This is a genomic window from Actinoplanes missouriensis 431, assembly GCF_000284295.1.
GTDB classification, from domain to species: domain Bacteria; phylum Actinomycetota; class Actinomycetes; order Mycobacteriales; family Micromonosporaceae; genus Actinoplanes; species Actinoplanes missouriensis.
On record NC_017093.1, the window covers coordinates 8,250,717 to 8,305,056 of the forward strand.

General features: G+C 70.1%; 61 protein-coding genes and 1 pseudogene (1 of these 62 running past the window's edge). 12 read left to right on the forward strand and 50 right to left on the reverse strand.

Annotated elements, in window-relative coordinates:
• On the forward strand, positions 1-1,020 hold the final stretch of the coding sequence (locus AMIS_RS44795; protein ID WP_014447735.1) for a flagellar hook-length control protein FliK. Its footprint begins 1,047 nt before the window's first position; 1,020 of the gene's 2,067 nt are visible here — the last part of the coding sequence; the start codon falls outside the window, past its left edge; the stop codon is at positions 1,018-1,020.
• A gap of 64 nt (positions 1,021-1,084) precedes the next feature.
• On the opposite strand, the gene AMIS_RS37660 is transcribed toward AMIS_RS44795, so the two are convergent.
• The 26 genes from AMIS_RS37660 to AMIS_RS37780 all read right to left on the reverse strand — a co-directional run bounded on the left by AMIS_RS37660 (position 1,085) and on the right by AMIS_RS37780 (position 23,187).
• Positions 1,085-1,318, reverse strand: a complete 234-nt coding sequence (locus tag AMIS_RS37660; protein ID WP_014447736.1) for a hypothetical protein — start codon at positions 1,316-1,318, stop codon at positions 1,085-1,087.
• Positions 1,315-3,045, reverse strand: coding sequence for a hypothetical protein (locus AMIS_RS37665; RefSeq protein WP_157435200.1), 1,731 nt, complete (start codon positions 3,043-3,045; stop codon positions 1,315-1,317). The genes AMIS_RS37660 and AMIS_RS37665 overlap by 4 nt, the downstream gene beginning before the upstream one ends.
• On the reverse strand, positions 3,023-5,071 hold the full coding sequence (gene flhA, locus AMIS_RS37670) for a flagellar biosynthesis protein FlhA (RefSeq protein ID WP_014447738.1): 2,049 nt from the start codon (positions 5,069-5,071) through the stop codon (positions 3,023-3,025). The genes AMIS_RS37665 and flhA overlap by 23 nt, the downstream gene beginning before the upstream one ends.
• Before the next feature lie 189 nt (positions 5,072-5,260).
• Positions 5,261-6,346: an EscU/YscU/HrcU family type III secretion system export apparatus switch protein gene (locus AMIS_RS37675; RefSeq protein ID WP_014447739.1), complete on the reverse strand. Its 1,086-nt coding sequence runs from the start codon at positions 6,344-6,346 to the stop codon at positions 5,261-5,263.
• A gap of 14 nt (positions 6,347-6,360) precedes the next feature.
• Positions 6,361-7,125: a flagellar biosynthetic protein FliR gene (gene fliR, locus AMIS_RS37680; RefSeq protein WP_014447740.1), complete on the reverse strand. Its 765-nt coding sequence runs from the start codon at positions 7,123-7,125 to the stop codon at positions 6,361-6,363.
• 4 nt (positions 7,126-7,129) lie between these two features.
• Positions 7,130-7,972: a flagellar type III secretion system pore protein FliP gene (fliP, locus tag AMIS_RS37685; protein WP_231859171.1), complete on the reverse strand. Its 843-nt coding sequence runs from the start codon at positions 7,970-7,972 to the stop codon at positions 7,130-7,132.
• 23 nt (positions 7,973-7,995) lie between these two features.
• Entirely contained in the window at positions 7,996-8,424 is a 429-nt protein-coding gene (locus AMIS_RS37690; RefSeq protein ID WP_014447742.1) for a flagellar biosynthetic protein FliO, read from the reverse strand.
• Positions 8,425-8,435: 11 nt separating this feature from the next.
• Positions 8,436-9,194: a flagellar motor switch protein FliN gene (fliN, locus tag AMIS_RS37695; RefSeq protein ID WP_041830314.1), complete on the reverse strand. Its 759-nt coding sequence runs from the start codon at positions 9,192-9,194 to the stop codon at positions 8,436-8,438.
• Positions 9,191-10,159, reverse strand: coding sequence for a flagellar motor switch protein FliM (locus AMIS_RS37700; protein ID WP_014447744.1), 969 nt, complete (start codon positions 10,157-10,159; stop codon positions 9,191-9,193). The genes fliN and AMIS_RS37700 overlap by 4 nt, the downstream gene beginning before the upstream one ends.
• A gap of 110 nt (positions 10,160-10,269) precedes the next feature.
• Positions 10,270-10,737, reverse strand: coding sequence for a flagellar basal body-associated FliL family protein (locus AMIS_RS37705; RefSeq protein ID WP_014447745.1), 468 nt, complete (start codon positions 10,735-10,737; stop codon positions 10,270-10,272).
• Between the two features lie 16 nt (positions 10,738-10,753).
• Positions 10,754-11,761, reverse strand: coding sequence for an OmpA/MotB family protein (locus tag AMIS_RS37710; protein ID WP_014447746.1), 1,008 nt, complete (start codon positions 11,759-11,761; stop codon positions 10,754-10,756).
• Between the two features lie 5 nt (positions 11,762-11,766).
• A complete protein-coding gene (locus AMIS_RS37715; RefSeq protein WP_014447747.1) occupies positions 11,767-12,558 on the reverse strand; it encodes a flagellar motor protein in 792 nt (263 codons plus the stop codon).
• A complete protein-coding gene (locus AMIS_RS37720) occupies positions 12,558-12,857 on the reverse strand; it encodes a flagellar FlbD family protein (RefSeq protein WP_014447748.1) in 300 nt (99 codons plus the stop codon). The genes AMIS_RS37715 and AMIS_RS37720 overlap by 1 nt, the downstream gene beginning before the upstream one ends.
• A gap of 202 nt (positions 12,858-13,059) precedes the next feature.
• Positions 13,060-14,361, reverse strand: coding sequence for a flagellar hook protein FlgE (locus tag AMIS_RS37725; protein ID WP_014447749.1), 1,302 nt, complete (start codon positions 14,359-14,361; stop codon positions 13,060-13,062).
• A 16-nt stretch (positions 14,362-14,377) separates the two neighbouring features.
• A complete protein-coding gene (locus AMIS_RS37730; protein ID WP_014447750.1) occupies positions 14,378-14,830 on the reverse strand; it encodes a flagellar hook assembly protein FlgD in 453 nt (150 codons plus the stop codon).
• A 129-nt stretch (positions 14,831-14,959) separates the two neighbouring features.
• On the reverse strand, positions 14,960-15,448 hold the full coding sequence (locus AMIS_RS37735) for a hypothetical protein (RefSeq protein ID WP_014447751.1): 489 nt from the start codon (positions 15,446-15,448) through the stop codon (positions 14,960-14,962).
• 7 nt (positions 15,449-15,455) lie between these two features.
• The gene (locus tag AMIS_RS37740; RefSeq protein ID WP_014447752.1) at positions 15,456-15,818 is read right to left on the reverse strand and encodes a response regulator; all 363 of its coding nucleotides are present in this window, start codon (positions 15,816-15,818) and stop codon (positions 15,456-15,458) included.
• Entirely contained in the window at positions 15,815-16,300 is a 486-nt protein-coding gene (locus AMIS_RS37745) for a chemotaxis protein CheX (RefSeq protein WP_014447753.1), read from the reverse strand. Before AMIS_RS37745 ends, AMIS_RS37740 begins: the two co-directional genes overlap by 4 nt.
• Entirely contained in the window at positions 16,297-16,683 is a 387-nt protein-coding gene (locus tag AMIS_RS37750) for a response regulator (RefSeq protein ID WP_172666649.1), read from the reverse strand. Before AMIS_RS37750 ends, AMIS_RS37745 begins: the two co-directional genes overlap by 4 nt.
• A 5-nt stretch (positions 16,684-16,688) precedes the next feature.
• The gene (locus tag AMIS_RS37755) at positions 16,689-17,534 is read right to left on the reverse strand and encodes a CheR family methyltransferase (protein ID WP_014447755.1); all 846 of its coding nucleotides are present in this window, start codon (positions 17,532-17,534) and stop codon (positions 16,689-16,691) included.
• Complete coding sequence (locus AMIS_RS37760) at positions 17,531-18,706, reverse strand: protein-glutamate methylesterase/protein-glutamine glutaminase (RefSeq protein ID WP_014447756.1); 1,176 nt, start codon at positions 18,704-18,706, stop codon at positions 17,531-17,533. The genes AMIS_RS37755 and AMIS_RS37760 overlap by 4 nt, the downstream gene beginning before the upstream one ends.
• Before the next feature lie 13 nt (positions 18,707-18,719).
• Complete coding sequence (locus tag AMIS_RS37765; RefSeq protein ID WP_014447757.1) at positions 18,720-19,592, reverse strand: hypothetical protein; 873 nt, start codon at positions 19,590-19,592, stop codon at positions 18,720-18,722.
• Entirely contained in the window at positions 19,592-20,029 is a 438-nt protein-coding gene (locus AMIS_RS37770) for a chemotaxis protein CheW (protein WP_014447758.1), read from the reverse strand. The genes AMIS_RS37765 and AMIS_RS37770 overlap by 1 nt, the downstream gene beginning before the upstream one ends.
• A 1-nt stretch (position 20,030) precedes the next feature.
• Positions 20,031-21,041: a chemotaxis protein CheW gene (locus AMIS_RS44490; protein WP_014447759.1), complete on the reverse strand. Its 1,011-nt coding sequence runs from the start codon at positions 21,039-21,041 to the stop codon at positions 20,031-20,033.
• Positions 21,042-21,086: 45 nt separating this feature from the next.
• Positions 21,087-22,406, reverse strand: coding sequence for a chemotaxis protein CheA (locus tag AMIS_RS44495; RefSeq protein WP_014447760.1), 1,320 nt, complete (start codon positions 22,404-22,406; stop codon positions 21,087-21,089).
• 82 nt (positions 22,407-22,488) lie between these two features.
• On the reverse strand, positions 22,489-23,187 hold the full coding sequence (locus AMIS_RS37780) for a response regulator transcription factor (RefSeq protein ID WP_014447761.1): 699 nt from the start codon (positions 23,185-23,187) through the stop codon (positions 22,489-22,491).
• A gap of 404 nt (positions 23,188-23,591) precedes the next feature.
• Between AMIS_RS37780 and AMIS_RS37785 the strand changes: the two genes are divergently transcribed.
• On the forward strand, positions 23,592-24,209 hold the full coding sequence (locus tag AMIS_RS37785) for a CAP domain-containing protein (RefSeq protein WP_014447762.1): 618 nt from the start codon (positions 23,592-23,594) through the stop codon (positions 24,207-24,209).
• Positions 24,210-24,274: 65 nt separating this feature from the next.
• Here the strand turns inward: AMIS_RS37785 and AMIS_RS37790 are convergent, their stop codons facing one another.
• Positions 24,275-25,345: a UDP-N-acetylmuramate dehydrogenase gene (locus tag AMIS_RS37790; protein ID WP_051042637.1), complete on the reverse strand. Its 1,071-nt coding sequence runs from the start codon at positions 25,343-25,345 to the stop codon at positions 24,275-24,277.
• Positions 25,346-25,413: 68 nt separating this feature from the next.
• On the opposite strand from AMIS_RS37790, the gene AMIS_RS37795 reads away from it, so the two are divergent.
• The 3 genes from AMIS_RS37795 to AMIS_RS37805 all read left to right on the forward strand — a co-directional run bounded on the left by AMIS_RS37795 (position 25,414) and on the right by AMIS_RS37805 (position 28,668).
• Positions 25,414-26,139, forward strand: coding sequence for a maleylpyruvate isomerase mycothiol-dependent enzyme family protein (locus AMIS_RS37795; protein WP_014447764.1), 726 nt, complete (start codon positions 25,414-25,416; stop codon positions 26,137-26,139).
• Positions 26,140-26,236: 97 nt separating this feature from the next.
• Positions 26,237-27,640, forward strand: coding sequence for a GH1 family beta-glucosidase (locus AMIS_RS37800; RefSeq protein ID WP_014447765.1), 1,404 nt, complete (start codon positions 26,237-26,239; stop codon positions 27,638-27,640).
• Between the two features lie 23 nt (positions 27,641-27,663).
• A complete protein-coding gene (locus tag AMIS_RS37805; protein WP_014447766.1) occupies positions 27,664-28,668 on the forward strand; it encodes a LacI family DNA-binding transcriptional regulator in 1,005 nt (334 codons plus the stop codon).
• A 39-nt stretch (positions 28,669-28,707) separates the two neighbouring features.
• Here the strand turns inward: AMIS_RS37805 and AMIS_RS37810 are convergent, their stop codons facing one another.
• The 10 genes and pseudogenes from AMIS_RS37810 to AMIS_RS37855 form a co-directional block, all read right to left on the reverse strand.
• Positions 28,708-29,508, reverse strand: a complete 801-nt coding sequence (locus AMIS_RS37810) for an EI24 domain-containing protein (RefSeq protein WP_041830315.1) — start codon at positions 29,506-29,508, stop codon at positions 28,708-28,710.
• Between the two features lie 36 nt (positions 29,509-29,544).
• Positions 29,545-30,024, reverse strand: a complete 480-nt coding sequence (locus tag AMIS_RS37815) for a hypothetical protein (RefSeq protein ID WP_014447768.1) — start codon at positions 30,022-30,024, stop codon at positions 29,545-29,547.
• Positions 30,025-30,118: 94 nt separating this feature from the next.
• Complete coding sequence (locus AMIS_RS37820; protein ID WP_014447769.1) at positions 30,119-31,006, reverse strand: alpha/beta fold hydrolase; 888 nt, start codon at positions 31,004-31,006, stop codon at positions 30,119-30,121.
• A gap of 49 nt (positions 31,007-31,055) precedes the next feature.
• Complete coding sequence (locus tag AMIS_RS37825) at positions 31,056-31,370, reverse strand: DUF2516 family protein (protein WP_014447770.1); 315 nt, start codon at positions 31,368-31,370, stop codon at positions 31,056-31,058.
• Between the two features lie 58 nt (positions 31,371-31,428).
• Complete coding sequence (locus AMIS_RS37830) at positions 31,429-31,938, reverse strand: hypothetical protein (protein ID WP_014447771.1); 510 nt, start codon at positions 31,936-31,938, stop codon at positions 31,429-31,431.
• 2 nt (positions 31,939-31,940) lie between these two features.
• Positions 31,941-32,330 (reverse strand): annotated as a pseudogene (locus tag AMIS_RS37835) (helix-turn-helix domain-containing protein); the annotation flags it as partial.
• An 80-nt stretch (positions 32,331-32,410) separates the two neighbouring features.
• Positions 32,411-33,319 carry an asparaginase gene (locus tag AMIS_RS37840; protein ID WP_014447773.1) on the reverse strand — a complete coding sequence of 303 codons (909 nt, stop codon included), beginning with the start codon at positions 33,317-33,319 and terminating at the stop codon, positions 32,411-32,413.
• Positions 33,316-34,149, reverse strand: a complete 834-nt coding sequence (locus tag AMIS_RS37845; protein ID WP_041831662.1) for a BKACE family enzyme — start codon at positions 34,147-34,149, stop codon at positions 33,316-33,318. Before AMIS_RS37845 ends, AMIS_RS37840 begins: the two co-directional genes overlap by 4 nt.
• A 44-nt stretch (positions 34,150-34,193) precedes the next feature.
• Positions 34,194-35,222 (reverse strand): CAF17-like 4Fe-4S cluster assembly/insertion protein YgfZ, encoded by a 1,029-nt coding sequence (ygfZ, locus tag AMIS_RS37850; RefSeq protein ID WP_083888769.1) that lies wholly within the window; start codon positions 35,220-35,222, stop codon positions 34,194-34,196.
• 8 nt (positions 35,223-35,230) lie between these two features.
• A complete protein-coding gene (locus AMIS_RS37855) occupies positions 35,231-35,665 on the reverse strand; it encodes a Fur family transcriptional regulator (RefSeq protein WP_051042304.1) in 435 nt (144 codons plus the stop codon).
• A gap of 21 nt (positions 35,666-35,686) precedes the next feature.
• Here AMIS_RS37855 and AMIS_RS37860 point away from each other — a divergent pair, with 21 nt between their 5' ends.
• The gene (locus AMIS_RS37860; protein WP_014447777.1) at positions 35,687-36,436 is read left to right on the forward strand and encodes an aminotransferase class IV; all 750 of its coding nucleotides are present in this window, start codon (positions 35,687-35,689) and stop codon (positions 36,434-36,436) included.
• A 121-nt stretch (positions 36,437-36,557) separates the two neighbouring features.
• Here AMIS_RS37860 and AMIS_RS37865 read toward each other — a convergent pair whose 3' ends face one another.
• Positions 36,558-37,157 (reverse strand): FABP family protein, encoded by a 600-nt coding sequence (locus AMIS_RS37865; RefSeq protein WP_014447778.1) that lies wholly within the window; start codon positions 37,155-37,157, stop codon positions 36,558-36,560.
• Positions 37,154-37,258: a small membrane protein MtfM gene (gene mtfM / locus AMIS_RS44800; RefSeq protein WP_041830316.1), complete on the reverse strand. Its 105-nt coding sequence runs from the start codon at positions 37,256-37,258 to the stop codon at positions 37,154-37,156. Before mtfM ends, AMIS_RS37865 begins: the two co-directional genes overlap by 4 nt.
• A 14-nt stretch (positions 37,259-37,272) precedes the next feature.
• Here mtfM and AMIS_RS37875 point away from each other — a divergent pair, with 14 nt between their 5' ends.
• Positions 37,273-37,647 carry a DsrE family protein gene (locus tag AMIS_RS37875; protein ID WP_014447779.1) on the forward strand — a complete coding sequence of 125 codons (375 nt, stop codon included), beginning with the start codon at positions 37,273-37,275 and terminating at the stop codon, positions 37,645-37,647.
• Positions 37,648-37,703: 56 nt separating this feature from the next.
• Here AMIS_RS37875 and AMIS_RS37880 read toward each other — a convergent pair whose 3' ends face one another.
• From AMIS_RS37880 to AMIS_RS37890, 3 genes are read right to left on the reverse strand one after another with little or no spacing between them, the layout of a single operon-like run.
• Positions 37,704-38,519, reverse strand: a complete 816-nt coding sequence (locus tag AMIS_RS37880) for a hypothetical protein (protein WP_014447780.1) — start codon at positions 38,517-38,519, stop codon at positions 37,704-37,706.
• A gap of 43 nt (positions 38,520-38,562) precedes the next feature.
• On the reverse strand, positions 38,563-38,976 hold the full coding sequence (locus tag AMIS_RS37885) for an NUDIX hydrolase (protein ID WP_157435201.1): 414 nt from the start codon (positions 38,974-38,976) through the stop codon (positions 38,563-38,565).
• Entirely contained in the window at positions 38,973-40,880 is a 1,908-nt protein-coding gene (locus tag AMIS_RS37890) for an ATP-dependent DNA helicase (protein ID WP_083888863.1), read from the reverse strand. Before AMIS_RS37890 ends, AMIS_RS37885 begins: the two co-directional genes overlap by 4 nt.
• Before the next feature lie 155 nt (positions 40,881-41,035).
• On the opposite strand from AMIS_RS37890, the gene AMIS_RS37895 reads away from it, so the two are divergent.
• Positions 41,036-41,542 carry a DUF402 domain-containing protein gene (locus AMIS_RS37895; RefSeq protein ID WP_014447783.1) on the forward strand — a complete coding sequence of 169 codons (507 nt, stop codon included), beginning with the start codon at positions 41,036-41,038 and terminating at the stop codon, positions 41,540-41,542.
• Here AMIS_RS37895 and sigJ read toward each other — a convergent pair.
• Positions 41,525-42,409, reverse strand: coding sequence for an RNA polymerase sigma factor SigJ (sigJ, locus tag AMIS_RS37900; RefSeq protein WP_014447784.1), 885 nt, complete (start codon positions 42,407-42,409; stop codon positions 41,525-41,527). The genes AMIS_RS37895 and sigJ overlap by 18 nt on opposite strands.
• 99 nt (positions 42,410-42,508) lie before the next feature.
• Between sigJ and AMIS_RS37905 the strand changes: the two genes are divergently transcribed.
• The 3 genes from AMIS_RS37905 to AMIS_RS37915 all read left to right on the forward strand — a co-directional run bounded on the left by AMIS_RS37905 (position 42,509) and on the right by AMIS_RS37915 (position 45,174).
• Positions 42,509-43,438 (forward strand): PI-PLC domain-containing protein, encoded by a 930-nt coding sequence (locus AMIS_RS37905; protein WP_041831665.1) that lies wholly within the window; start codon positions 42,509-42,511, stop codon positions 43,436-43,438.
• A 101-nt stretch (positions 43,439-43,539) separates the two neighbouring features.
• A complete protein-coding gene (locus AMIS_RS37910; protein WP_014447786.1) occupies positions 43,540-44,166 on the forward strand; it encodes a DUF47 domain-containing protein in 627 nt (208 codons plus the stop codon).
• A gap of 3 nt (positions 44,167-44,169) precedes the next feature.
• Positions 44,170-45,174: an inorganic phosphate transporter gene (locus tag AMIS_RS37915; protein ID WP_014447787.1), complete on the forward strand. Its 1,005-nt coding sequence runs from the start codon at positions 44,170-44,172 to the stop codon at positions 45,172-45,174.
• A 166-nt stretch (positions 45,175-45,340) separates the two neighbouring features.
• Here the strand turns inward: AMIS_RS37915 and AMIS_RS37920 are convergent, their stop codons facing one another.
• Positions 45,341-46,318: a Gfo/Idh/MocA family protein gene (locus AMIS_RS37920; protein ID WP_014447788.1), complete on the reverse strand. Its 978-nt coding sequence runs from the start codon at positions 46,316-46,318 to the stop codon at positions 45,341-45,343.
• Between the two features lie 71 nt (positions 46,319-46,389).
• Here AMIS_RS37920 and AMIS_RS37925 point away from each other — a divergent pair, with 71 nt between their 5' ends.
• Positions 46,390-47,172 (forward strand): NUDIX hydrolase, encoded by a 783-nt coding sequence (locus AMIS_RS37925; protein ID WP_014447789.1) that lies wholly within the window; start codon positions 46,390-46,392, stop codon positions 47,170-47,172.
• 469 nt (positions 47,173-47,641) lie between these two features.
• Here AMIS_RS37925 and pstB read toward each other — a convergent pair whose 3' ends face one another.
• From pstB to AMIS_RS37960, 6 genes are all read right to left on the reverse strand, one after another.
• On the reverse strand, positions 47,642-48,418 hold the full coding sequence (pstB, locus tag AMIS_RS37930; protein ID WP_014447791.1) for a phosphate ABC transporter ATP-binding protein PstB: 777 nt from the start codon (positions 48,416-48,418) through the stop codon (positions 47,642-47,644).
• 12 nt (positions 48,419-48,430) lie between these two features.
• Complete coding sequence (gene pstA / locus AMIS_RS37935; RefSeq protein ID WP_014447792.1) at positions 48,431-49,516, reverse strand: phosphate ABC transporter permease PstA; 1,086 nt, start codon at positions 49,514-49,516, stop codon at positions 48,431-48,433.
• Positions 49,513-50,583, reverse strand: coding sequence for a phosphate ABC transporter permease subunit PstC (gene pstC / locus AMIS_RS37940; RefSeq protein WP_014447793.1), 1,071 nt, complete (start codon positions 50,581-50,583; stop codon positions 49,513-49,515). The genes pstA and pstC overlap by 4 nt, the downstream gene beginning before the upstream one ends.
• Positions 50,584-50,637: 54 nt before the next feature.
• Positions 50,638-51,732 carry a phosphate ABC transporter substrate-binding protein PstS gene (pstS, locus tag AMIS_RS37945; protein ID WP_014447794.1) on the reverse strand — a complete coding sequence of 365 codons (1,095 nt, stop codon included), beginning with the start codon at positions 51,730-51,732 and terminating at the stop codon, positions 50,638-50,640.
• A gap of 995 nt (positions 51,733-52,727) precedes the next feature.
• Positions 52,728-53,609, reverse strand: coding sequence for a mycothiol synthase (gene mshD / locus AMIS_RS37955; RefSeq protein WP_014447795.1), 882 nt, complete (start codon positions 53,607-53,609; stop codon positions 52,728-52,730).
• A 10-nt stretch (positions 53,610-53,619) separates the two neighbouring features.
• A complete protein-coding gene (locus AMIS_RS37960) occupies positions 53,620-54,336 on the reverse strand; it encodes a winged helix-turn-helix transcriptional regulator (RefSeq protein ID WP_014447796.1) in 717 nt (238 codons plus the stop codon).
• Between the last annotated feature and the right edge of the window lie 4 nt (positions 54,337-54,340).

The following is a 54,340-nucleotide window of genomic DNA, read 5'->3' on the forward strand; positions in this document are numbered from 1 at the left end:
CCGGCCGGCGCCGGCGCGGCAGCGGGACAGGCCCTCGCGGCCGGGCCGGTCCCGGCGGACACCGCACCGGGTCAGGCTGTGCCGCCGGCCGGAACCGCAACCACGGCTGATCCGGCCGCGACAGCCGCGGTGAGCCCGGACGCGGCACCGACGGCTGCTACGGCGGCTACGGGCGCGGCCACCGTGACCGGCGGTCAGCCGGCCGAGGCCACCCCGGCCACCGCCGAGACCACGACACCCGCCACCGGGGAGAACGCCACGGCCACGCCCGGGGCCGAGGCGGGACCGGTCGATGACGCCTCCGCCGCGAACACCGGCGGCGGCACGGCGGACAGCGGCGCCGGCAGCGACGGAACCGGCGCCGAGCAGTTCGGTACTCCGGAGACGGCCACCACCGACGGGACGGCTCCGGCTGCCGGTGGTCCGGGTGCGCTGCCCACCGGCGTACCCGATGGGGGGTCTCCGGTTGAAACGGGCGTGCCGGGGGGCGTACCCGCTGGTCCGGCTGGTGTGACGGGGCCGCAGGCCGCGGCGCCTGCCGCAACCACCGCGCCGGCCGCGGATGTTCCGGCGCCGCCGCCGTCCACGCCGATCCCCGGCCCGACGGCGAACCAGCTCGCGATGCGGATCGTTCCGCTGCGGCTGGACGCGGACGGCGTGCACCGGCTCACCGTGCACCTGCATCCGGTCGACCTCGGACCGGTCCAGGTGGTCGCGGAGATCCGGAACGGCGACATCTCGGTGCAGCTCTCCGGCGGCACCGAGGCCGGCACCGAGGCGCTCCGGTCGTCCCTCGACGATCTGCGGCGCGAGCTGGAGGAGTCCGGCTTCGGGAACTGCACCCTTGACCTGCGTCAGGGCACCGCGCAGCAGCAGGCCCGCCAGCAGTTCGCGGAGGCCGGTGGACTCGGCCGCCGGGGCGGTGCGGCGGCCGGCGGCGCCGCGGACCTGCCGGCCGAGCCGGCGCCGAACGCCACCCGACGGACCGTCCCGGCCGGGCGCGTGGACGTCGAGGCCTGACCTCGGCACACACGACGACCACCCGCAGCAGCACGCGGGTGGTCGTCGCCGGTTCGGACAGCGGTCAGGGCGATGGTGGTGCGGGGTCGGTCGGTTCCGGTGTGACAGGCGTGGCCTCCGGGTCCTTCCGGTAGCCGGCCATGATGAACCGCAGCGCGGCCAGCAGCAGCGCGGCGATCGGCACCGCGATCAGGAACCGGATCAGCACCTGCACGAAGTCGAGCTGGTCGAAGAGCAGGCGGTACCAAGCCGGCGCGCTGATCAGCAGCGCGAACAGCAGAACCGACGGCCGGATCATCGCCGGTTGGCGCGGGTTCCCCGGCGCGGTGAGGCCGCGGACGGCATCACCTCGGCCGCGATCCGGGCGCAGAGCATCGCCGCCCAGGCGTGCGGGGTGGCCGGCTTGCCGTCCAGCGAGAAGATCGGCACATCCAGGCCGAGCACCGAGGCCGGGTCGGCGGTGAGCTCCACGCTGTGCACCACGAGCGCCTCCACGTCACCGAGCCCGCGCAGGTGACGGGCGGTGTCAGCGGTCTTGCGAGTGGCGTCGACGACGCCCCACAGCGCGGTGGCGCCGAGCGCGTCGCACATGTCGTTCACCCAGAACGGGTCGGTGCCGCCGACCGGCGCGTCGATCACCACGATCCACGAGTGGTCGGCGTTCTGCAGCTTGTCGGCGCGTGACTCGGCAGCGCCCCGGCTGGAGATGAGCCGCGACGAGTGCAGCCCGGTCCCGGCCGTGGAGGGGCCGGCCAGCAGCAGGTGGCTCTGATCCACGTGCACCTGTTCGAGCAGCATCTTGGCGATCGGCACGGCGGTGTGCACCTCACCGGCCAGGACCAGGATCTCGCCGGGTCCGTCGGGGATGCCGGGTGCGGCAGGCCGGGCGGCAAGGACGCTGAGCACCCCCGCGTACGTGTCACCGCCGGTGATCTGGCGGGCCATCTCCTCCGGCATGCCGACCGCCACCAGGTTGCGCTGCACCGCGTCCAGATCACCGGAGCGCAGGGCGGGAACGGGCGCCGGTGGCGCGACGGCGACCGGCGGAGCGGCCGGGGAGACCGGTTCGGGTGTCTCCTCCAGCCCGTAGACCTCGTCCGCGGAGCGCACCGGCGCCGGGCTGAACGGCGCCGCGGTCGCCGCCCGGGGTGGCACGGCGGTCGGTTCGGAGGTGCGCAGCGGCGCCGGCGCGGTGGCCCGGGCCTGCGCGGACATCGCCGTGCGGATCGGCGCGACCGGCTCCGGCATGTGCGGCATCGGCGCCGACGTCATCGGCATGCCGGGCATCGGCGCCGACGTCATCGAGGCCGAGGTCATGGGCCCTGATGTCATCGGCGCCGCCATGCCGCGGGGCGACCCGGTCGGCGGCATCGGCGCGGCCGGCATCGGGGCCGGCGAGACCTGGGCCGCGGCCGGTTGCAGCGGCTGCGGGGGCATCGGCGTCTCCTTCTGCGCTGCCGCGCCCGGCCGGGCCGGGAAGCTCGGCACCGTGGGCAGCGCGGCCGGCAGTGGCCGGTTCACCGCTGTTCCTCCGGCGGCGGACGGGCGGAACGGCCGTACCGTCGGGGTGTCCTCCCGGGTCTCGTTCTGCCGGGGCCGGGCCGCCGCCCGCGGTGGCCCGCCGCCGCCCGGATGGCTCGCGACGTCCAGGCCGGCCATCAGATCCGCGAAGGCCGCCCCGGTGTCGCCCAGCCCGGCGGCCCGGCCCTCACGCTGTGCGCGCAGGTCCGGGGCCTGCCCCGGCTCGGTGGTCACCCGGTCCTGGGATTCGGCCTGTTCGAGCAGGCGCTCGAAGTTGTTGGGTTTGTTGCCGGCAACGGTTTGTTGCGCCATGTCATCACTGTCCTCGGTCGGATCCGGTACCTCGACGGAAAGCTCGTAGTGCTGCTTCGCGAAGAAGCCCCCGATACCACCGCTTCGTACCTTGTCGGCGGAAATGATCTTCACGCCGGAGCCGTACTCGTCACGAACCTGAGCCAGCAACGGCTCGATGGTCGGCCCCTCAAGCAGCACCCGCGTAGGCACCGTTCACCACCCCTATCGTCTCGATCTGTGCGGTGGAACCAGAGATTTCGCTGTACGACAGCACCTGCACCCGGCGGGAGCCGGCCCGCAGCAGTCGCATCAGTGGCAGCCGCAGTTGTGGGGAGCAGGCCAGGACCGGGTTGAGGCCCTGCTGCTCGGCGGCTTCGGCGAGCCGGCTGGCCTCGCTGACGATCGCCTCGGCACGCATGCCGTCGATCGCCATGAAGGCGCCGGTGTCGCTGGGCCGCAACGACTCGAGCAGGCTCTGCTCGAGCATCGGGTCGAGCGTGATCACGGTGAGCCGCCCGGCCGTCGTGTACTGGGCGGCGATCGCCGGGCCGAGGGCGCCGCGCGCTGCCTCGACCAGGCTGTCGTGGTCGTTCGTCGACTTGGCGCGCAGCGAGAGCGCCTCGAAGATCCGGACCAGGTCCCGGATCGGCACGCCCTCGTCGAGCATCGCCTGCAGCACCTTCTGGATCTGGCCGAGGCTGAGCAGGCCCGGCGTCAGCTCCTCGACCACCACCGGATGCGTGCGCTTCACCATCTCGGTCAGCGCCCGGACGTCCTCGCGGCCGAGCAGCCGGCTCGCGTTGGTCCGGACGATCTCGGCGAGGTGCGTGATGATCACCGAGGCCCGGTCCACCACCGTCGCTCCGGAGAGCTCGGCCTGGTAGTGCAGTTCGGCGGGCACCCACTTGCCGGCCAGGCCGAAGACCGGTTCCACGCCGGCCCGTCCGGGCAGCGCCTGCAGGCCCTCGCCGATGGCGAGCACCGCCCCCGGCGGCGCCTGGCCGGTGCCCGCGTCCACACCGGAGATTCGGATCGCGTACGAGGAGAGCGGCAGGTCCAGGTCGTCCCGGGTGCGGACGGGCGGCATGATCACGCCGAGCTCCATGGCCATCTTGCGGCGGAGCGCGCGGACCCGGTCGAGCAGGTCCCCGCTGCTCGCGTCGACCAGGTCGACCAGGTCCGGCGCGAGCGCGAGCTCCAGCGGGTCGATCCGCATCTCGCCGAGCAGCTGTTCCGGCGAGTCCGGCGCGGGCATGTCGACCGCCTCGGCCGCGATGGCCTCCTCGGCCGTCTCCGGCACCGGCTCCTTCACCCGCTGCGCGATCGCCAGGACCGCGCCACCGACCAGCAGGAACGGCAGTTTCGGCAGGCCCGGGATGACGCAGAGGGCGAGCGCGGCGCCACCGCCGATGCGCAGGGCCAGCTTGTTCTGGCTGAGCTGGGTGGTGACGCTGGAACCCATGTCGCCGGAGGTGGCCGACCGGGTCACGATCAGACCGGTGGCGACCGAAAGCAGCAGCGCCGGGATCTGGGAGACCAGGCCGTCGCCGATGCTCAGCATGCTGTAGTGGTTCATCGCGTCGACCGGGGCCATGCCGGCCTGCATGATGCCGATCGCGAAGCCGCCGACCAGGTTGATGACGGTGATGATGATGGCGGCGATGGCGTCGCCCTTGACGAACTTGGAGCCACCGTCCATCGCGCCGTAGAAGTCGGCCTCGGAGGAGACCTCCGCGCGGCGCTTCCTCGCCTCCGACTCGTCGATCAGGCCGGCGTTGAGGTCGGCGTCGATCGCCATCTGCTTGCCGGGCATCGCGTCGAGGGTGAAGCGGGCGCCGACCTCGGCGACCCGCTCGGCACCCTTGGTCACCACGATCATCTGGACGATCACCAGGATCGAGAAGATCACCAGCCCGATCACCAGGTTGCCACCGACGACGAAGCTGCCGAACGCGTGGATCACCTTGCCGGCGTCACCGTCGCGCAGCACCAGCCGGGTCGCGCTGATGTTGAGAGCCAGCCGGAACAGCGTCATGACCAGCAGCAGCGCCGGGAAGACCGCGAAGTCCAGCGGCTTCTGGACGAACATGGAGATCAGCAGGGTCAGCAGGGCTGCCGTGATGTTCACGGCGATCAGCAGGTCCAGAAGGAAGGTCGGCAGCGGTACGACCATCATGATGATGATGCCGACGACCCCGACGGGTACGGCGAACTTGCTGAGGCTCTGCTTCTTCACGGCACCTTCCGAGCATGGGCAGTCCGGGCGATGCGAAGCCCCCGGCGATCACTCGCCGTGTCACTGAGGCCGCTATGGCACCGCCACGCACCGATCTTCCCTGCTCACCGACCGCGATGTGAGGAAATCTCCGGAATTTTCCGTTATGCCACAGGAACCCCGTCAGTTACGAGCCGACACGCCGGAGTGTCACACCGCGACAGCGTTCGGACTCTGGTGCAGACCGGCCGCCGAGCCCTTCGCCTTCAGGCTCATCACGAACGCCAGCACCTTCGCCACCGCGCCGAAGAACTCGGCCGGGATCTCCTGGCCGATCTCGCAGCTGTCGTGCAGGGATCGGGCCAGCGGCACGTCCTGCACCATCGGGACACGGTTCTCGGTGGCGATGTCACGGATCTTGGCCGCGATCGGTCCCTTGCCCATCGCTATCACGCGCGGGGCGCCCTTCTCCGGTTCGTACCGCAGAGCGACCGCGACGTGCACCGGGTTGACCACCACGACGTCCGCGGTGGGCACGTCGGCCATCTGCCGGCCGCGCGCCATCGCCATCTGCCGCGCCCGGATCTGACCCTTGACGTGCGGGTCGCCCTCGGTGTTCTTGTACTCCTGTTTGACCTCCTCCTTGCTCATCCGCAGCTGCTTGTTGGTGCGCCGCTTCACCACGAAGTAGTCGGCCGCCGCCATCACGATGCCGGCCGCGGCGGCGGCCCGGATCAGCGAGATCGAGGCGTCACTGACGATCTTGAGGGTGGACGCGAGCGGCAGCTGACCGGCCTGCATCAGCTTCGGCACGATGTCCTTCATCGTCATGTACAGCACGCCGGTCAGGACACCCGTCTTGACCAGCGCCTTCGTCGCCTCCCAGAGCGACTGCGCACCGAACATCCGCTTGATGCCGGGCAGCGGGTTGAGCCGCTTGAACTGCGGCTTGAACAGCTTGGTCGCCACCCGGATGCCGCCCTGCGCGCCGGCGCCCGCGACGCCGACCAGCATCATCGTCAGCGCGAGCGGCAGCACCGCCCACACCACGCCGGTCAGCGCGTCCTTCATGATCGCGATGGCCTTGCCCGGGTCCGGGTTCTGCACGGTGTCCGGGATCTTCTGCATCAGGGCCTGCGCCTGATCCATCGCCTTGCTCAGAGTGCGCGGCAGCATGATGCTGGCGGCCAGGATGCCGAACCAGGCGCCGAGGTCCTGCGTCTTGCCGATCTGGCCCTCTTGCTTGGCCTTCTTGAGTTTCTGCGCTGTCGGTTGTTCGGTCTTCTCGCCGGTCATCTCACCTCCCCGGGTCAGCCGCCGCCGAGGCGGACGACGACCGTGACCGCCTTCTCGACGAGGACGTTGAGCACGGCCGGCAGCATCGTGATGGCGAGGCCGGAGAGCGTCACCACCAGGAAGATCTTCACCGGGAATCCGAGCTGGAACGCGTTGAGCGCCGGCGCCACCCGGTTGAGCAGGCCCAGCGCGACGTCGGCGAGGAAGAGCACCGCGATCAGCGGGCCGGCGATCTGCAGCCCGGCCAGGAACATCTCGGCCACGCCGCGGACCAGCAACTGGGTCGAGGTCTCGGTGTTGAACCCGGTGTCCAGCGGCATGGTCCGGAAACTCTGCAGGAAGCCGCGCAGGATCAGCTGGTGCCCGTCACTGGCGAAGAGCAGGGTGACCGCCACCAGGTTGTAGAACCGGCCGAAGATCGAGCTCTGGCTGAGCGACAGCGGGTCGTAGGCGGAGGCCAGCGTGAGGCCGCCGAAGAGGTCGAGCAGGTCACCGGCCGCCTGCAGGGCGGCGAAGAGCATCAGCGTGATGAAGCCGAGCGTCGCGCCGACGAAGAACTGCAGAGCCGCGCTGAAGATCAGATCCTGGGTGTCCAGGCTCGGCACGGTGTCCCGCAGGTAGGGTGCCATCGGCAGCGTCAGGCCGACCGAGAGCAGCGCTTTGACCTGCACCGGGATGAGCCGCGAGCTGAACGGCGGGCAGAGCATCATCCACGCGCCGGTACGGACCGTTCCCAGCATGACCGCCAGGAACTCCGCGGTGGCGACTTCGAAATTCATGACCTCAGTACGAGCCCACCAGCGCCGTGATGATCAGGCCCCAGCCGTCGACCAGCACGAACAGCAACAGCTTGAACGGCAGCGCCACGGTCACCGGAGGCAGCATCATCATGCCCAGCGACATCAGTGACGCCGACACCACGAGGTCGATGATCAGGAACGGGATGAAGATGACGAACCCGATGATGAACGCGGCCCGCAGCTCGGAGAGGACGAAGGCCGGGATCAGCGTGGTCAGCGGGACGTCGTCCATGTTCGCCGGCTGCTCCGCGCCGGAGACCTTGACCAGCAGCGCGACCTCGTCCTCGCGGGTCACCTCGGACATGAAGTCGCGCAGCGGCTCCACACCGTCCTGGAACGCCTGTGACTGGGTCTTGTCACCGGCCAGGTAGGGCTGCACACCGACCTCGTTGATCGACGAGACGGTCGGTCCCATGATGAACAGGCTCAGGAACAGCGCCAGCCCGGCGAGCACCTGGTTGGGCGGCATGGTGGTCAGGCCGAGCGCGTTGCGGGTGATGCCGAGGACCATGAAGACCTTGGTGAACGACGTGCAGAGCAGCAGCAGCGCGGGCGCCACCGAGAGCGCGGTCAGACCGAGGACGATCACCAGGGACGAGGCCGGGCGGGACCCGTCGGGGTTCGTACCGTTGATGTTGAGGTTGATCGAGGGTGGGGACGGCGGAGCCGGCGCCCGCGCGACCGGGCCGTGCATGATCGGCGCTTGCGCGATCGGGGCCTGGGCGACCGGGGCCTGCGCGACCGGGGCCTGCGCGACCGGAGCCTGGCTCGGCATGGCGGACACCGCTCCCGGCAGGAGCACCAGGGCCAGCCCCGCCGCTGCCATCAGGAGCAGGATCGCGCGTCGCATCATCGCCTCGCAGTTCGCTCGGGCCGTGCCGTTCGCTCGCGAAGGACGTCCACCGCCGACATCCAGGTCCGCGGTGAGAGCAGGGAGCCCTCCAGCCGCCCGCCGGTGGCCGCCGGATGCCGTCCGGGAAGCTCACCGCCGTCCAGGTCGACCGGGATGTGCTCCTCCTCGGGCTCGGTCAGGAACGCCTCCAGATCGTGCTCGACGAGGAGGCTGACCTCGGTGTCGGTGATGCCGATGACGAGCGCCCGGTCCGCCACCCGGACCACGGCCACGGCCGCTCCCCGGCCCACCTGCTGAGTGCCGAGCACCGCGAGCGCGTCGTTGCCGCGCAGACCGAACGGCCTCCGGATCACCCGGGCCAGCCCCCACATCATCAGCAGGACGACCAGCAGCGTGACACCGACCTGGAGCAAGAGCGGGAACACGACGGCGACTCCTACTCGGCGCCGGGCGCGACGATCTCGGTGATCCGGATGCCGAAGTTCTCGTCGACCACCACCACCTCGCCCCGGGCGATCAGCCGGCCGTTGACCAGCAGATCCGCCGGGCTGCCGGCGGCCCGGTCCAGCTCGACGATGGCGCCCGGGGTCAGCGACAGCAGCTCCCGCACGCTCATCCGGGTCCGGCCCAGCTCGGCCGAGACCTCCATCTCGACGTCGTGCAGCATGTCCAGCCCGCCACCGCGTCCGCCGCCCATCACGGCGGCCATCCGGGGCGCCTGCTGGGCGAGTCCGCCGGCCGGGTCCTCGCCGGGCCACGCGCTCAGCGCCAGGGCGACGACGGCGTGCATCGCTTCCTCGTCGCGCAGGGGCACCGCGACCGCGCCCTCCTTCGCGGCCAGCGCGCTGAGCGCGACCTCGGGGTCCATCAGCTGACCCGGATCGAGCACCACCGGGCCGAACACCCGGGCCGCCGCCTCCAGCGCCGGCCGGACCGCCGCGGTCAGGTCCAGCTCGCCGAGCGGGCTCTCCCGCAGCGCGTCCGCCAGATCCTGCCCGACGACCACCACGACCTCGCCGGACGCCGCGCCGGTGAAGCGCGCGGTGACCGCCTGTCCCTGGATCACCGTCGACTCGTCGGGAATCAGCGGATCAGCGGCGAACAGTGCCCGGCTGGTGGGAAGGACGGCCAGCGCGGCCTCGGCGGCGTTCCGGGCGAGCGCCAGCTGTGGCGCGGTCATGGTGGGCGCTGTCATTGGGGGCCAGACTCCTTGGACGAGCTCTCGTGGGGCGACGGCACGACGAGACAGGCCAGCCGGGCGCCCTGGTTACCGGGAACTGCATGAGCGAAGACGATGTCGTTGACGGTCACCTCGAGCGGCCGGCTGGTCGCGTGTCCGAGCGGCACGACATCCCCGGGGCGTAGATCCACGATGTCATCGGTACGCATCCGAATGGGCTGGAATCGCACTGCTACGTCGATCGGAGCTGCGGAAAGTCCGGCCGTCAGGTTCCGCAGCGCGCGATCCTTGGCCTGCCGCTCGGCCGCGCTGAGCACGATCGTCTCGGTCTTGGACAGCACCGGCAGGATGGTGTTGAACGGCAGGCAGAGCGTGGAGATGCACTCCTCCGCACCGATCTTCATCTCGAACGACGCGATCACGACGGCGTCGCCGGGCGCGTGGGCCCGCAGGAACTGCGCGTTGTACTCGATCTCCTTGAGATGCGGCGCGATGTCCACCAGCGTCTCGAAGCCGTACCGCAGCTCGCCCAGCATCCGTTCGACCAGGCTGCGCAGCAGCGGCATCTCCACCTCGGTCAGCGGCCGCTCCGGCTGGGTGCCGCCGGGTCCGCCGAGCATGTGGTCGATCGCGGTCATCACCGCCGACTGCGCGATCTCCAGCAGCACCGTGCCGGGCAGCGGGTCGAGGGTGACCACCGCGATGATCGTCGGGTTGGCGAGCGCGGCGACGTACTCGTCGTAGTTCAGCTGCTCGATGGAGATCAGGGAGCAGTTGCTGACCGCCCGGAGTCTGGTCGTCAGCAGGGTTCCGCAACTGCGGGCGTACGTCTCGAACGCGATCTGCAGCGTGCGGACGTGCTCGCGGGACAGCTTGATCGGCCGCCGGAAGTCGTACGGCGCGGGCCCTCCGCCTTGGCCGCGACGTGACATCTTGCCGGGGGAGCGGGCGGCGGAGACCGCGGAGGACGACTTGGTCACGTCGTCCTCATCGGCTCAGTTCGCGAGCCGCTGAGCCGAGGCGACGGTTTATGCCTGTTTACGACGAATGGGCAGGTCCCCGTGGGGACCTGCCCATCCGTGCCGATCGGTTACTGCGTGACGAAGGAGGTGTAGTAGACGTCCATCACCATCTCGACGTCGTCCTCGGTGTAGGCCTCCTTGAGCTTCTCCAGGAACTCCGCCTTGACGGCGTCCCGGCCCTTCTCGGTGGAGAGCTCGGCGACCTCGAGGCCGGTGTAGGTCTCGATCGCGATGTTCAGCGCCTCGTTGATGTCGACGGCCTCTTCGCCGCCGGCCTCGGTCTGCTGGAGCGCGAAGCCCATCTTGAGGTAGTGACCGTCGGCCAGGTTCACCGTGATCGTGTTGTCCAGCGCCGTGACGATGCCCTTGACCGGCTTCTCCTCGACGGCCTCGGCCGAGTCACCGCGGAGCATGAAGAACGCTCCGGCACCGCCACCACCGAGCACGACCAGCGCGATGGCCACGATCATGATCAGCATCTTGTTGGACTTCTTCGGCGCCTCAGCGGCGGCGGTGTCCTTCTCGTCCTTGCTCATATCGGAACCCCTCTCGTCAGTCGTGGTCAGTGGTGGAGTCGGTGGTGGTCTTCTCGGCAGCCTTGGCCTCGGCCTGAGCCTGAGCCGTGGTCTGGCCGTTGTGCAGCTTCGCGTCCGAGCCGGCCGCCGAGGGCAGCAGCGCCGCCTGGTCGGCGGTGAGCGTCGTCAGGACGACGACGTCCACCCGGCGGTTCTGGGTCACCGACCGCGGGTCGGCCGGGTCGATCAGCGGCTTGGTGTCGGAGAAGCCCACCGCGCTGAGGCGCTTCTTCGGGATGTCGTGCTCCGTGAAGAACCGGACCACGGTCGAGGCACGAGCGGACGAGAGCTCCCAGCCGCTCGGGTAGTACGTCGTCTTGCTCTTGAGCTGGTTGGTGTGACCGTCCACCTCGATCTTGTTCGGCAGCTTGCTGAGCGTCGGAGCGATGGCGTTGAGGATCTTCTTGCCACCGGTCTGCAGCTCGGCGCGGTTGCCGGCGAACACGACCTCGTTGGTCACGATGGTGACGATCAGGCCCCGCGAGTCGATGGTGAACTTCGCGTTGCCGAGCAGCTTGTCCGAAGCGAGGGCGTCGGAGATCTTGTTCTCGATCTTCTTGAGGTCCTCGGCCTCCTTGGCGGCCTTCTCGGCGTTCGCCGAAGCGTTCTTGCGGTCCTCGGCCTTGATGGCCGCCTGCACCGCCTCGATCTGCTTCTGGTTCAGGCCCTCGGTGCCCGAGGTGCCGTCGCCGGGGTTGGAACCCGGGTCGATCTGCACCACCTGGGCGTTGTTGGAGGCCCCGTCGAGCGGCGCCGACTGGCCGGTGAAGGCCACGCTCTCGGCGCCGAAGCCGGCGGAGAGACCGGCTGCCAGTTCGGCGAACTTCTTCTGGTCGACCGTGCTCATCGAGTAGAGAACAACGAAGAGGGCGAACATCAGAGTGAGCATGTCGGCGTACGACACGAGCCAGCGCTCGTGGTTGACGTGCTCCTCGTGCTCCTCATGGGGCTTCTTGCGGCGTCCGCCGCCACCACCAGCACTCATCTAGGTCAGGCTGCCTTCTTCGTCGACGCTGCGGCTTCGGCCTTCTTCATCTCGTCCGGCGGGAGCAGGCTCCGGAGCTTCTGAGCGACCAGACGCGGGTTCGAGCCCGCCTGGATCGCCAGCACACCGTCGATGACCAGCTCCATCTCCTCGGCCTCCACCGCGCTCAGCCGGCCCAGGCGGGCGGCGATCGGCAGCCAGAGGATGTTCGCGCTCAGCACGCCCCACAGGGTCGCGACGAACGCCGCGGCGATCGAGTGACCGAGGGTGTCGGGGTTGTCGAGGTTCTCCAGCACGTGCACCAGGCCCATGACCGTGCCGATGATGCCGATCGTCGGGGCGTAGCCACCCATGTTCTCGAAGAACTTCATGCCGGCCTTGTCGGCCTTCTTCTTCGCGGCGACCTCGGCGTGCAGGATGTCGTGCAGCTCGTCCGGGTCGGTGCCGTCGATGGCGAGCTGCAGACCGCGCTTGAGGAACGGGTGCTCGACCGTCTTGACCGCGTCCTCGAGGGCCAGCAGGCCCTCGCGGCGGGCGCGCTCGGCCAGCTTCACGACGCTGTCGAGCAGCTGCGTCGGCGGAGTGACCTTGGTGGTGAACGCCTTCTTGAGCGACCCGACGACGCCCGAGGCGTCCTTCATGACGCCACCGGCCATGGCGGCCGCGAAGCCGCCACCGAACACCAGCAGCATCGACGGGAGCAGGATGATCGAGGCGGCGTTACCGCCCTCCAGCATCTGGACAACGAAGACGATCACCAGTCCGGCGACCACCCCGATGATGGTAGCGAGGTCCATCAGCGTTCCTTTCGGTGCAGCGGGAGCACCTTGGCGTCGATCTCGTCATCGGCGGAGGACGAGGTGGCGGAAGAGGAAGAAGAGGTGGTCGGCAGCTCGGTCTCCATGCGGCTCGCCTGGGCGATCAGCGAAGCGCGGTAGTGCCGAACCGAGTCGACGAATTCGGGGACGGACTCGGAGATGATGTACTTCGTGCCATCCACCAGAGTCACGACCGTGTCGGGCGTGCAATCGACGCGCTCGACCAGATCCGGGTTCAGTGCGAACACCGAACCGTTGATGCGGGTTACGAGAATCACGACTTCCGTCCTTGGTCTGTCTTGGCTGGTGGGGCCCTCCGTGGCCCGTCACTAGGTACTTCGGCGCGACCTCGGTTGCCGATGAGATCGAGCCGGTCGCTGTTCGGGTGCGAAGCTCGCTGCGGTGACCGGATCTCCGGGCGTACGACGGCGGCCGGGACAGGCACGAATGCCCGCCCCGGCCGCCGGCCGGAAACCTGGATCAGCGCTTCATGCTGACGAGCTCCTGGAGGATCTCGTCGGAGGTGGTGATGATGCGGGAGTTCGCCTGGAAGCCGCGCTGGGCGACGACCAGGTTGGTGAACTCCTGTGCGAGGTCGACGTTCGACATCTCCAGCGCGCCGGAGATGACCTGACCCATGCCGGCGCCGCCGGGCTGGCCCACCTGGGCGTACCCGGAGTTGACCGATGTCCGGTACAGCGAGTTGCCGACCTTCTCCAGGCCCGCCACGTTCTTGAACGTGGCCATGGCTACCTGGCCGAGCGTTTGCTTCAAGCCGTTGCTGTAGACGCCGATGATCTCGCCGGTGTCGGAGACGGTGTAGGAGAGCGAGGTGAGGGCACCGGCAGTCTGGCCGTCGGTGTCGAACACCCGGGCGTCGCTGAGCCCGGAGTACGAGGTCACGTCGGTCATGTCCATCTTGTAGCCGCCGATATCGATCTGGCCGAGGTTGTCCAGACCCTGCGGTTTGCCGGCCGCGAAAGCGAGGTCGACGGACGTGCCGACGGTGTTGTCGACCATGTTGCCGTTGCCGTCGTCGATCTGGACCGGCTCACCGAGCAGCTGCACCCGCCACTTGGAGGTGTTCGCGGCGTTGTCGTTCTCGGTACGGGTGAACTTGGCGGTCACCGTGTGCGTGTTGCCCTGGTCGTCGAAGACCTTCACCGGGATCGACGTGATGTAACCGGGGAGGCTGTTGCCGGTGTCCTCCACGCCGTAGTTGTCCGGGTTGTTCACGTCCGGGATGTTGTCGCTGCTCAGGTTGCCCTTGAGCGTGACAGTCGTGGTCTTCTCCGGCGGGATGGTGGCGCCCAGCGGCATCCTGATGTCGCCCGGCTTGCCCGCCGCGTTGACCTTGCCGTCCTCCGCGGTCCAGCCCTGCACGGGCTCACCGGTCGTGGTGGTCAGCGTGCCGTTGGCGTCGAAGAAGAACGACCCCGCCCGGGTGTAGAGGTTCTCGTTGCCGCTGCGGGTGATGAAGAAGCCGTCACCCTGGATCATCATGTCGCCGGACTTGCCGGTGGTCTGCGCCGAGCCCTGGCTGAAGTTCGAGGTGATGCCGGCGACCCGGACACCGAGACCGACCTGCGCGGCGTTGGTGCCGGCCTGACCGTTCTGCGGTGACCCGGCGGCGCCCATCATCTGGCTCAGCGCGTCCTGGAACTGCACCTGGGACGACTTGTAACCGACGGTGTTCACGTTCGCGATGTTGTTACCGGTCACGTCGATCATGCGCTGATGCGCGTTGAGGCCGCTGATACCGGAGTAAAGAGAACGCAGCATGGAAGGAGGTTCCTTTTCAGTCGGATGAGCCGGGCTGGGCGGTCTGTGAGATTTCCGTGACCTTGGACAGCTGCACATCCGTGTTCCCGACCTTGAGCGTCGGTTCGCTGTCGCCGTTGAGCTTCGCGGAGCTGATGACACCGGTCTGCGTCGCGCCGGTGTCGTCCATGTACGTGACCGTCTTGCCGATCAGGGCGCTGGCGCCGATCATTCGCTGCGACTGCAACATGCTGATCATGTCTTCCAGCTTCTCGACCTGCGTGAACTGGGCGGTCTGCGCCAGGAACGCGGTCGAGTCGGCGGGTTTCGTCGGGTCCTGATACTTCAGCTGGGCGACCAGGAGCTTCATGAAGGTGTCCTTGTCACCGAGCGACTTGCTCTTTGATTCAGCGGCTTGCTTCGCCGCGGTGGCGGCCGCCTTGGCGGCATCGCTCGGACCGCCGATCGGTCCGGAGGTCGACGAGGTCATGACATCTCCCTGTCCTCTGCAAGCTCAACCTAAGGTTCGGCCCCCTCCTGGAATTGCTTAGGGACAAATTCGCGGGCCCGCCGAATCGGCGGGCCCGCAACGAGAGATCTTCAATGTTGAGCCTTAGGGTCAGGGTGCGAGCGACAAGCTGAGCTTGCCCTTTCCGTACCGGCTGACCTCACACATGAGGTCGAGACGGCGCCCGAGGGCGAGCAGGACGGCACGCGCGTCGCCGGGCAGTTCCATACCCGGGTAGATCACTTGGTAGAGCTTGACGTGCGGCGCGCCCTCCTTGTTGAGCAGGCTGGTGAAGACGTTGCAGAGCTCGAAGACGTTCTCCGCGAGGTTGGGGAAGAGCTGCTTCTCGTCGATGCTGTCCTCGGCGGCGCCGGCCGGCAGCAGACCGAGGGCCGCGCCGGCGTTCGCCGCGAGGCTCAGCTGCATACCGAGGACTCCGTAGATCTTCTGACTGGCATCCGTGAAGATCGCGACTGTCGCGGTGGTGACCTCCTCCGCGCTGAGCGGGTCACCGGTGCTGACGATCACCTCACGGCCGAGAAGATCCTCGAACAGGTTACGTACGGCTAGAGAGCCGGGAAGTACCGAGACGTCTGACATGTCTTAATCATCCCAAAATAGGAGCGAAAACCTCATCGAATCGCTCAGCTGTGAAGGGTTTGACGATGAAGAATTCCGCCCCCGCGCCCTCGGCGGCGGTCTTCATCTCCGGTGTGCTCTCCGAGGTCACGAAGCCGAACTTGACGTTGTTGCCGGCGGCGCGGAGCTGACGGAGCACTTCGATTCCCGTCATGTGCGGCATGTTCCAGTCCGAGATGACCACGTCCGGTTTCTCGGAGTTGACCATCTCGAACGCCTCCTTGCCGTCGGCGGCCTCGACCAGGTCATGGTCGCCGAACCCGGCCTGCCGCAGGGTACGGACGACGATCTGCCGCATCACCCGGCTGTCGTCGGCGATGAGGATCTTCATTCGCCCTCCTCCTTTGTGTCGGCGCTGCTGTGCCACATCGAAATGGACACCGGTTCTTCCTCCCAGATCCCGTACACGCCGCTGATGCGCGTGGCGTTCGGGTAGCGCGCCGAGGACTCCGGCGCGAGCACCACCTGGGGAAGCGACAGTTGTGCGCCGGACGGCAGCATCGCTTTGACGTTGCCACCGACGATGTTGGCGAGTTCGCCAAGGGTGTCCGAGATGTCTTCTTCGCTCACCTCGTCCAGCTCCATGGCCAGGAAGGCAGCCGCCGCACGCTGCGCGGCGGCGCGTGAGGAGGCGAACACGACGTGCCCGCTCCAGGATCCGGTGATGGACACCGAGGAGTGCACCTCGGAGGGCTGGTTCTCGTCGTACGTCGGAATCAGCGGGCTGATGCCCTCCGGGTCCAGGTACGACTCCCACACCTGTTCCACCATCTCGGCGAGGTCGCTCTCGTTGACCTCGACTTCGACGCTCATGAGTTCGCTCCGGTCGGGACGAGGCCCAGCAGGGCCAGCTTTTCGATCATCGCGCCTTCGGTGAAGGGCTTGATCACATATTCGTGGGCACCCGCGGCGAGTGCCCGGACGATCTGGCTCTGTTCGCTCTCGGTGGTGACCATCACCAGGGTCATCTCCCGCAGGCGCGGGTCGGCCCGGACTTTGGTGACGAACTCGAGCCCGTTCATGTTGGGCATGTTCCAGTCGATGAGGGCCAGCTCCGGCACCTCGGTCAGCTCGGCCAGGCGGTCCATCGCCTCCTGGCCGTCACCCGCCTCGACCGCCTCGAAGTTGAGCTTCGTGACGATGCGCTTGAGGATCATTCGCATCGCTCGGGAGTCGTCGATCACCATGGCGCGCATCGGCGTCATCCCCTTCTCGCGGCGCCGGCGGCCACCGCGTTACGAGTTCGGTAGGCAGAGGTGCGGCCGGCGGCCACGCGCTCGTAGTTGTCGTCGATGCCGATCGTGGTCTCGGCGGCGCCCAGGAAGAGCAGGCCGTCCGGTCGCAGGATCTTGGCGGCGTTCTGCAGCACCTGCCGCTTCGTCGCCACATCGAAGTAGATGAGCACGTTCCGCAGGAAGATCACGTCGAACGGCTGCATCGGCGGGAACGGCGCGGTGAGGCTCATGTGCTTGAACGTCACGTTCTTCCGCAGCGCCGGGATGATTCGCCAGTGCGCGCCGGCCCGTTCGAAGTACTGCACCAGCTGGGTCGCCGCGAGACCGCGGTTCACCTCGACCTGGCTGTACTCGCCCTTGGTCGCCCGCTCCACCATCGCGGTGGAGATGTCGGTTCCCATGATCTCGTAGGACCAGCCCGCCGGCAGGGACTCCTGCAGCGTGATCGCCAGGCTGAACGCCTCCTGCCCGCTGGAGCTCGCAGCGGACCAGAACCGCAGCTTCCGCACCGAGGCCCGCGACTTGATCAGCTCCGGGAGCACCACGTCGGTCAGCGCGGAGAACGGCTCCCGGTCCCGGAAGAACGACGTCTCGTTGGTGGTCAGCGCGTCGATGATCTTGCGCTGATGCTGTGGGTTGGGCCGCCGTTGCAGATCGGCCAGGAACTCGGCGACGTTGGCCGCCCCGACCGCGCGTGCGACGGGGATCAGCCGCGCCTCGACCAGGTACTCCTTGCCGGGGGCAAGCACGATGGAGGCTTCCCGGCGTACCAGGGTGGAGACGAAATTGAAGTCAGGTTGGGAGAGGGTCATCGTGCCACCGCCGGCGAACGTCCCACCCGTACGCGGTTGAGCAGCGCTCCCGCGATCCGGTCCAGAGGCAGCACCTCGTCCGCCAGGCCCGCACCGACCACGGCGCCTGGCATGCCCCAGACCACCGAACTCGCCTCGTCCTGTGCCAGCACCTCGGCGCCCGCGTCTCGTAGCACCTTCGCACCACTCCGTCCGTCTTGTCCCATTCCGGTGAGCACGGCCGCGAAGACCGATGCGCCGTACAGTGCGGCCACCGAGCGGAACATCACGTCCACCGCGGGCCGGCATGAGTTTTCCTGTGGAGCGCCGCTGAGCTGGGTCAGCGTCGCGGTCCCCCGGCGAGTGAACACCAGATGGCGGTCACCAGGAGCGATGTAGACCGTGCCGGGCGCGAGCTCCATGCCCTCACCCGCCTCCAGCACGCGCAACGGCGTGCTGCGGTCCAGCCGTTCGGCGAACATCTTGGTGAAGACCGGCGGCATGTGTTGTGTGATCACAATCGGCACCGGCAGATCGGCCGGGAGCCCGAGCAGCACCTTGGTGAGCGCGTCCGGGCCGCCGGTCGAGGAGCCGATGGCGAGCAGGTCGATCCGTCCACCGGGCGCCGCGCGCCGTGGCGCGGCCGGCCGGGCCGGTGGCGCTCCCGCGGGAGCCGCAAGCCCGGGTCGTCCGGGCGCCGGCGGCGGCGGTCCAGGACGCAGCGGCGCGACTCCGGGACGCGTCGGGGCTGCCGGCGGACGCAGCGGCGGCGATCCGGCCGCCGGCCTGCGCCGGCCGCCAAGAGCCTGGATCTTGGGTACGAGTTGCTCGCGTACCGCCGCGATCGACTCCTTCACCGAGCCCACGTTGCTCGGCTTGGTGACGTAGTCGGTGGCGCCCGCGGAGAGCGCCTCCAGCGTGGCCGTGGCCCCCGACGCGGAGAGCGTGCTGAACATGATCACCGGCAGAGTCGCGTGCCGTTTGCGCAGCTCGCGAACGGCTTCGATGCCATCCATCTCGGGCATCTCGATGTCCATGGTGATCACGTCGGGCTTGAGCTGATCGATCTTGGCTTGGGCCAGCAGGCCGTTGGCGGCCGTCCCGACCACCTGGATGCCCGGCGCCTCCCCGAGAGCGTCGACGATCAGCCGACGGACCACTACGGAATCGTCGACGACGAGGACCGAGATCATTCGACCACTCCCTTCAACCAAGCCAGGCCGGACCGAGCGCGGCGACCACCGGCGCGAGCAGCCGGTGAGCCGTTGCGGTGTCCAGCAGATCGCGGACCACCAGCGCCTGGACGGCGCCGCTGAGCATGTTCCAGACCCCACCGGCCCGGTCGGCCAGTGGAATGCCGGCGGTGTCGACCGCCTGGACCAGCAGCATCTGCGCCGCCGCCGCGGTGCGCACCCGGTCGGAGAGGTAGGCGGCCCAGGAGGCCGAATGCACGGCCGGCGACCAGCCGGCCGTGTTGCGGCGAGCGTCGTCGGCGGAGGTGAGCACCCGCTCCCGGTCCTCCGGACGCAACGTCCGCAGCCGATCCAGCAGGGCCGACACCGTGTAGTGGTGCGGGCCCAGGTCGATCGGGGCGCCGGCCGGCAGCTTCTTCACCGCCGCCACCCACCCCGCGCCGAGACGCCGGCGGCTCTCCTCGTCGAGCACCTCCCGCAGGTAGCTGCCGACCGCCGCGTCACAGAGCAGCGCGGTGGCGGCAGCCGCGTCGTCGGACTGCCGGGCGTCGCGGCCCTTGCCCTCCCACGTCCACGACATCACGTCGTACCGGATGCAGGTCAGCAGCGCGTCCACCGAGCCGATCGGCGCCCGTTCCACCAGGGAGAGGTTTCCCGCCGGATCGTCCTTCGACATGCCCTTCAGCGAGGGCATCCGGCGGGCGGCGCTCTCCACCTCCACCCAGAGCGGTCCTCGTACGCCCTCGTCAGGGAGCTTCTCCGCCAGGACCGGAAGATCGTCGGCCTGCAGACGCAGCGCACGCAGCAGCACCTCGGCCGCCGCTGACCCGCCTTCGAGGCGGGTCAGATCGAAGCCCAGGACGGGTGCGCTGACGAGGCTGTACATCAGATGGTGGCACGCGCCGTGTCGACGGCCTGGTTGACGTCGAGAGCCAGCATCAGCCGGCCGTCGAGCTTGAAGGTCCCCACGACCAGCTCCCGGGTCGGGCCGCTGAGCGTGTCCGGCGGCGGCTCGAACGTCTCGTCGTCCAGGTCGACGACTTCACCGATCTTGTCCACCAGCAGGCTCACCGGCTCACCGTCCCCCCGCAGGATGACGTTCATGACGGGACCCTGCAGCGCCTTGCGCGCCAGTCCCAGCTGCACCCGCAGGTCCACCGCGGCGATCACCTGACCGCGCAGGTTGAACAGGCCGCCGACCGCCGACGGCGCGAGCGGCACCGGCGTGTACTCGTTGAACGACAGCACCTCCTGGACGGTGTGCACCTCGACGCCGAAGAGCTGCCCGTCCACCTCGAAGGTGGCGAATTGGCGACTCGCCATATCAGGCCTCCACCAGCATGTCGTCCATCGAATCGCTGTAGAAGTTCGGGTCGGCGGCGAGGATCGCCCGGCGCACGTCGAGCAGCTCGGTGACCCGTTGCTGGATCACCGCGGTGCCGACCAGGCCGTCCTCCTCGGCCTCCCGCCGTGCGGTCGTCGAGTTCTCCGCGATGTCCACGATCCGGTCCACCACCAGCGCCACGCTCTTGCCACCCTCGCTGTAGACCACGACCGAGACGGTGTCGCCCTCCAACTCCTCGCCGTACGCGCCGAGCAGGTGCGAGAGCCGGACCAGCGGCAGGATCTGCCCGCGGTACTGGACGACCTCGCGGGAACCGGCGTGCTCCAGCCGATCGCGCGGGAACTCCTCGAGCCGCGTGACGGTGTCCAGCGGGATCGCGACCCGGCGCTCGCCGACCGCGGTGACCAGCAGGCGCTCGGTGCCGCCGGCGGCCTGGCCGCGCTTCTCGACCACGTTCTCCCGCTCCGAGTCGACGGCCAGGTGCGAGCGACGGGCCAGCGCCGGGACGTCGAGGATCAGGCCGACCTTGCCGTCGCCGAGAATGGTGGCCCCGGCGTACAGGCCGATGTCCTTGAGCCTGGTGCTGAGCGCCTTGACCACGACCTCCTCGGTGTTCAGCACCCGGTCGACGACCAGGCCGAACCGCCGGCCGTCGGCCTGTAGCACCATGATGTAGACGCCCTGGTCGCCGCCGACCTCGAAGCCGAGCGCACGGTCCAGCCGGACCAGCGGGAGCAGCTTGCCGCGCAGGCGGTAGACAGGCGCGCCCGAGGCGTACTCGACCTTGGTGGTGTTGCCGTCGATGAAGACCAGCTCGAGGACCGCGACCTGCGGCACCACGTAACGCTGGTCGCCGCAGTCGACGGTGAGCGCCTGGATGATGGCGAGCGTCAGCGGGATGGTGAGCCGCCAGACCGTACCCTCGCCCGGGGTTGAATCGACGCTGACCGCGCCACCGATGTTCTCGATGTTGGTCTTCACGACGTCCATACCGACGCCGCGGCCGGAGACGTTGGTGACCTTCGCGGCGGTGGATTACCCGGGCTGGAAGACCATCGCCATGATGTCGCGCTTGTCCATGTTCGGGATCTGGTCCGCCCGGAGCAGCCCGTTCTCCACGGCCTTCTGCGCGATCCGCTCGACGTTCAGGCCGGCGCCGTTGTCGGCGACCTCGACCGCGACGTGTCCACCCTCGTGGTACGCACGGAGCGTGAGCGTGCCCTCCGGGTCCTTGCCCGCGGCGATCCGGCGCTCCGGCTCCTCGATGCCGTGGTCGACCGCGTTGCGGACCAGGTGGGTCAGCGGGTCCTTGACCGCCTCCAGCAAGCTCCGGTCGAGCTCGGTCTCCTTGCCCTCCATCACCAGCGCGACCTGCTTGCCGAGCGAGTTGCTGAGGTCCCGGACGACTCGGGGCAGCTTCGACCAGATGTGCTCGATGGGCTGCATGCGGGTCTTCATGATGCCCTCTTGCAGCTCACTGGTGATCATGCCGAGGCGCTGGGCGCTGCGGACGAGCGTCGCGTCGCCGATCTCCATGACGCCACGGACCAGCTGGTTACGGGCGAGCACCAGCTCACCCACCATGTTCATCAGGGTGTCCAGCAGATCGACGTCGACACGAATCGCGCTGTCCGCGATGCTGCGCTTCGGCGCCTGCGTCTGCAGCGCCTCGCTGACCGCGGCCGGCGCTGCCTTGCCCTCCTCGAGCAGGATCGTGCCGAGCTTGCGCTCGTCGCCCTCGATCTGCTGCTGCAGCGCCGAGGTGACGTCGTTCGGCTGCGCCGCGCCGGCCTCGACCAGGATCTGGCCGAGCGGCTGGCGCTGCTCGGCGACCGGCTCGGGCGCGGGGCGCGGGGCGGACTCGTCGAGCTGGACCGGGGTCTCGCCCTCGGCAGCCGGCGCCGCCTCGGCGGGCGCCTCGGCAGCCTCCGCCGCGGGTGCGGCCGGCGCGGCCGGCGCGGCTGCCGCCGGCGCGTTCATCTGCGCGTGGATCCGCTCGATGGTGGAGTCGATGTCGATGCCCTCTTCCGTGTTGTTCTCCTCGATGGAGGACAACAGGTTGCGGACACCGTCGATGGTGACAAGCAGCACGGTGATGGTTTCCGGGGTGACCGGCTGGACGCCGTCACGCAACCGGGACAGCAACGACTCGCCCGCGTGGGCCAGCTTCTCGAGGCGGCTGAAGGCCAGGAACCCACTGGTGCCCTTGATCGTGTGGATCGCCCGGAAGATACGGGAGATCAGGTCACGCGAGTCCGGTTCCTGCTCGAGAGCTACGAGATCCCGGTCGATCTGGTCCAGGTTCTCGTGGCTTTCCATCAGGAATTCGCCGACGATCTCGCCAAGGTCTTCCACGACTTACCTCCTGCTCGGCTTCACAGCCCTCATCGACGTGTGCGGGCGCCAACTGAGAAGACTCGACCGAAACGGCGGAATATCAGGCTTCTCCGCCTGGCCGCCGGTATCGGTAGCCGAATCCGCGTACGGACTCGATGGGCGACTCGTCCGGGTCGGACCACCCCAATTTGCGGCGCAGTCGCAGCACCGCGAACTTGACCCGTTCCTGGCCGATGCCGGTGGGGTCGTCCCACGCCTGGGTCAGCAACTGGTTCGGCGAGAGCACCGCCCCGGCATGCCGGACCAGAGCGTTGAGCAGGCGGAACTCGGTCGGCGTGAGGCGCTTTTCCTCGCCTTTCACATAGACCCGGCGCTTGGTCGGGTCCAGGTGCACGAGGCCGTCGTCGTAGATCTGGCTGGCCCAGTTGTTCTGTCCGCTGGAGGAGCGGCGCAGCAGCGCCTCCACCCGGGCCAGCAACTCGTTGTTCGCGAAGGGCTTGGTCAGGTAGTCGTCGGCGCCGCCGCGCAGGCCGCGCACCTTCTCGGCTTCCTGGCCGTGCGCGGTGAGCACCAGGACCGGCACGTCCGAGACGTCGCGCAGCCGCTCCAGGACCTGCCAGCCGTCCATCTCCGGCAGGCCGACGTCGAGCACCACCAGGTCGGGGTGCTCGGCGTACGCCTCCTTGAGGCCGGCGCGCCCGTCGGCGGCGTGCGCCACCTCGTACCCGGCCCGGCTGAACAGCAGCCGTAGGGCGAGAGCGATGTCCGGGTCGTCCTCGACCACGAGTAGGCGACTCATCGTTTGCTCACCATGCCCCCAACCCGCACTCGCGCCCACTCGGGCACGGCCGACTTCCGGGCACGGCGAAGCCGCGCGGGAAGTCAGCATCTTGCCTGGCACCGCTCGCGCGACCGCGAACGGAGGAATTTCCAAAGGCGCAAAAACACCATAGCGTGATGTCACGGCCTATTTACGGACAGTCACAGTTTAGCGTCCTATGCCCGGCCCACGAGCCTGTCCACGAGGATCCGTGGCCACCAGGCCGACGGCAGCCCACCGCCGACGCCGGCGGGGCCATCCCCTCAGCCTGACATTTCGGGTACGGCTTTTCGTCCATTCCGCGAAAGATGTGACACGTCGCGATCAACGGGGTGCGATAGCCCTGATGGACGATCCGCGTCCGTCTCCGATCGGAGGCACCCGTGTTCGACCTGGTGGTACGACGTGTCGTGATGATCGCGGCGACACCCGCGCTACTTGTTCTCTCCGTGCCGGCTCTCGGTCACGGCCCGATTCTGCCGCCACGGCCGCACCGCGTACCCCCGCAGACGGCCCAGCCGGCGCCCGACGCGCCCAAGGCCGCGGCACGGGCCGTGCCCTCCGCGGCGGCCGCGGCCAGCCGCAAGCCGAGCGCCGCCACCGCCACCCGGCTGCGCGCGCGGACCATGATGATCCAGGTCACCGCCCTCACCAACGCGAAGCGCACGGCCGCCGGATGCCCGGCGCTCACCGTGGACCCGAACCTCAGCACCGCGTCGCTGCGGCAGAGCTGGTACATGGCGCGCACCCGGCTCTTCAGCCACGTCTGGCGCGACGGCGCCACGTTCGTCAGCCGCAGCAGGGCCGCCGGGTACCGGCAGCCGGCCGGCGAGAACATCGGCTGGGGGTACCCCACCGCGAAGGCCGTCGTGGACGCCTGGATGGAGAGCCCCGGGCACCGGGCCAACATCCTCAACTGCGGCGCCAAGGCGGTCGGCACCGGCGTCGCTTACGCGGCCGACGGCACGCCTTATTACACCCAGGTGTTCGGCTGGCAGTGAACCGCCGGCGGCGTTCGGTTCGCGGTGGGCCGCCGGCGGCGTTTGGTTCGCGGTGAACCGCCGGCTCAGAACTCGCAGTTGACCAGCACCGGCTCCGGGTGCAGCTCGACGCCGAACCGGCCACGCACGCCGTCGCGGATGGCGCGGGCCAGGTCGAGCAGCGCGGCAGTGGTGCCCGTGCCCCGGTTCGTCAGGGCCAGCGTGTGCTTGCCGGAGATGGCCACACCCTCGCCGGCGAAACCCTTCGGGAAGCCGGCCCGCTCGATCAGCCAGGCCGCCGGCAGCTTCACCATGCTCTCCCCGGCCGGCCAGTGCGGGATCTCGCTCTCGCTGAGCGTCCGGAACTGGTCCTCGGGGATCACCGGGTTGGTGAAGAAGGACCCGACCGACCAGGTGTCCCGGTCCTCCGGGTCGAGCACCATGCCCTTGCCGGCCCGCAGCTTGAGCACGGTGTCCCGGGCCAGCGCGAGCGGCACCCGGTCACCGGCCTCGCCGCCGAGGCTGCGGGCCAGCTCGGCGTACCGGATCGGGGCTGAGCTCCCGGACCGCTCCAGCCGGAAGTCGACCGAGAGGACCAGGTAGCGGTCGTTGTGCTTGAAGACGCTCGCGCGGTAACCGAAGGCGCACTCGGCAGACGTCATCACCCGGATCTCGTCGTCGATCCGGTCGTAGGCGCGCACCGCCTCGATGGTGTGCGCGACTTCCTGGCCGTACGCCCCGACGTTCTGGATCGGGGTGGCGCCGGCCGAACCCGGGATGCCGGACAGGCACTCGACTCCGGACCAGCCGTTTGCCACCGCATACCTGACGAAATCGTCCCAGCTCTCGCCCGCCGCGACCCGGACCACGACGCTGCCCGGGTCCTCGGCAACCACCTCGATGCCGCTGGTGCGCAGCAGCAGCGTCTCGCCGGGGAAACCGGCGTCGCCGATCACCACGTTGCTGCCGCCGGCCAGGACCAGCACCGGGCGGCCGGCAGCCGAGGCCGCGCGGACCGTCTCCACCGCCTCGTCCGCGTGGAGCGCGGTGGTCAGCGTGCCGGCGGGGCCACCGAGGCGTAGCGTCGTGTACGCCGCAAGGGAGGCTCCCGCAGCGGGGGGTGTGTCAAACAGATGGTCGGTGAATGCGTCGGGCACGAGGTTCACCCTAAGCTCAGGCTATGGGGCGCGACACCGGCGGCCCGGCCGAGCGGGAGACAGGTGCGATGAACAGGTTGCACGCGACGAAGGACTTCTGGCTCGCGGCGCTGCGCGCCGACGGGCCGGCGCTGCTGGACGCCGTCGAGGAGACCGGCCCCGGCCCAGCGGCCGCCGACCTCACCGCTCTTTTGAGCTGGATCCGCGCCACCGTCACCCGCGGCACCACCGAGGCGCCGGCGCCTCTTGTCACCGGTGACGCGGCCCCGGAGTGGCCGGAGGCGCTCGACGCGCTGCGGCGCGAGCTCACCGGGACGATCGAGACGCTGGAAGCGCTGGACCCGGACTTCCCCGCGTGGAACTGGGCGCCGCAGCCGAAACGCGCGAGCTTCTGGCACCGCCGGATCGCCCACGAGATCTCGCTGCGCCGCTGGGACGCCGAGCAGGCGGCCGGCCGGGCCACCCCGATCGAGACGAAACTGGCGGCCGACGGCGTGGGCGAGGTGCTGGACACCTGGCTCCCGGCCGGTCGGCGGCAGGGGCCGGACGACGTACGCGGCGTGGTGCAGCTGGTGGCGACGGACGCCGCGCACGAGTGGTTCGTCCGGCTGCGCGGCCCGGGCATCGCCCTGCTGGACACCATGACGATCCTGGACAGCGACGACCACCACGCCCGGGCGAAGGCGACCGGCACCGCGAGTGATCTGCAGCTGGCCCTGATGGGCCGCAAGCGCATCGACCAGCTGGCCGTGGCCGGTGACCCGCGGCTGGTGCAGGCGCTCCGGGCGGGCTGAGTTCTCCAGAAAGCGCTCTCCCTGGACGGCAGGCGATCGCGTATCCTCTGAACCGGTTAAGTAATAAACCTGATCAAGAGCAGGGAAGCGGTGCAGAATGACGGCAACCGTCACGACCACGTCGGCTCAGCCGGCGCCCGCGGGGATCACCTTCCCCGACGGCTTCGTCTGGGGCGCGGCCACCGCGTCGTACCAGATCGAGGGCGCGGCGCGGGAGGACGGTCGCGGCCCGTCCATCTGGGACACGTTCAGCCGCACCCCGGGCAAGGTTCACGCCGGCCACACCGGTGACGTCGCCTGCGACCACTACCACCGGTACGCCGAGGACGTCGCACTCATGGCCGACCTGGGCCTCGGCGCGTACCGATTCTCGGTCGCCTGGCCGCGGATCCAGCCCGACGGCACCGGCCCGGTCAACGTCCGCGGACTCGACTTCTACGACCGGCTCACCGACGAACTGCTCGCCAAGGGCATCAACCCGGTCGTCACGCTCTACCACTGGGACCTGCCGCAGACCCTGGAGGACCGCGGCGGCTGGGCCAACCGGGAGACCGCCGAGGCCTTCGCCGAGTACGCCCAGATCGTCCACCGCCGCCTCGGCGACCGGGTCGCCACCTGGACCACGCTGAACGAGCCGTGGTGCTCGGCGTACCTCGGTTACGGCTCCGGCATCCATGCCCCCGGCGTGCAGGACCCGGCCAAGGCCTTCCAGGCGGCGCACCACCTCAACCTGGCGCACGGCCTCGCCGCCCGCGCGCTGCGCTCCGCCGGCGCGCAGAACATCAGCATCACCCTCAACCCGTGCCAGGTCGCGCCGCTCGACCCGGCCAACCCCGCCGACGTGGACGCGGCCCGGCTGATCGACGGCGTCGCCAACCGGATCTTCTTCGACCCGCTGCTGCTCGGCAAATACCCGTCCGACGTGCTGGAGCACATCGCCCGGATCACCGACCCGTCGTTCATCCGCGACGGCGACGAGGCGATCATCAACGCGCCGCTCGACGTCCTCGGGATCAACTTCTACACCCCTTCCTATGTACGGGCGTTGCCCGGCGCACCCGGCGCGCTGGACTACCCGGGCAGCCAGGGCATCGCGTTCCGGCCGCCGGTCGGCCCGGTCACCGACATGAACTGGCAGATCGAGCCGGCCTCGCTGACCCGGCTGCTCACCCGCATCCACCGGGACTACCCGGGCACCCCCCTGATGATCACGGAGAACGGCGCCGCGTACCCGGAAGGGCCGGGCGAGAACGGCGAGGTCCAGGACCTGCGCCGCATCGAGTACATCGACGCCCACCTGCGCGCCTGCCACGACGCCCTGGCCGAGGGAGTCGACCTGCGCGGCTACTTCGCCTGGTCGTTGATGGACAACTTCGAATGGGCCGAGGGATACGCGAAGCGCTTCGGTATCGTGCACGTCGACTACACCACTCAGCAGCGTGTGCTCAAGGACAGTGCGAAGTGGTACCGCGAGGTGATCCGGCGCAACGGGCTGGAATGAGTTCTCGACCTTAGGAGCGCTTTGTGACGACGCGGGAGCGCCCGACTCTGGAAGCGGTGGCACGGCGGGCCGGGGTGTCCCGGGCAACCGTGTCCCGCGTCGTCAACGGCTCCACCACGGTGGCCGCCGGCATCCGGGACGCCGTGAACCGGGCCGTCGACGAACTCGGATACGTGCCCAACCAGGCCGCCCGCAGCCTCGTCACCCAGCGGACCGACTCGATCGCGCTGATCCTGCCGGAGACCGCGAACCGGGTCTTCTCCGACGACCTCTTCTTCCCGGCCATCATCCGGGGCGTCGGCATGGAACTCGAAGCCGCCGACAAACAGCTCGTCCTGATGATGACCGGCTCCACCGCCGGTCATCATCGCGTCGAGCGGTACGCGGTCGCCGGTCACGTCGACGGCGTCCTCTTCGCCTCCATCCACGGCGCCGACCCGCTGCCCGGCCTGCTCGCCGACCGCGGCATACCGGTCGTCTGCAGCGGCCGCCCACCCGCCGCGGTGCCCTACGTGGACGTCGACCACGCCGGTGGAGTCGCCGCCGCGGTGCGCCACCTCGTCGCCTCCGGCCGGCGGCGGATCGCCACCATCGCCGGGCCGCAGGACATGGTCGCCGGACTGGAACGGCTCGCCGGATATCGGGACACGCTCGCCGAAGCGGGGTTGCCGGCGCTCGTCGCCAACGGCGACTTCACCCGCGAGTCAGGGATCAGCGCCATGCGGGAGCTGCTCGAACGCGACCCTTCGCTGGACGCCGTGTTCGCGGCGTCGGACCTGATGGCGCACGGGGCGCTGCAGACGCTGCGGGCGGCCGGGCGGCGGGTGCCCTCGGACGTCGCCGTGATCGGATTCGACGATTTCGAGATCAGCCGGTACAGCGATCCGCCGCTGACCACGGTTCGTCAGCCGATCGCCGAGGCGGGGCGGGTGATGGCGCAGCTGATGTTGCGGCTGATCGGGGGCGACGAGGAGGTGCCGGAGTCGGTGGTGCTGCCGACCGAGCTGGTGCTGAGGGAGTCCGCCTGAGCGTGCCGGCGGCAGCCGGCCCCGGTCAGAACGCCCGCCTCAGAGCGAGCGCGTCGACACCGTGGCTATCGGCTTGCCCAGCGACTTACGCGCCAGCAACGTAGCCCCGGCGATCGCGGCAGGCATCAACAGCACCGCCCCGAGCGGAATCAAGAACACCACGAACACCGCCGCGCCGAAACCCAGTGTCAGCGGCTTGTTCGCACCCAGGACCACCCGGCGATCACGCAACCGCTGCCCTCGCCGCTGGAACGGCACACCGGTCAGCTCGAGCGCCAGCAGCCACCCACCGACGGCACCGCCGATCACCGGGATCACCGTCTGCCCGACGAACGGCAGCAACCCCAGGACGAAGAGCGGGATCGCGACCAGCACCGAGATGCCGATCAGCCGGAGCGAGTCGGCCGCGCTGCGCCGCAGGGACTCCCAGACGCTGACCTCCACCTCGTCCGGCACGCCGCCGAAGCGGGCCTCGATCCGGCCGGAGATCGTTTCGTAGAACGGGTCGCCGATCAGCAGCGTCACCGCCGTGAACGTGATGATGCCGAGCAGGACGCTCAGGCCGAGGATGCCGGCGCCCGCGAAGACCTGCACGGTGTCCCGCAGCCAGGTGTCCCAGCCGTCGGCGAACCAGGTAGCGCCCTCGGACAGGTCGGGCAGGAAACGGATCAGCAGGATCAGCAGGACGATGTAGAGGACGCCGGAGAGCAGCGCGGGCAGCAGGCCGAGCAGCAGCAGCCGTGGGCTGCGCAGGATCAGGCCGAGCCCGCGGCCGAGCAGGCCGACCCCGGTGGCGAAATCCCGTGCCGCCGACAACACCCGACCTTGATCCTCAGCCACGCCTCGGGAGCTTAGGGCCCGGGCGCCGGCAGCGGATCAGCCGGGGTACCAGCGATGCGCGAGCCGCTCCCGGAACAGCCGGAACGCGGAGGCGCTGGAGGGCGACGCGGAGACGTCGGGTGTGGCGGACGCCGGCGGCGCGGATGTTGTCGTCGGCGAAGGCGGGTCGGTGACCTGGGTGGGCGTCGGGACCGGCGGGGCGGTGAGCTGCGGTGCCGACGTCGACGAGGTGACCACCGGCGGGGGTACGGAGGTGACCACCGTGACCGTCATCGTGACCGCCGGTCCGGCCGTCGGCGCCGTGGTGGGCGCCGCGGTGACGGGTGCGGCCGAGGCGCGGGGCGGGTCGGCCCGGTAGCCGCCGGTGGTGCCCCGATCGGGCAGAGCGGAGGCCGGGGCCGTACCGAGGCCGTCGACGGCGCTGGTTTCACCTGTGGCGCCGATCGCGGCGGGACGTGGCTCGGGAGCGCCGAGGGCCCAGCCGGTGGCGACCGCGAACGGAAGACCGGCGATCACCAAACCGAAAAAGAGGGATTTAGGGGACACGCGCACGTACTGAAGACGCCTGAGACGCCCTAAAAGTTACGGCTAACTGGACATAACGGCACAACTAATCGTTGAGGAAAGCCGAAATCCGATCACGTAGCTCCCGGCGGTGGTTCCACAGCACGGCCGGTCTGTCGAAGACCTGCAGCTCGGCGCCGGGCAGCAACTCCGCCAGCCGCTCGGCCCACGATGCCGGATGCACCTCGTCGCCGAGGCAGCCGATCACCAGAGCACGGCCCGGGTACGCCCGCAGCGCCGCGTCCTCGGCGAGCGCCGGCGCGGCCCAGATCGACTCCAGCTCGGGGGCGAGACCGTCCCGCTGGAGTTGCTCCACCCGCTGGCGCAGGTGACTCCACCCGGCCGGCGTGTTGCGGACCGCCGGTGGCAGCTCCGCCTCGACCGCCTCGGCGATCATCGCGGCCTCGCCGGACTCGACGGACGCGAGCAGCCGCTCCAGCCGCTGGGCGGCGGCCGCCGGACGCCTGCCGTCCAGGGGCGCGGGCAGGTAGAGCACCACCCGGTCGAAACGGGCGGGATCCGCGGCGATCAGGCGGCACAGGGCCGCAGCGCCCATGCTGACGCCGACCGCGCGGGTGGCGCCGGAGAGGTCGGCGACCTCGCCCAGCTCGGTTGCCAGATCGGCGAACGACCACGGGCCGGGCGGCGCGTCGGAGCGGCCGTGTCCGCGGAAGTGGAAGAAGACCCGGCGGCCGGTGACGCCGCTGCCGAGCGGGCGGGTGCCGGAGATGTCACCGGCGAGCCCGTGTGCGAAAACGGTCGCGGGATCGCCGGTGCCGGTGATGAGCTGCTCCACCCGTACCCCCGAGGGGAGAGTGACCAGCTCGGTGGCCGGACCTGGCAACGTGGGCCGGCCGGTCCGCGGCCCGGTCCGATCCGCGCGCTGCAGGCGCGGGCCGCCGTCCGGCGGAGGCGGCCCGAACCGGCCCCTCAAGCGATCACCGGAACGCCGATCACCGAAACCCTGACCACCGGGAAGCGGATCACCAGAAGCCCTTGCCGTCGGAGAGATCCTTGAGACCGGGCCGGACGTCCAGCAGGTAGACCAGGGCCGCCGCGATACCGATCATGCTGAAGATCAGCAGGCGGCCGTAGGTCAGGAACGTGATGACCAGGCAGACGCCGATGATCGCCGCCCACGCGCCCTTGGGCAGCGTGCCGAGGGCCTGGAAGCCGGCGCCGCGCTGGATCAGGCAGTGGATGAGCGCCACCGACTGCACGATCAGCGAGACCAGCAGGACCAGGAAGTCGATATACAAGCGGACGTCGTCATAAAAGACCGGCGCGGAGTAGGCCATGACGACGAGTCTATGCCGCGGGCCCCAGCAAACGCCGGGGCCCGCGAACCATGTCGAATTACTCGGCGGCCTTGGGGGTGGCCGGCTTCGCGCGCTTGCGCGGCTTCGGCGCGGCGGCCGGAGCGGCAGCGGGAGCAGCCTCGACGGCCTTGACCTCGGCGACGACGGCCGGGGTGGCCTCGACGGCCTTCGGCTCCTCGGTGGTCTCGATGTCGGCGTTGACCACGTCGGCGGCCTCGACGACACCGGTGCCGACCACGCGCTCGCCGCGGGCCACCAGCTCGGTGTAGAGCGCCACGGCACGCTCCTGCGCGACCTGGGCGAACGTGTTCGCGGCGGTCGCGGCGTTCTCCCGGAGGGCCACGAAGTCGGTCGTGTTCGCCTTGTCCCGCAGCTCGGCGGCCTTGGTGCCGGCCTGCTCGTTGTAGACCTTCAGCGAGGCGGCAGCGCGGTCGCTCAGCTCGGTCAGCACGGCGGGGAGCTTGCGCAGCTGCTGGTAGGCGATGTCACCGGCGCCGGCAGCGGCGTAGAGCGGGGCGGGGATCCTGGTCTTGGTCTGCTCGGTCACTTGGTCTCCTCAGCGATCGTCTCTTCGGCAGGCGGCGGGGTGTTGCTGCGCGCGTTCTCGTTGCGGAACGTCTCGTAGATCTGCGACAGGGACTGCTTCTGCGCGATCGTGAGCTCCGGGTCGACCGCGATGGCGGCCAGCACACCCGGCTGGCCCTCGCCATCGAGCAGCCCAGCCCGCAGGTACATCGCGGGCGTCGACACTCGAAGGGCGCTGGCGATCTGCTGCAGCACCTCAGCGCTCGGCTTGCGCAGGCCACGCTCGATCTGGCTCAGGTAGGGGTTGGAGACCCCCGCCTTGTCGGCGAGCTGCCGGAGCGAGATCTTGGCGGTCTGCCTCAGATCACGGATGAAGGATCCGATGTCCTCGGGCAGCTCCTTGGGTGTGGCCATGCCTCGAAGTTAGCTCGAGGTGCTAGCTGTTGCAAGCAAAACGCTTGCAACAGCTAGCGTGAACCGAGTCACGACGCCATTCACCAAACCGCGCGAACCTCGCCGACCGGGCGTCCACCGCCCAGCACCACCTCGGGGATCTCCGGCGTCTCGGCGCCGAGCCGCCGCAAAGCCTCCAACAGCACCGGTACGCGTGCTCGCGTCGCCCCGTCCGAGATCTTCAGAGCGACCGCGCCGAGACCGGGCAGAGCGGCCGCCGCCACCCCGTCCGCGCCCTTCTTGACCAGCAGTCCGGGTATCGCGGTCATCAGCACGGTGTCCTCGGTGCCGGTGCCCGCCACGAGCGCCGGATGAGCCCGCATGGCGTCCGCGACCCGGCGCTCCGGTGTGCCCGGCTCGGCCTCCACCAGCCGCTGGAACGCCCGGGCCAGACCCATCGGGGAGATCGCGAAGATCGGGGCGCCGCAGCCGTCCACACCGAACGCCGCGATCGGCTCGCCGGCGAGCCGGCTCACCGCGTCGGCGAGGGCTTTCTGCAACGGATGACCCACTTCGAGGTACGACTCCAGCGGCCAGCCGTTGACAACACAGGTGGCGAGCATCCCGGCGTGCTTGCCGGAGCAGTTCATGAGGATCGGCTCGGCCTCGCCGCCCCCGCGCAGCCAGGCGTTGCGTGCCGCCTCGCCGAGCGGCAGGTCGGCCGGGCAGCGCAGCGCCTCCGGCCCCAGCCCGGCAGCGGCCAGCATGGCCCGGACCCGCTCGATGTGGAACGGCTCGCCGTCGTGACTGCCGCTCATCAGGGCCAGGTCGGCCTCCTCGCGCGGGACCAGACCGGCGTTGAGCAGGCCGACCGTCTGCAGCGGCTTGTTCGACGAGCGGGGGAAGAACGGGCTGTCGACGTCGCCGAAGCTCTTACCGACGGTCAGGGCCACGATGCCGTGGTGGACGCTCTCCACGAACCCGGAGCGGACTACTTCTGCGACGATCATCGGGCCGCTACTCCCAGCAGCTCACGCGCCTGCGCCGGCGTCAGCGGCGGGCGCTGGGCGAGCTGGGCGAAACCGACCGCCCGCGCCACGAGCTGCATGTTCGACTCGACCGGCCGGCCCTTGCCGTACGTCAGGGTGTCCTCCATGCCGACCCGCAGATGCCCACCCGCGGCCAGCGACGCCAGCATCACCGGCAGGGTGCTGCGGCCGATCCCGGTCGCCGAGAACGTGGTGCCCTCCGGCAGGTCCCGGATCACCTGCTCGCAGGCGACGAGCGCGGCCGCCGTGCCGGGCATCCCACCCGGCACGCCCATCACCAGGTCGACGTGGACGTGGCCGCCGGCCGGCAGGCCGTACTTCCCGAGCAGCCGCTGAAGGGTGGTCAGCTGGCCCAGGTCGAAGATCTCGTACTCCGGCACGACCCCGCGCTCCTGCATCCGGGTGTGCAGGTCGACGATGAACTCCCAGCGGTTCAGGAAGACGCCGTCGCCGAAGTTGACCGTGCCCATCGTGCAGGAGGCCATCTCCGGTTCCGCGTCCAGCACGGCGAGCCGGTCGGCCTCCGGGTCGGTGACCGCGCCGCCCGAGGAGAGCTGCACGATCAGCCCGGTGGACTCACGCAGCGCCGCGACGGTCGCCCGCAGCCGGCCCTGATCGAGGGTGGGCCGGGCGTCGTCGTCCCGGATGTGCACGTGGACGATGGAGGCGCCGAGCGCCTCGCACTCCTTCGCGGTCGAGACCAGCTCGTCCAGGGTCACTGGCAGAGCCGGCACGTCCGCCTTGCTGCTCTCCGCGCCGGTCGGGGCGACGGTGATCAAGGTTCCGGTCATGCGGCTCATATTGCCAGTTCCCGGCCGATTCCATAGCCGGTGTTTCAGCCCGGGTCCACGGCCGCGGCCGACTCCCCCACGGTGAGACGGGCGTCGTCGGCGACGTTGCGCTTCAGGACCGCCAGGGCGATCATCCCGAGCTCGTGGTGGCGCACCGCGGTGCCGACGAAACCGACCGCCCGGCCGTCCAGCTCGACCGGGGTGCCCTGCGCCGGCGGGTGGTCCGAGGCGACACCGTCCAGGTGGAGCAGCACCAGGCGACGCGGCGGGCGGCCCAGGTGATGCACCCGGGCGACCGTCTCCTGACCCCGGTAACAGCCCTTGTCCAGGTGCACCCCGGCGGCGAGGAGCCCAGCCTCCGGCGGGATGGTGCGGTGGTCGGTCTCCCAGTTCAGCCGGGGTGTGCGGGCGGCGACCCGGACCGCTTCGTACGCCCAGAGGCCGGCCCGTGCCACACCGAGCTTCTCGATCACCGCCGTCTTCTCGGCGCGCGGCACCAGCAGGTCGATGCCGAGCGGGACCCGGCGGGCCAGGCCACCCTCGAAATCCCGTACCGGATAGAGGCTTGTGGGCTCGGGCGGCACCGAGCCGGCGGTGAATTTCGGGCCCGGCACCGCACCCACCCGGGGCTCCGGCAGGCCGGGGACGAGATCGGCCGCGCCCGGGCCGACCAGCGAGAGGACCGCCAGCTCGCCCGACGCGTCACGCGGCTCGACCTTGGTGAAGAAGCGCATCATCTCGAGGTACCGCAAGAGGCCGGCGCCGGCCCCCGGCTCGGTGTCGAGCCAGGCCGTCTCGCCGTCCTCGGTGACGAACGCGTGGTGCTCGACGTGCCCGTTCGGCGAGAGGACGAGCAGCTCGCTCGCCTGCCCGCGGGAGAGGTGCGAGAGGTGCTGGGTGGTCAGCGTGTGCAGCCAGCTGGAGCGCTCCTCGCCGGGCACCGCGATCACGTCCCGGTTCGAGCGGTCGACCAGGCCGACCGACGTCTCCAGCAGGCGCTGCTCGCGCATCGGGTCACCGAAGTGGGCCGGCACACCGGCGTCGGCGGAGTTGGGGTCGAGGTCCTCGACCATCACGACTGTCACGCGGTCTCCTTGCAGTTGCCACACACGCCGAACAGCGACACGTGCCCGACGTCGACCCGGAAGTCACGCTCGTCGCGCAGCCGGTCGGTGACCGGCTGCATCACCGCCGGGTCGACCTCGGCGATCGAGCCGCAGGCCCGGCAGACCAGGTGCACATGCTGGTCCTCGCCGGCCGCGTGGTAGGTCGGCGAACCGTGCGACAGATGGGTGTGGTTCACCAGACCGAGCTCCTCGAGGAGCTCCAACGTCCGGTAAACCGTGGTGATGTTGACCCCGGCCGCGCGCTCACGCACCGCGTTGTGCACGGACTCCGGTGTCGCATGACCGAGTTCGTGCACCGCTTCGAGGATCAGCTGACGTTGCGGGGTGAGCCGCAGACCACGCTCACGCAGCATGGCGGCTAGCGATGTGGCGGACACGCTGTCGAGCATAGTTCGCTAGTTTCAACTGCTGTGACCGAGCGGATCGTGGTGTCGCCGGGGGATCTGCTCGGGGACGGTGTCTTCGAGACTCTGCATCTGCGCCCGTCCGGGCCGTGGCTGCTGGAGGAGCATCTCGCGCGGCTGGTGAGGTCGTCTTCGATCTTGGAGATGCCGGAGCCGCCGGTCGATCGCATCCGCTCGGCGATTTCTGATTTATCCGTTTCGTCGGGTGCGCTGCGCGTGATCTACACGCGCAGCGGAGTGCTCAACGTCTCGGTCTCCACGATCCCCGCGACGGTCCTGCGGGAGCGCCGCGAGGGCGTCCGCGTGCTCACCGCCGACCTCGGCTTCACGGTGCGCAAACCCCCGCCGTGGTCCCTCTCGGCGGCCAAGTCGCTCTCCTACGCGAGCAACTTCGCGGCGCGGCGCTGGGCGGCGCGACAGGGCGCCGACGACGTGGTCTGGCTTTCCACCGAGGGGTACGTCCTGGAAGCGCCCACCGCGTCAGTGGTCTGGCTCGACGGCGGGGTGTTGTGCACAGTCCCGCCCGAGGAGGCCGGCATCCTCCCCGGAATCACCGCGGAACACCTGCTGTCGCTGGCCGGGCCGGCCGGGCTCGGCGCGGCCCAGCGGATGATCACCGGTGCGGAGTTGTCCCGGGCCGGGGCGATCTGGCTCACGTCGTCGCTGCGCGGCCTCGCCGAGGTGGTCGAACTGGACGGGGTAGCCCGCGACCGGTCGCCGTGGACGCCCCGCCTGCTCGACCTGCTCGGCTTCTGAAGACCCCGCGTGCCGAACACGGGCGCGCTCCGCACCCCGGCTCCCCACGTGGCTCACCTGCGGGCCCCGCGTGTTGACCTGAGGTGCGGAGCGCGCCTCAAGTCAACACACGCGGAAGGGGTCAGCCGCCGACGCGGAGCAGCCGTGCCGACATGTGCGGCTGCAGGCCGCTGTTGTCGACGGAGATCTCGTGGGCGTAGAGCAGCGCGCCCTCGACCACCCCGAACAGCCGGTGCCCGCCGGTCACGTGCAGGCCGGACGGTGTGTAGGCGACCGCGTCGGTCCCCATCTCCAGGCGGGTCGTCGCGGCCTTGCCGATGTAGAGCTCGGCCACCCCGTCCGGGCGGATCATCGTGGCTTCCATCTCGTCGCCGGGGCGGCCGTCGACCAGGATCGGACGCCAGAAGCCGGACTCGGTGAGAGCCGGGCCGATCGGCTGCGACTCGTCGTCGAGCAGCCAGGCGCGCGACTCGTACCGCAGGAAGGCCCGGCCGTCGTGGCTGATCCGGATCTCCTGCGCGAAGTTGTAGTCCTCCTCCTGCGGGAACCCGCCCTGCCCGCGCCCGCGCCAGAGCCCGACGAACGGGAGCAGGCCGAGCAGCGCCGGATTGAGGTCCGGGCCGGACCGCAGGTCGTGGGTGTCCTCATAGGGGTAGGGGTCAACCGGTGGCGCGTTCAGCCACGGCGGTGGACCCAGCGGGTTTTCCTGCTCGGTGCTCACCAACGCCCCCTCGAAATACGAACGGCCAGATAGCCGAAACCGCCCGCCAGCGCGCCCAGGGCGGCAACCAGCAGGCTCACGAACCCGATCTCCGTAACCATGACGCGCCCATCTTATGCTGGCCGGTATGGCACGTTTACTGGTCGTCAAGGCCACCTCCGGAGCGGACTCGCCGGAGCGCTGCTCACAGGCCTTCACGGTGGCGAGCACGGCGGTCGCGTCGGGGCTGGACGTCTCGTTCTGGCTGACCGGGGAGTCCGCCTGGTTCGCGCTGCCGGGCCGGGCCGCCGAGTTCGAGCTGCCGCACGCCGCCCCGCTGCCGGACCTGCTGGACGCGCTCCTGACGGCCGGCAAGGTCACCCTCTGCACGCAGTGCGCGGCCCGCCGCGGCATCGGTCCGGACGACGTCGTCCCCGGCATCCGGATCGCCGGCGCCGCGGTCTTCGTCGAGGAGATCATGTCCGAGGGCGCACAGGCCCTCGTCTACTGACCGCAGGCCCTGGTCTACTGACCGCAGGCCCTGGTCTACTGACCGCAGGCGCTCGTCTACTGACCGCAGGTGGTGGTCACGCTCACCTGCGAGCGCCCGCCCTGAGCGGTCACCACGACCGAAGCCGGCCCCATCCGGTACGCCCAGCCACCCGCGTCCGACCACACCGGCACCGTCCCGTCGGGCACCCCCAGCGGACCGTCCTCGGCGTCACGGGAACCGGCGTCCGCCACGAACGTCGCCGCCGTCCCGCCGTCCGGGCAGGCCACGGCTCGGGTCCGCGGGGTGACCGCAGCATCCGCTCTCAGCGCGGTGAGGGTCTCGGTCAGCGCCGCCGGCACGGGTCCCGCCGCCGGATCCGCCACGTCGGCCGTCCCGCCGGAGGGACGGCAACCGGAGTCGACCCGCACCGTCAGGATCTGGTCGGCGGAGAGCGCCGCGGCGTCGATCGCGATGAACTCGCCGGCGTCGGCGTAGAGCGACAGCCGCGTCCCGCCCCGGACCGCGGTCACCGACGCGCGGTAACCGGGCGGCAGACCCGCGGCGATGCCCTCCAGCGCGGTGCGGGCGTCACCTTCCGGGACGATCACGGTGAGATCGCGGCTCGCGGCCCGGCCGGATCGGACCGGGGTGATCGAGCAGTCCTCGATCCGCAGCTCGCCGAGGCGCAGGACCCAGCGCTCGTCGTCCGCGGCGGCGATCAGGGCGCCGGTGGCCCGCCGCAGCTCGGGCAGGGCCTGCCCGAGATCGCGCTGCTCGGCGACGGTCGGCGGATCCCTGCGGACCGACCAGAGGCTCAGCGCGAGCAGCACGGCGATCCAGGCGGTCACCACCGCGGCGGTCCGCAGCCGTCGCCGTCCGTTCGCCGTCACGGCTGACATGGTGCCATCCGGCGTCTCGGCGTCCCGCCTCGCGTCATCGCAGTGATCGGTACTCCGGGGAGGCCAGGAACTGCTCGATCACCTCGGCGCTGCCCGGCGTGAACGGCCGGTCCAGCACCTCGGCGGCCGGCACGAAGATCATCGCTGCGCCCTCGCCGAGCACCACGTCGGCCTGGCTCGCGCCGGTCACGCCCCAGAAGTAGTGCTTCTCCCGCTGGTGCTCGGGCAGGTCCTGCCGGGCGAAGAGGCGCAGCGGACCGTCCGCCGCCAGGCCCGTCTCCTCGGCCAGCTCGCGGGCGGCGCCCTGCTGCGGCGTCTCCCCCGGCTCGATCTCGCCACCGGGCAGCCCCCAGACGTCCGGGAAGTAGGGCGCCTTGCCGTCCCGCAGCTGCAGGAGCAGGGCGCCCTCCCGGTCGACCAGGAAGGTGCAGGCCACTCGCTTGATCAATTCTTGGCCAGCCTCTCCAGAGCGCCGATCGCGACGTCGGCGCGCGTCGTGTACCAGAACGGGGGCAGCGACTTGCGCAGGAACGCCCCGTAACCCCGGGCCGTCTCCAGCCGGGAGTCGAGGACCGCGACCACGCCCTTGTCGCCGCTGGACCGGATCAGCCGGCCGACACCCTGCGCGAGCCGGACCGCGGCGATCGGCACGCTCACCGACGCGAAGCCGGAACCGCCACCCGCGTCGACGGCGGCCGACCGGGCGGCGGCGAGCGGCTCGTCCGGTCGGGGGAACGGCAGCCGGTCGATCACCACGAGCTGGCAGGAGTCACCCGGCACGTCCACGCCCTGCCAGAGCGACATCACCCCGAAGAGACAGCTCTCCTTCTGCTCCCGGAACTTGCGGACCAGGATCGGCAGCGTCTCGTCACCCTGCAGGAGGATCGGCAGGTCGGTCTTGGCGCGCAACAGCTCGGCGGCCTGCGAGGCCGCTTTGCGGGAGGAGAAGAGCCCGAGGGTACGCCCACCGAGCGCCTCGACGAGCCGGAGCAGCTCGGCGCCCGCCGCGTCGGGAAGCCCGGACTGCGCGGGCCGGGGCAGGTGCGCCGCGACGTAGAGGATGCCCTGTTTCGGGTAGTCGAACGGGGAACCGACGTCCAGCGAGGTCCAGCCGTCGCCGGAGGTGACCGAGCCGTCCGAGCCGGCCGCCGGGGCGGGCAGGCCGAGCGAGCGGGCCACCGTGTCGAACCGGCCGCCGAGAGTCAGGGTGGCCGAGGTGACCACGACGGTCCGGTCCGCGTAAAGGCTCTGCGCGAGCGTGCCGGCGACCGAGAGCGGCGCCACCACGAGCGCGCGCCGGCCGCTGCCGAGGTCGGATTTCTCCACCCAGGCGACGTCGAAGTCGTCCTCCTCGAGCAGGCGCTGCGCGGTCGTGAACAGCTCGTCGAGCACCGCTTTCGCCTGCTGCTTGCCGACCGGGTCGGAGTCGTCGGATTTCACCTCGCCGATCGCCGAGAGCCCGGCGCGGGTGGCCGACTCGAGCAGCGTGAGCGCCATCCGCAGCTGCTCCGGCAGCCCGCTGGTGATCCGGCCGGCCGGCGCCTCGGCGAGGCCGACGGTCAGCGCGTCGGCCGCCTCGGCGAGCTGCTCGGCGGCGGCCGGGGTGATCATCGTGCGGGCGCGGCGGCCGGCCCGCTCGATCGCTTCCGGGGTGAGCTCGGCCTGAGCGGCCGAGGAGACCCGATCGGCCAGCTCGTGCGCCTCGTCGACGACGAGCAGCTTGTGCGGCGGGACGATCTGCCGCTCGGCGAGCATGTCGACGGCGAGCAGGCTGTGGTTGGTGACGACGATGTCGGCCTCGCGGGCGCGGACCCGGGACGCCTCGGCGAAGCACTCCGCACCGTACGGACAACGGCCGGCGCCCACGCAGTCCCGCGCGGGCATCGACACCTGACGCCACGCCGTGTCGTCGATGCCGGGGTCCAGCTCGTCCCGGTCACCGGTCTCGGTCTTGTCGGCCCAGGACCGGATCCGCTGGATCTGCTTGCCGAGCCGGCCCGCCTCGCCGAGCCACTGCCCGGCCTTGGGCGCGGGCGCGTCGTCGAAGAGCGTGTCGGTCGGCGCCTCCTCGTCGGCGTGCTCCATCTTCGCCACGCAGAGGTAGTGATGGCGGCCCTTGAGCACCGCGAAGCTGGGCTTGCGGCCGAGCACCGGCTCGACCGCCTCGGCCAGGCGGGGAAGGTCGTGCTCGACCAGCTGGTTCTGCAGCGCGAGGGTGGCCGTGGAGACCACCACCGGGCCGTCCACGAGCAGCGAGGGCGTCAGGTAACCGAGGCTCTTGCCGGTGCCCGTGCCGGCCTGGACGAGCAGGTGCTTGCGGTCCTTGACGGCCCGGTCGATCGCCTCGACCATGGCCTGCTGACCGGGGCGGGTGCTCCCGCCGGGCACGGCGCCGACGGCTGCGGCGAGAAGCTGTTCGGCGGTCGCCTTTTTTCGGGTAGCTGCGGGCACGCTGGAACCGTACCCGCCACCACCGACAGAACCGGACCACCGCTAGGGTGCACCTCATGCCGAGCGAGATGGTCCGGGTCATCTACACGAAGTACGACGGATCGGCTCATCGTGACTACCCGGCCCGCCGCTTGGCCGAGGACGACCTGGGCATCTGGGTCGGGGTGAACCGCGGGACGCCGTCGGTCTACCACGGCCGGCCCTCGGTGGAGCAGATCCCGTTCGTCCTGCTCATCCCGCATTACGCGTGGTGGACCGGCATGTTCAACCCGCCGCCGCGGACCAGCGAGGTCTACTGCGACATCACCACCCCGGCGCGCTGGGAGGGTGACACGGTGCACATCGTCGACCTGGACCTGGACGCGGTGCGGCGCCGCGAGACCGGCGTGGTCGAGCTCCGCGACGAGGACGAGTTCGAGGAGCACCGGAAGGTCTTCGGGTACCCGGACGAGCTGGTCGGTCACGCCCAGGCGGCGGCACGGCACCTGATCGTGGCACTCGGCGACGGCACCGAGCCGTTCGCCACCCGGTACCGCAAGCACCTCTCAGAGGTCACTCAGTAAGACCTTCTCCGGGTTCTGCTGGTTGAACAGACCGGTGATCCGGCCCTCGTCGACCGCCACCGTGAGGACCGCGAGCAGCGGCCGGCCGTCCGTGCGGGTGCCGCGCAGCAGCATCGCGGCGTCGCCGTTGACCAGCACCGGGTCGACCTTCATGTCGGTGACGCCGGCCAGCTTGTGACTGAGCAGGCCGGCGTAGAAGCGGGCCACCTTCTCGGCGCCGCCGATCGCGTTGATCGCGGTGCGGACCACGCCGCCGCCGTCGCTGATCGCGACCACGTCCGGGGCGAGCACCGCGGCGAGCGCATGCACGTCACCGCTCTGCGCCGCGACCAGGAACGCGGTCAGCACCCGCCGCTGCTCGGCCGGCCCGGCGGTGTGCCTGATGCCGCCGTCGGCGATCGCCCGACGGGCCCGGCTGGCGTGCTGCCGGGCGGCGGCCGGCGTGGTGTCGAGGACCGTGGCCACCTCCTCGAACGGGACCGCGAACGCGTCGTGCAGCACCAGCGCGACCCGCTGCTCCGGCGTCAGCCTCTCCATGACCACGAGCAGGGCCACGCTGACCTGGTCGGCGCGTTCGGCCAGCTCGGCCGGGCCGGCGTCGGGGTCCACCACGTACGCGGGAAGCCACTGGCCGGGGTACGCGGCACGGCGTACCCGGGCCGAATTGAGCTGGTCCAGGCAGATGCGTGCGGTGACCGTCGTGAGCCAGCCCCGCGCATCCCGGATGTCCTCGGTCTGCTGCGCGTAGCGCAGCCAGGCCTCCTGCACGGCGTCCTCGGCCTCGGCCCGGTTGCCGAGCATCCGGTAGGCGACCGATGTCAGGTAGACCCGGTGCGCCTCGAACTCGGCTGCGCTCGGTGACGGCATAGGAGAATTCTGCGCGAGATGACCGGCTCCGGGTATCACCTGTGCCACAGTATAAAGCACACAAATCGTGCGTATCGGATGGTGGGCCCCGTGCAGGACATGGCGACTATCGCGGGCGGCCTCGCCGGGATCGCCGGCGCCGGTGGCGCGGTCTCGGTCGCGGTGCTCCGCCGGAAACGCCCCAGCATCCCCGCCGGGCACGCGCTGCTCCCGCAGACCGACATCGACCCGCTCCCCGGAGTGCTGCGGCTCGGGCTGACCGGGATGACCGTGCCCGTGGCGCCCGGACCGCACGGCGAGCTGTTCCTCGGTCCGGGACAGCCGCAACCCGGCCGTACCCTGCGGCGACTGGTCCTCGCGCCGCTCTTCACCCGGGCCCAGGCCGGCGGCGGGCGTCTCTACCGCGACCAGCGCGAGCCGTTCCGCCTGGTCGTCGAGTTCGGCGGGCCGAGCCGGGACGCCGAGACGCTGTTCCGCGCCTACCGGATGCTCGACCAGCAGCTGCGCGACCACGCCAGCCTGCTGAGCCGCTGCCGGGGCGGGGTGCTGACGCCCCGGGTGGTCACCGTGACGGTGACCGGAATAGTGGACGTGCGCGAGCTGCTCGCCGCACAGCGCGACAGGTACGCGTTCGCCGACGCCACCTTCGACGACATCGGCTCCCGCTCCGCGCCACCGAGCCTGGCCCCGTCGATCAGCGAGTCGTGGAGCCGCCGCTTCGGCTGGGACGGCCGCGAGCCGATCACCGCCGAGGAGCGGCACCAGCTGCACGCGCTGGTCCGCGCCGCCCACGACGACGGCCGCACGGTTCGGATCTCCGGCCTGCCCACCGGCCCCCGGCGGGTCCGCGCGGCGATCTGGACCGAACTGGGCGCCGCCGGGGTCGATGTGATCGCCGACGGCGACCTGAGCGGACTCGCCCGGCACCTGCGGCGTCACCCGGTCGGGGCGGCGCCGCTCCCCTACCTTCCGACCCGGACGGTCCGCCGGCACACGCCCCGGCCGAACGCTCGCCGGGAGACCGTTTAGGACTGCCGGCCGTTTAGGACTGCTGGCAACGGGTCAACCAGCGTGGACCGATAGCATGCCAACGGAGATCCAACAAAAACCCGTCGATAGAGGTCCACGCCGTGAAGTTTTCCTTCCGTCCCGTCGAGGGCGCCTTCTATGACCTCTTCACCAAGGCGGCGTACAACCTGGTGAAAGGCACCGAGCTGCTCAACGAGCTCGCGTTGCCGGGTGTGGACGTGCAGTCGGTGTCGGACCGGCTGAGCGACGTGGAGCACGACAGCGACTCCATCACGCACGAGCTCTACAAGAAGATCAACTCGACGTTCATCACCCCGTTCGACCGGGAGGACATCTACTCGCTGGGCTCCCAGCTCGACGACGTGATGGACCACCTCGAGGCGGCCGGCAACCTCCTTTACCTGTACGGGCTGACCGATCTCCCGTCGCTGCCCCGCGAGATGCACGAGCTGGTCACGGTCCTCGACCAGCAGGCGAAGATCACCGCTGAGGCGATGCCGCGGCTGCGCTCGATGAAGGGCCTCGAGGAGTACTGGATCGAGATCAACCGGCTGGAGAACGACGGCGACCGGGCGTACCGGATGCTGCTCGTGCGGCTCTTCTCCGGTGAGTACGACGCTCTGACCGTACTGAAGATGAAAGAGGTCGTCGACGAGCTGGAGGCCGCCTGCGACGCGTTCGAGCACGTGGCGAACACCGTCGAGACCATCGCGGTCAAGGAGTCCTAGGCCTTGGATCCCCAGCTCGTCGCCGTCGTGGCGGTGATCCTCGCCGCGATGGTGTTCGATTACACCAACGGCTTCCACGACGCCGCGAACGCGATCGCCACCAGCGTCAGCACCCGCGCCCTGACCCCACGGGTCGCGCTGCTCATGGCCGCCGTCGGCAACTTCGTCGGCGCGCACCTGGGCACCGAGGTCGCCAAGACGGTCGGTGAGGACCTGGTCTCCCTGCCGCTCGGCATACCCAGCCTGGGCGTGGTCTTCGCCGGCGTGCTCGGCGCGATCACCTGGAACCTGATCACCTGGTACTTCGGACTGCCGTCGAGCTCCTCACACGCGCTCTTCGGCGGCTTGGTCGGCGCGACGCTCATGGCGTCCTTCGGCGAGGTGCAGTGGGGCAACATCGTCAACAAGGTCCTGATCCCGATGGTGTTCTCCCCGGTGGTCGGCCTGATCCTCGGCTTCCTCTTCATGATCGCGATCATGTGGGCCTTCCGGCGCGGGCACCCCGGCAAGCTGAACCGCGGCTTCCGGCTCGCGCAGACGTTCTCCGCCGCCGCGATGGCCGTCGGGCACGGCATCCAGGACGCGGCGAAGACCATGGGCATCGTGGTGCTGGCGCTCTACACCGGCGGGTACCAGAGCTCGGCGACACACATCCCGCAGTGGGTCTACTGGGCGTCGGCCACGATGCTGGCACTCGGCACCTACGCCGGCGGCTGGCGGATCATCCGCACCCTGGGCCGGAAGATCATCGACCTGGGGCCGGCCGAGGGTTTCGCCGCGGAGACGGTCGCCAGCTCGGTGCTCTACTTCAACGCGCTGGTCCTGCACGCGCCGATCTCCACGACGCACACGATCACCTCGGCCATCATGGGCGTCGGCGCGACGAAGCGGCTCAGCGCGGTCCGCTGGAACGTGGCCGGCAACATCGTGATCGCCTGGGTGACGACGTTCCCGGCGGCCGCCCTGATCGCCTGCCTCATCTACCTGGTGGTCCGCCCCCTCTTCTGAGGAGCGTGGGGGGACGCCGGAGCCGGCGGCTCCGGGCGCCGGCGGAAGGGGCGTCAGGGGCGGCGGTGGCGGGACATGTCGGGTGCGGCTGGGGACTGACGAACGCGTACCCGGAAATGTGTCCGAGCCGTGGCCGCGACCCGCGGCTCGGACCACCGCCGGAGGGCTAGTAGAAGACGCCGATCTGCTCGCGCAGCGTGTCCAGCAGCGCCATCACCTCGAGCGTCGTCTCCTGGGAGACGAGTGGGCTCTCCAGCTCCCCGGCGAGCAGGCACCGCTGCGCCTCCGCCGCCTCGAACTGGTACCCGCTGCCCTCGAACGCGAACTCGAACGTCTCCGGCGCGCGGTCCGGCCGGTTCAGCGTGAACGTCCGCGGCACGAAGAAGCCGGGTGGCAGATCGATCCGGCCATCCGTGCCGGTGATCGACGCGGCGTTGCGGCTGGCGCCGTTGATGCTGCAGGTCAACGCCGCCACCGCGCCCGCCTCGTAGCCGAGCAGCACACCGGTGTTCTCGTCCACCCGTTCCGGGGTCAGGTGCGCCCAGGCGTGCGCGGACGCCGGGCTGCCGAGCAGCATGTGCGCCAGGTGGATCGGGTAGACGCCGAGGTCCAGCAGCGCGCCGCCGCCCAGTTCCGGGTCACGCAGCCGGTGCGACGCCGCGAACGGCCCCTGCAGGCCGAAGTCGGCGTGCACCGCGCTGACCCAGCCGATCGCGCCCTCGTCGACCAGCTCGGCGATCTTGCGGATGGCCGGGTTGCAGCGCATCCACATGGCCTCCATCAGGAAGACGCCACGGGTCCGGGCGGCCTGGATCAGCTGTGCCGCGGACGCCAGGTCCAGCGTGATCGGCTTCTCGACCAGCACCGCCTTCCCGGCTTCCACGCACAGCATCGCGGCCTCGAAGTGGAAGGCGTGCGGCGTGGCGATGTACACGATGTCCACGCCGTCGTCGGCGGCCAGCTCCGCGTACGAGCCGTGCGCCCGCGCGAACCCGTGCCGCTGCGCGAACGCCTCCGCGGTGGATCGGGAACGCGACCCGACGGCGGCCAGTTCGGCCCCCTCCACCAGCGGCAGGTCGGCGGCGAATGTGCTGGCGATCCCGCCGGGGCCGAGAATGCCCCAGCGCACCTTCTGTCCGTTCATGATCGATACCGTATCGCCCGAACCGCCTCCGGTGGCACGATCGACCGGTGACCGACTCTTCCCCCGATGCGATGATCCTGCCGCCCGCGATGCTGAAGCGCGCGCGCGAGTTCACCGGTCCGCCCGCGACGGCCCGCCCGGCGGCGACGGTGGTCCTTCTCCGGCCTTCCGGTTCCGCTTCCTTCGAGGTGTACGTGTTGAAGCGCGCCACCACGATGGTGTTCGGCGGTGTCTACGCGTTTCCCGGCGGCACCGTCGACCCGTCCGATCGCCCGTCCACGATCCGCACCGACTGGGCGGATCGTCTCGGTGTTCCGCCGGAGCAGGCGCACGCCGTGGTGGGCGCGGCGGCCCGTGAGCTCTTCGAGGAGACGGGCGTCCTGCTCGCCGGGCCGGTCGGCGAACCGGACCGGACGGTCGCCACCACCGACGGGGTCGACTGGGAGAGCGACCGTGCACGGGTGCAGCGCCGAGAGCTGTCGATGACCGAGCTGCTGGAACGCCGTGGCCTGCGCCTGCGCGACGATCTGCTGCTGCCGTGGGCCCGCTGGATCACCCCGGAGTTCGAGCCGAAGCGGTTCGACACGTGGTTCTTCGTGGCGCTGCTGCCGGAGTCGCAGGCCACCCATGACGTCTCCGGGGAGGCCGACGGGACCGACTGGCTGGAACCGGCCGCCACCGCCGGCCTGCCGATGCTTCCGCCCACCCGGCACACGCTGCGCCACCTGGCCGCGTGTTCCACGATCGCCGACGTGATCGCGGCGTCCGCCCATCGGGACGCGGCCACCCCGGTCCAGCCCCGGATCACGCTCACCCCAGACGGCCAGGCCACCCTCCACGTCCCCAGTCCATAGATCACGCCCGGGATCGCGCCCCGGCGGAGTGCCGGACTCCCGGAGCAGATCTTGGCAGCTCATACCCATCCGGCAGCCACGGTTGGCTAGACCACGGCCGGGAGCCGGCGCGGGGCCAGGAGCCGGCGCGGGGCCAGGAGCCGGCGCGGGGCCAGGAGCCGGCGCGGGGCCGGGAGCCGGCGCGGGGCCGGGAGCCGGCGCGGGGCCGGGAGCCGGCGCGGGGCCGGGAGCCGGCGCGGGGCGCCGGGGGCGGCGGCGGGGCGCGCCGGGGGAACGGACGTCAGGGGTGGCTTCTCGGGGGCCCGGTGCGCTGCGGTTGGGGGGTGTCCGGGCGTACCCATGGGAAAAGCCGGCCCGGCGCACATGCCGGACCGGCTTTCCAGAGGCCGAACGACGAAAGGCCGAACGACGAGAAACCGAATGACGAGAAGCCGAACGAAGAGAAGCCGAACGACGAGGAAGCCGAGGGTCAGCCGAAGCGGCCGGTGATGTAGTCCTCGGTCTTCTTCTGCGACGGGTTGCTGAAGATCTTCTGGGTGTCGTCGTACTCGATCAGGCGGCCGGGGTCGCCCGTCTTGTCGATGGAGAAGAAGCCGGTCTTGTCGCTGACGCGGGCGGCCTGCTGCATGTTGTGCGTCACGATGATGATCGTGAAGCGGTCCTTCAGCTTGAACATCAGGTCCTCGATCGCCAGCGTGGAGATCGGGTCGAGAGCGGAGCAGGGCTCGTCCATGAGGACGACCTGCGGCTCGACGGCGATCGTGCGGGCGATGCAGAGGCGCTGCTGCTGGCCGCCGGAGAGGCCGGCGCCGGGACGGTCGAGGCGGTCCTTGACCTCGTCCCAGAGGTTCGCGGAACGCAGCGACTTCTCGGCCGCGTCGTCCAGGATCGACTTCTTCTTGACGCCGTTCAGCTTGAGGCCGGCGACCGCGTTCTCGTAGATCGACATCGTCGGGAACGGGTTGGGGCGCTGGAAGACCATGCCGATCATGCGACGGACGGCCGTCACGTCGACGTCCGGGTCGTAGATGTTCTGGTCGTCGATGGTGAGCCGGCCCTCGATGCGGGCGTTCGGCAGCACCTCGTGCATGCGGTTGATGGACCGCAGGAACGTCGACTTGCCACAACCGGACGGGCCGATCAGGGCGGTGATGGTCTTCGGCTCGACGGTCATCGAGACGCTGTCGATCGCCTTGAAGGAGCCGTAGTAGGAGGAGACGTTGCTCGCCTCGATGCGCTTGGCCATGGATGACACCTCTTAACGGGACAGCTTGTTGCGACGGGCGAGCAGCTTGGCGGCGATGGTGAGGATCAGTACCAGCGCCACCAGGGTGAGCGCGGCTGTCCAGGCGCGGGCCGGCGCGTACCGGGAGGCGTCGCCCGCCTGCTGGTACACGAAGAGCGCCAGCGACTGCTGGTTGCCTGCGAACGGGTCGTAGTTGATCGCGGCGGCGCCGCCGGCGACCAGGAGCACCGGAGCGGTCTCGCCGGCTGCACGGGCAATGGCCAGCATGACACCGGTGACGATGCCGGGGAGGGCGGTCGGCAGGACGACCTTGAGGATCGTCTTCCACTGGGGTACGCCGAGCGCGTACGAACCCTCCCGCAGCGGACCCGGCACCAGGCGCAGCATCTCCTCGGTCGACCGGACGATCGTCGGCAGCATCAGCACGGTCAGGGCCAGCGCGGCGGCGAAACCGGAGTAGCGCGGCTGCCCGTCGTTGAACCACGGGCTGACGATCAGAACCCAGAACGAGAGGATGAACAGACCGGCGACGATCGACGGGATGCCCGTCATGACGTCGACGAAGAAGCGGACCGTGTTGGCGAACCGGCCCCGGCCGTACTCCACCAGGTAGATCGCACCGAGCACGCCGAGCGGCACGGCGAGCAGCGCGGCGATGCCGACCTGCTCCAGGGTGCCGATGATCGCGTGGTAGGCGCCACCGTTGGGGTCACGCGCGCTGATGTTGTTCATCGAGGTGCCGAAGAAGTTCGCGTCGAGCCGCTCGTAGCCCTTGGAGACCAGCGTCCACACGACCGAGGCCAGCGGCAGGACCGCCAGGATGCAGGCGGCGTAGATCAGCGACTTCATGGTCCGGTTGCGGGCGGCGCGCTTGCCCTCGATCCGGCCGGCGACGATGTTGATGCCGACCAGGTAGAGGACGACGCCGACGAACGCGACGAGCACCCAGTTGCCGATGCCGGCGCCGAGCACCACGGCAGCGGCCAGCACGACCGCGCCGGCCGCGACGCCGAGGTTCACGGCGAGCGGAAGTTCCTTGGTCCGGATGTTGTCCGGCGTCATCACGACGCCGGGCACTTCACGATCGAGAAGGCTCATGCCGCACTGTCCCGGAACTCGCGACGGCGGTAGATGATCGCCCGCGCCGTCATGTTGACCACCAGTGTGATCGCGAAGAGCACCAGACCGGAGGCGATCAGAGCGCCACGACCGACGCTGTTGGCCTCACCGAAGGTGTTCGCGATGTTGGCGGCGATCGAGTTGCCGCCGTTCTGAATCAGGTTGAACGAGATGTTGAACGTGATGCCGAGGGTCAGCGCCAGGGCGATGGTCTCACCGAGGGCGCGGCCGAGGCCGAGCATCACCGCGGCGATCACGCCGGGCTTGCCGTACGGCAGGACCGCGGTGCGGATCATCTCCCAGCGGGTGGCGCCGAGCGCGAGCGCGGCCTCCTCGTTCATCCCCGGGGTCTGCTGGAAGACCTCACGGGAGAGGGAGGTGACGATCGGCAGCACCATGATCGCCAGCACCAGGCCACCGAGCATGATCGACTGACCGAACGGGCCCTCGCCGCCGAAGATCGGCAGCCAGCCGAAGTAGTGGTTCAGCCAGACCGAGAAGTCGCGGACCGGCTGCTGCAGGACGTCCCGGCCCCAGAGACCGAAGACCACACTGGGCACGGCAGCGAGCAGGTCGATCACGAAGCCCAGCGGCGTGGCCAGCCGCTTGGGCGCGTAGTGCGACAGGAAGAGCGCGATGGCCAGCGCGATCGGCACCGCGATGATCAGCGCGATGACCGAGCTGAGCACGGTACCGAAGGCGAGTGCGGCGATACCGAAGACCGGCTGCGCGTCGTTCGGGAACCACTTCTTCTCGGTGAGGAAGTTGGCGGTGTTGTCCTGGAGGGCGGGCACCGCCTTCGACACCAGGAAGACCGCGATGGCGATGATGATGACCAGCACCATCGCGCCCGCTGCGGTGGACAGGCCACGGAAGCCTGTCTCGATCGAGAACCGGGCCTTCTTGGGGAGGGCTCCACCGCCACCCAGCGGGGGCTCCTGATAGCTGCTCGGGGACGCACCCGAGCCGGCGCCCTGAGCGTGACGGGAGGTCACGCTCAGGTCGCCGGCGGTGGCGTTCACCGAGCGGGAGGGGTTGTCACCCATCTGCGCGCTCGCTGTCGTCTCGGAGGGATCGTCTCTAAGGGGATGGACGAATCGTCAGGAGATCGAGGCGACCGAGGTCTCGACCTTGGCCCGCAGGGTCTCCGGCAGCGGGGCGTAGCCCAGCTCCGCGAGCGCCGTCTGGCCGGCGGTGCTCGAGGTGTACTTCAGGAAGGACTGGATCTCCTTGGCCTTCGCGGAGCCCTTGCTGCAGGCGATCTCGTAGGTCACCAGCACGATCGGGTACGCGCCCGGGGTGGTGGTGGCGTAGTCGAGCTCGAGGGCCAGGTCACCCTCGGTGCCCTTGACGGTCGCGTTCTCGAAGGTCTTGCCGGCCGACTCGCCGGACAGCTCGACGAACTCGCCGGCGCCGTTCTTGATCTTGGCCTTCTGCAGGTCGCTGTTCTCCGCGAAGGAGAGCTCGACGTAGGAGATCGTGTTCGGGGTGCTCTTGACCTTGGTGGCCACGCCGTCGGACTTCGCCGCGCCGGTGCCGCCCGGGGCCTTCCACGCCTTGGCGTTGCTGAACTTCCAGTCGGCCTCGGCGGTCTTGCTGAGGTACTTGGTGAAGTTGTCAGTGGTGCCGGACTCGTCCGAGCGGTGCACCGTCTCGATGGTGGCGTCCGGGAGCTTCGCGCCGGAGTTCTCCGCCGCGATGGCGGCGTCGTTCCACTTGGTGATGGTGCCGGAGAAGATCTTCGCCAGGGTGGAGGACGACAGCTGCAGGCCGTCGACGCCCTGCACGTTGTAGACCACGGCGATCGGGCCGATCACCATCGGGAGGTTGAGCGCCTTGCCACCGACGCACTTGGCGTCGGCCTGCGGCTGCTCGTCCTCCTTGAGGGCCGAGTCAGAGCCGGCGAAGTCGGCGGTGCCGGCGATGAACGCCTCGATGCCCGCACCGGAACCCGTGCCCTGGTAGTCAATCTGGGCACCGGAACACTGCGCGTTGTAGCCCTTGATCCACTCGTCCATGGCGTTCTTCTGAGCGGTGGAGCCCTGCGCAGTCAGGCTGCCGCTGACGCAGCTGCCGGGTGCGGCGGACGCGCCACCGCTCGCCTCCGGCGCCTCGTTGTCCGAGCCGCACCCGGTGAGTGCGATCGTCGCAGTCAAAGCAATGCCGGCCACGAAACCGGACCGCTGGAGCTTCACGGGTTGTCCCTTCGGGTTATCTGCAGCCAGTCACTCACCGGCTTGCACACCGAAAGCTAGGAGCGCGAAGTGACCGGATAACCGGCCGCAAATGAACTGGGGGTGAACAGGTAAGCCCCAGAAGGTAGCCATCCCCGGAGCGCCAGTTGTCCGTTAAGTGAACCACGCCCTTGCCATCCGTAATGTCGGAAATATCGGGGCGGCCGTGACCTTCGCGAGATATACCCTTGTCCGTGCCGTGACAAATGAGCAGCGTCGATTACGCGGCGCAGGTCACAGCTGACAGACCGTGCAAGCCATTCCGGTACGGGCATGGCCGCCCCAAACGCAGCATGATCCGTCCCCGAGAGTCCGCGCGGCCGATTGCCCACATCCGGCCGTCCGGCGACCTACGGCGACGGGTGCATGGTCACCCCGCGCCCGTTACCCGGGGTGACCACAGTCCCCGCCGGCGTGTGGAATTCGAGCGCGCTCGGCACCCCAACTTCCCACGCAACGAGTCTCCAGCCGAGCGTGTGGAATTCGGGCTCGCTCGGCACCGCGGCCGTTCGCGTGATCGAAGCTGTCACCGTCGGGGCGGCGCCCTGGGTCGCTCAGTTGATCAGCTCTGTGGACCAGCCGGACCAGCCGGACCAGCCGGACCGGCTGGTCCGGCTGGTCCGGCCGGTCCGGCTGGCTCTCAGTGCTGTCCGGAGCCGCGTTGACAGCACTGTTAACCAGCTCGCCTCGCCCGGCTGGTTAACAGTGCTGTCAACCGCCCGTTTTGTCCGCACTGAGCGCCAGCCGGCCATCGGCGTTTCCAAGATCTGCGAGCCGGGCACCGCGCCGGCCGACTCTCCACGACCGCCCGCGTGCGGGTTCCGGGCGGGGACCGGAGAGGTGCGGGTCACGCCCCTGCGCCACGCACCCGCGTGACGGGGCGCCACGCACCCGCGTGACGGGGCGCCACGCACCCGCGTGACGGGGCGCCACGCACCCGCGTGACGGGGAACCCGCTACGGGCGCTGGTAACTGATGTCGGTCTTGTGGACGTCGTAGCCCAAGCGCCGGTACAACTTCACGGCCGCCTCGTTGGACTCGTCCACATACAGGTTCGAGATGGTCAGGCCCCGACCGGCGAGGTAGCTCAGCCCCGCCACGCTCAACGCCGCGCCCAGGCCACGCCGATGGCCGGACGGGTCGACGCCCAGCACGTAGATCTCGCCGATCGCCGGGTCACCTCCGGAGGCCGGGTGGATCTTCGTCCAGTGGAAGCCGACGAGGTCGTCGCCGGAGACGGCCAGCAGGAAGCCCTCCGGGTCGAACCACGGCTCGTCCTCGCGGGCCAGCAGGTCCGCCATCGTCCATTTCCCCTGCTCGGGGTGGTGGGCGAACGCCCGCGCGTTGATGTCGAGCCAGGCCTGCTCGTCCTGACCGGGGCGGAACGCCCGCACGGTCACCCCCTCGGGCAGCGGCACCGAGGGAAGGGGCTCGACGAGGGAGCGCCGCATCTGCCAGAGCACACGGGCCCGGGCGAAGCCGTTGCGGGACGCGAAGATCGCCGCGCCGGGGTCGTCGCCGTGTGCCCAGAAGCTCAGCGGACCGGTCCCGGCCGCGGTGAGCAGCGCGGTGCCGTGCCCCTGACGGCGGAACCGCGGGTGCACCACGAGCTCGCCGGAGCCGTCGGCCAGATAGGCGTAACCGGCCAGCCGGTCACCCGTGCAGGAGAGCAGATGCGTACCGGGATGGGGGGCGTCGCCCCGGACCCGCAGCACGACGTCCTCGGAGAGGGGGTAGACGCCGTCCGCCTCGGCCGCCGCGGCGGCCAGGGCGAGGACGTCGTCGATCTCGGACGCGGACAGCCGGTCCGCGGCACGAACCGGCTGCACCATCGTCATCGGAACACTCTCAGACCGGCAGCGAGACGTGCTCGTTGTCGGGCAGCTGGCGGCCGTTCGGCGGGACCACGAACTTGTAGCCCACCTGTCGGACCGTGCCGATCATCGACTCGTACTCGGAGCCGAGTTTCGCGCGCAGGCGACGGACGTGCACGTCGACGGTGCGGGTGCCACCGAAGTAGTCGTAGCCCCAGACCTCGCGGAGCAGCTGGTCGCGGGTGAAGACCCGGCCCGGGTGCTGGGCGAGGAACTTGAGCAGCTCGAACTCCTTGTAGGTGAGGTCGAGCGGACGGCCCTTGAGCTTCGCGGCGTAGGTGTCCGGGTCGATGTTGAGCTCGCCGGCCCGGATCGAGCCGCCGGCGCCCGCGGTCGCGTTGGTGATGCGGCCGACGGCGAGACGCAGTCGCGCCTCCACCTCGGCCGGGCCCGCCGTGGCCAGGATGACGTCGTCGACACCCCAGTCGGCGTTGAGCGCGATCAGGCCGGCCTCGGTGACGACCGCGATCAGCGGGACCCCGATGCCGGTGGCGTGGAGCATGCGGCAGGTCGCGCGGGCTTCGGAGAGCTCGGAACGCGCGTCCACCATCACGGCGTCGGGGCTCGGCCCGGACACCAGGGTGCGGACGTCGCGCGGCGCGGTGCGTACTGAGTGGGGCAGAAGGTCCAGGGCGGGCAGCACGGCGGAAGGCTCACCGGCACGTGCCGTCACCAGCAGAAGGATCTCCACACTC

What these genes read in the sequence shown, in the direction of transcription:
- AMIS_RS37660 (WP_014447736.1), bottom strand. Translation starts at nt 1,318, where the DNA reads ATGATCCGGCCGTCGGTTCTGCTGTTCGCGCTGCTGATCAGCGCGCCG.
- AMIS_RS37675 (WP_014447739.1), bottom strand. Translation starts at nt 6,346, where the DNA reads ATGACCGGCGAGAAGACCGAACAACCGACAGCGCAGAAACTCAAGAAG.
- fliR (WP_014447740.1), bottom strand. Translation starts at nt 7,125, where the DNA reads ATGAATTTCGAAGTCGCCACCGCGGAGTTCCTGGCGGTCATGCTGGGA.
- fliP (WP_231859171.1), bottom strand. Translation starts at nt 7,972, where the DNA reads ATGGCAGCGGCGGGGCTGGCCCTGGTGCTCCTGCCGGGAGCGGTGTCC.
- fliN (WP_041830314.1), bottom strand. Translation starts at nt 9,194, where the DNA reads ATGACAGCGCCCACCATGACCGCGCCACAGCTGGCGCTCGCCCGGAAC.
- AMIS_RS37705 (WP_014447745.1), bottom strand. Translation starts at nt 10,737, where the DNA reads ATGAGCAAGGACGAGAAGGACACCGCCGCCGCTGAGGCGCCGAAGAAG.
- AMIS_RS37710 (WP_014447746.1), bottom strand. Translation starts at nt 11,761, where the DNA reads ATGAGTGCTGGTGGTGGCGGCGGACGCCGCAAGAAGCCCCATGAGGAG.
- AMIS_RS37715 (WP_014447747.1), bottom strand. Translation starts at nt 12,558, where the DNA reads ATGGACCTCGCTACCATCATCGGGGTGGTCGCCGGACTGGTGATCGTC.
- AMIS_RS37725 (WP_014447749.1), bottom strand. Translation starts at nt 14,361, where the DNA reads ATGCTGCGTTCTCTTTACTCCGGTATCAGCGGCCTCAACGCGCATCAG.
- AMIS_RS37730 (WP_014447750.1), bottom strand. Translation starts at nt 14,830, where the DNA reads ATGACCTCGTCGACCTCCGGACCGATCGGCGGTCCGAGCGATGCCGCC.
- AMIS_RS37735 (WP_014447751.1), bottom strand. Translation starts at nt 15,448, where the DNA reads ATGTCAGACGTCTCGGTACTTCCCGGCTCTCTAGCCGTACGTAACCTG.
- AMIS_RS37740 (WP_014447752.1), bottom strand. Translation starts at nt 15,818, where the DNA reads ATGAAGATCCTCATCGCCGACGACAGCCGGGTGATGCGGCAGATCGTC.
- AMIS_RS37745 (WP_014447753.1), bottom strand. Translation starts at nt 16,300, where the DNA reads ATGAGCGTCGAAGTCGAGGTCAACGAGAGCGACCTCGCCGAGATGGTG.
- AMIS_RS37750 (WP_172666649.1), bottom strand. Translation starts at nt 16,683, where the DNA reads ATGCGCGCCATGGTGATCGACGACTCCCGAGCGATGCGAATGATCCTC.
- AMIS_RS37755 (WP_014447755.1), bottom strand. Translation starts at nt 17,534, where the DNA reads ATGACCCTCTCCCAACCTGACTTCAATTTCGTCTCCACCCTGGTACGC.
- AMIS_RS37760 (WP_014447756.1), bottom strand. Translation starts at nt 18,706, where the DNA reads ATGATCTCGGTCCTCGTCGTCGACGATTCCGTAGTGGTCCGTCGGCTG.
- AMIS_RS37765 (WP_014447757.1), bottom strand. Translation starts at nt 19,592, where the DNA reads ATGTACAGCCTCGTCAGCGCACCCGTCCTGGGCTTCGATCTGACCCGC.
- AMIS_RS37770 (WP_014447758.1), bottom strand. Translation starts at nt 20,029, where the DNA reads ATGGCGAGTCGCCAATTCGCCACCTTCGAGGTGGACGGGCAGCTCTTC.
- AMIS_RS44490 (WP_014447759.1), bottom strand. Translation starts at nt 21,041, where the DNA reads ATGGACGTCGTGAAGACCAACATCGAGAACATCGGTGGCGCGGTCAGC.
- AMIS_RS37780 (WP_014447761.1), bottom strand. Translation starts at nt 23,187, where the DNA reads ATGAGTCGCCTACTCGTGGTCGAGGACGACCCGGACATCGCTCTCGCC.
- AMIS_RS37795 (WP_014447764.1), top strand. Translation starts at nt 25,414, where the DNA reads ATGAACAGGTTGCACGCGACGAAGGACTTCTGGCTCGCGGCGCTGCGC.
- AMIS_RS37800 (WP_014447765.1), top strand. Translation starts at nt 26,237, where the DNA reads ATGACGGCAACCGTCACGACCACGTCGGCTCAGCCGGCGCCCGCGGGG.
- AMIS_RS37825 (WP_014447770.1), bottom strand. Translation starts at nt 31,370, where the DNA reads ATGGCCTACTCCGCGCCGGTCTTTTATGACGACGTCCGCTTGTATATC.
- AMIS_RS37840 (WP_014447773.1), bottom strand. Translation starts at nt 33,319, where the DNA reads ATGATCGTCGCAGAAGTAGTCCGCTCCGGGTTCGTGGAGAGCGTCCAC.
- AMIS_RS37845 (WP_041831662.1), bottom strand. Translation starts at nt 34,149, where the DNA reads ATGACCGGAACCTTGATCACCGTCGCCCCGACCGGCGCGGAGAGCAGC.
- ygfZ (WP_083888769.1), bottom strand. Translation starts at nt 35,222, where the DNA reads ATGGTCGAGGACCTCGACCCCAACTCCGCCGACGCCGGTGTGCCGGCC.
- AMIS_RS37855 (WP_051042304.1), bottom strand. Translation starts at nt 35,665, where the DNA reads ATGCTCGACAGCGTGTCCGCCACATCGCTAGCCGCCATGCTGCGTGAG.
- mtfM (WP_041830316.1), bottom strand. Translation starts at nt 37,258, where the DNA reads ATGGTTACGGAGATCGGGTTCGTGAGCCTGCTGGTTGCCGCCCTGGGC.
- AMIS_RS37875 (WP_014447779.1), top strand. Translation starts at nt 37,273, where the DNA reads ATGCTGGCCGGTATGGCACGTTTACTGGTCGTCAAGGCCACCTCCGGA.
- AMIS_RS37890 (WP_083888863.1), bottom strand. Translation starts at nt 40,880, where the DNA reads ATGGTCGAGGCGATCGACCGGGCCGTCAAGGACCGCAAGCACCTGCTC.
- AMIS_RS37895 (WP_014447783.1), top strand. Translation starts at nt 41,036, where the DNA reads ATGCCGAGCGAGATGGTCCGGGTCATCTACACGAAGTACGACGGATCG.
- sigJ (WP_014447784.1), bottom strand. Translation starts at nt 42,409, where the DNA reads ATGCCGTCACCGAGCGCAGCCGAGTTCGAGGCGCACCGGGTCTACCTG.
- AMIS_RS37905 (WP_041831665.1), top strand. Translation starts at nt 42,509, where the DNA reads ATGGCGACTATCGCGGGCGGCCTCGCCGGGATCGCCGGCGCCGGTGGC.
- AMIS_RS37920 (WP_014447788.1), bottom strand. Translation starts at nt 46,318, where the DNA reads ATGAACGGACAGAAGGTGCGCTGGGGCATTCTCGGCCCCGGCGGGATC.
- AMIS_RS37925 (WP_014447789.1), top strand. Translation starts at nt 46,390, where the DNA reads ATGATCCTGCCGCCCGCGATGCTGAAGCGCGCGCGCGAGTTCACCGGT.
- pstB (WP_014447791.1), bottom strand. Translation starts at nt 48,418, where the DNA reads ATGGCCAAGCGCATCGAGGCGAGCAACGTCTCCTCCTACTACGGCTCC.
- pstA (WP_014447792.1), bottom strand. Translation starts at nt 49,516, where the DNA reads ATGAGCCTTCTCGATCGTGAAGTGCCCGGCGTCGTGATGACGCCGGAC.
- pstC (WP_014447793.1), bottom strand. Translation starts at nt 50,583, where the DNA reads ATGGGTGACAACCCCTCCCGCTCGGTGAACGCCACCGCCGGCGACCTG.
- mshD (WP_014447795.1), bottom strand. Translation starts at nt 53,609, where the DNA reads ATGACGATGGTGCAGCCGGTTCGTGCCGCGGACCGGCTGTCCGCGTCC.